Annotated in this window: 43 protein-coding genes and 1 tRNA gene (2 of these 44 running past the window's edge); 15 read left to right on the top strand and 29 right to left on the bottom strand. The window is 36.7% G+C overall.

The window, feature by feature from the left end; translation table 11 throughout:
- The 3 genes from GV828_RS05720 to GV828_RS05710 all read left to right on the top strand — a co-directional run.
- Window positions 1–1,584, top strand: partial view of a transglycosylase domain-containing protein gene (locus GV828_RS05720; protein WP_166536521.1) — the 3' portion only. The gene continues 387 nt to the left of window position 1, outside the view; 1,584 of the gene's 1,971 nt are visible here — the last part of the coding sequence; the start codon falls outside the window, past its left edge; it ends in the stop codon at window positions 1,582–1,584.
- Window positions 1,585–1,655: 71 nt separating this feature from the next.
- Window positions 1,656–2,720: an endonuclease/exonuclease/phosphatase family protein gene (locus tag GV828_RS05715; RefSeq protein ID WP_166536520.1), complete on the top strand. Its 1,065-nt coding sequence runs from the start codon at window positions 1,656–1,658 to the stop codon at window positions 2,718–2,720.
- 113 nt (window positions 2,721–2,833) lie between these two features.
- Window positions 2,834–4,210, top strand: a complete 1,377-nt coding sequence (locus tag GV828_RS05710; protein WP_166536519.1) for a PQQ-dependent sugar dehydrogenase — start codon at window positions 2,834–2,836, stop codon at window positions 4,208–4,210.
- A 230-nt stretch (window positions 4,211–4,440) separates the two neighbouring features.
- On the opposite strand, the gene GV828_RS05705 is transcribed toward GV828_RS05710, so the two are convergent.
- From GV828_RS05705 to GV828_RS05695, 3 genes are all read right to left on the bottom strand, one after another.
- On the bottom strand, window positions 4,441–6,339 hold the full coding sequence (locus tag GV828_RS05705) for an amidophosphoribosyltransferase (protein ID WP_166536518.1): 1,899 nt from the start codon (window positions 6,337–6,339) through the stop codon (window positions 4,441–4,443).
- 138 nt (window positions 6,340–6,477) lie between these two features.
- The gene (locus GV828_RS05700) at window positions 6,478–7,407 is read right to left on the bottom strand and encodes a PfkB family carbohydrate kinase (RefSeq protein WP_166536517.1); all 930 of its coding nucleotides are present in this window, start codon (window positions 7,405–7,407) and stop codon (window positions 6,478–6,480) included.
- A gap of 229 nt (window positions 7,408–7,636) precedes the next feature.
- Window positions 7,637–8,119 carry a regulatory protein RecX gene (locus GV828_RS05695; RefSeq protein ID WP_166536516.1) on the bottom strand — a complete coding sequence of 161 codons (483 nt, stop codon included), beginning with the start codon at window positions 8,117–8,119 and terminating at the stop codon, window positions 7,637–7,639.
- Window positions 8,120–8,460: 341 nt separating this feature from the next.
- On the opposite strand from GV828_RS05695, the gene GV828_RS05690 reads away from it, so the two are divergent.
- The 3 genes from GV828_RS05690 to GV828_RS05680 all read left to right on the top strand — a co-directional run bounded on the left by GV828_RS05690 (window position 8,461) and on the right by GV828_RS05680 (window position 22,480).
- On the top strand, window positions 8,461–13,521 hold the full coding sequence (locus GV828_RS05690; protein WP_166536515.1) for a GEVED domain-containing protein: 5,061 nt from the start codon (window positions 8,461–8,463) through the stop codon (window positions 13,519–13,521).
- Between the two features lie 239 nt (window positions 13,522–13,760).
- The gene (locus GV828_RS05685; protein WP_166536514.1) at window positions 13,761–19,964 is read left to right on the top strand and encodes a GEVED domain-containing protein; all 6,204 of its coding nucleotides are present in this window, start codon (window positions 13,761–13,763) and stop codon (window positions 19,962–19,964) included.
- A gap of 119 nt (window positions 19,965–20,083) precedes the next feature.
- Window positions 20,084–22,480 carry a T9SS sorting signal type C domain-containing protein gene (locus tag GV828_RS05680; RefSeq protein ID WP_166536513.1) on the top strand — a complete coding sequence of 799 codons (2,397 nt, stop codon included), beginning with the start codon at window positions 20,084–20,086 and terminating at the stop codon, window positions 22,478–22,480.
- Between the two features lie 54 nt (window positions 22,481–22,534).
- Here the strand turns inward: GV828_RS05680 and GV828_RS05675 are convergent, their stop codons facing one another.
- The 4 genes from GV828_RS05675 to GV828_RS05660 form a co-directional block, all read right to left on the bottom strand.
- Entirely contained in the window at window positions 22,535–23,407 is an 873-nt protein-coding gene (locus GV828_RS05675) for a cupin-like domain-containing protein (protein ID WP_166536512.1), read from the bottom strand.
- A 158-nt stretch (window positions 23,408–23,565) separates the two neighbouring features.
- Window positions 23,566–24,030, bottom strand: coding sequence for a hypothetical protein (locus GV828_RS05670; RefSeq protein WP_166536511.1), 465 nt, complete (start codon window positions 24,028–24,030; stop codon window positions 23,566–23,568).
- A 178-nt stretch (window positions 24,031–24,208) separates the two neighbouring features.
- Complete coding sequence (locus tag GV828_RS05665) at window positions 24,209–25,534, bottom strand: HTTM domain-containing protein (protein ID WP_166536510.1); 1,326 nt, start codon at window positions 25,532–25,534, stop codon at window positions 24,209–24,211.
- Window positions 25,527–26,447 (bottom strand): bifunctional riboflavin kinase/FAD synthetase, encoded by a 921-nt coding sequence (locus GV828_RS05660; protein ID WP_166536509.1) that lies wholly within the window; start codon window positions 26,445–26,447, stop codon window positions 25,527–25,529. Before GV828_RS05660 ends, GV828_RS05665 begins: the two co-directional genes overlap by 8 nt.
- A gap of 149 nt (window positions 26,448–26,596) precedes the next feature.
- Here GV828_RS05660 and GV828_RS05655 point away from each other — a divergent pair, with 149 nt between their 5' ends.
- Window positions 26,597–29,311 carry a T9SS type A sorting domain-containing protein gene (locus tag GV828_RS05655; RefSeq protein ID WP_166536508.1) on the top strand — a complete coding sequence of 905 codons (2,715 nt, stop codon included), beginning with the start codon at window positions 26,597–26,599 and terminating at the stop codon, window positions 29,309–29,311.
- Between the two features lie 49 nt (window positions 29,312–29,360).
- On the opposite strand, the gene GV828_RS05650 is transcribed toward GV828_RS05655, so the two are convergent.
- The 3 genes from GV828_RS05650 to GV828_RS05640 all read right to left on the bottom strand — a co-directional run bounded on the left by GV828_RS05650 (window position 29,361) and on the right by GV828_RS05640 (window position 30,675).
- Window positions 29,361–29,864 (bottom strand): hypothetical protein, encoded by a 504-nt coding sequence (locus GV828_RS05650; protein WP_166536507.1) that lies wholly within the window; start codon window positions 29,862–29,864, stop codon window positions 29,361–29,363.
- 32 nt (window positions 29,865–29,896) lie between these two features.
- Complete coding sequence (gene pth / locus GV828_RS05645) at window positions 29,897–30,463, bottom strand: aminoacyl-tRNA hydrolase (protein WP_235935418.1); 567 nt, start codon at window positions 30,461–30,463, stop codon at window positions 29,897–29,899.
- A gap of 132 nt (window positions 30,464–30,595) precedes the next feature.
- Window positions 30,596–30,675, bottom strand: a tRNA-Leu gene (locus tag GV828_RS05640).
- A gap of 217 nt (window positions 30,676–30,892) precedes the next feature.
- Here GV828_RS05640 and GV828_RS05635 point away from each other — a divergent pair.
- On the top strand, window positions 30,893–31,834 hold the full coding sequence (locus tag GV828_RS05635; protein WP_166536505.1) for a ribose-phosphate pyrophosphokinase: 942 nt from the start codon (window positions 30,893–30,895) through the stop codon (window positions 31,832–31,834).
- Window positions 31,835–32,049: 215 nt separating this feature from the next.
- Complete coding sequence (locus tag GV828_RS05630; RefSeq protein ID WP_166536504.1) at window positions 32,050–32,658, top strand: 50S ribosomal protein L25/general stress protein Ctc; 609 nt, start codon at window positions 32,050–32,052, stop codon at window positions 32,656–32,658.
- A 712-nt stretch (window positions 32,659–33,370) separates the two neighbouring features.
- Here GV828_RS05630 and GV828_RS05625 read toward each other — a convergent pair.
- The 17 genes from GV828_RS05625 to GV828_RS05545 form a co-directional block, all read right to left on the bottom strand.
- Complete coding sequence (locus GV828_RS05625) at window positions 33,371–34,741, bottom strand: NADH-quinone oxidoreductase subunit N (RefSeq protein WP_166536503.1); 1,371 nt, start codon at window positions 34,739–34,741, stop codon at window positions 33,371–33,373.
- An 18-nt stretch (window positions 34,742–34,759) separates the two neighbouring features.
- Window positions 34,760–36,199: a complex I subunit 4 family protein gene (locus GV828_RS05620; protein WP_166536502.1), complete on the bottom strand. Its 1,440-nt coding sequence runs from the start codon at window positions 36,197–36,199 to the stop codon at window positions 34,760–34,762.
- Between the two features lie 9 nt (window positions 36,200–36,208).
- A complete protein-coding gene (gene nuoL / locus GV828_RS05615) occupies window positions 36,209–38,089 on the bottom strand; it encodes an NADH-quinone oxidoreductase subunit L (RefSeq protein WP_166536501.1) in 1,881 nt (626 codons plus the stop codon).
- A gap of 6 nt (window positions 38,090–38,095) precedes the next feature.
- Window positions 38,096–38,416, bottom strand: coding sequence for an NADH-quinone oxidoreductase subunit NuoK (nuoK, locus tag GV828_RS05610; RefSeq protein WP_166536500.1), 321 nt, complete (start codon window positions 38,414–38,416; stop codon window positions 38,096–38,098).
- Window positions 38,417–38,418: 2 nt separating this feature from the next.
- On the bottom strand, window positions 38,419–38,937 hold the full coding sequence (locus tag GV828_RS05605) for an NADH-quinone oxidoreductase subunit J family protein (protein WP_166536499.1): 519 nt from the start codon (window positions 38,935–38,937) through the stop codon (window positions 38,419–38,421).
- A complete protein-coding gene (locus GV828_RS05600; RefSeq protein WP_166536498.1) occupies window positions 38,937–39,482 on the bottom strand; it encodes a NuoI/complex I 23 kDa subunit family protein in 546 nt (181 codons plus the stop codon). The genes GV828_RS05605 and GV828_RS05600 overlap by 1 nt, the downstream gene beginning before the upstream one ends.
- A 194-nt stretch (window positions 39,483–39,676) precedes the next feature.
- Entirely contained in the window at window positions 39,677–40,162 is a 486-nt protein-coding gene (locus tag GV828_RS05595; protein ID WP_166536497.1) for an ORF6N domain-containing protein, read from the bottom strand.
- Window positions 40,163–40,195: 33 nt separating this feature from the next.
- Window positions 40,196–41,230 (bottom strand): NADH-quinone oxidoreductase subunit NuoH, encoded by a 1,035-nt coding sequence (nuoH, locus tag GV828_RS05590; RefSeq protein WP_166536496.1) that lies wholly within the window; start codon window positions 41,228–41,230, stop codon window positions 40,196–40,198.
- 5 nt (window positions 41,231–41,235) lie between these two features.
- Entirely contained in the window at window positions 41,236–42,279 is a 1,044-nt protein-coding gene (locus GV828_RS05585; protein WP_166536495.1) for a 2Fe-2S iron-sulfur cluster-binding protein, read from the bottom strand.
- Window positions 42,280–42,351: 72 nt separating this feature from the next.
- The gene (nuoF, locus tag GV828_RS05580; RefSeq protein ID WP_166536494.1) at window positions 42,352–43,719 is read right to left on the bottom strand and encodes an NADH-quinone oxidoreductase subunit NuoF; all 1,368 of its coding nucleotides are present in this window, start codon (window positions 43,717–43,719) and stop codon (window positions 42,352–42,354) included.
- A 1-nt stretch (window position 43,720) separates the two neighbouring features.
- Window positions 43,721–44,251, bottom strand: a complete 531-nt coding sequence (locus GV828_RS05575) for an NADH-quinone oxidoreductase subunit NuoE family protein (protein WP_166536493.1) — start codon at window positions 44,249–44,251, stop codon at window positions 43,721–43,723.
- Between the two features lie 111 nt (window positions 44,252–44,362).
- On the bottom strand, window positions 44,363–45,598 hold the full coding sequence (locus GV828_RS05570) for an NADH-quinone oxidoreductase subunit D (RefSeq protein ID WP_166536492.1): 1,236 nt from the start codon (window positions 45,596–45,598) through the stop codon (window positions 44,363–44,365).
- A gap of 24 nt (window positions 45,599–45,622) precedes the next feature.
- Window positions 45,623–46,144: an NADH-quinone oxidoreductase subunit C gene (locus GV828_RS05565; RefSeq protein ID WP_166536491.1), complete on the bottom strand. Its 522-nt coding sequence runs from the start codon at window positions 46,142–46,144 to the stop codon at window positions 45,623–45,625.
- A 6-nt stretch (window positions 46,145–46,150) separates the two neighbouring features.
- Window positions 46,151–46,699, bottom strand: a complete 549-nt coding sequence (locus tag GV828_RS05560; RefSeq protein WP_166536490.1) for an NADH-quinone oxidoreductase subunit B — start codon at window positions 46,697–46,699, stop codon at window positions 46,151–46,153.
- Between the two features lie 87 nt (window positions 46,700–46,786).
- Entirely contained in the window at window positions 46,787–47,152 is a 366-nt protein-coding gene (locus GV828_RS05555) for an NADH-quinone oxidoreductase subunit A (protein WP_166536489.1), read from the bottom strand.
- Between the two features lie 277 nt (window positions 47,153–47,429).
- On the bottom strand, window positions 47,430–47,630 hold the full coding sequence (locus tag GV828_RS05550) for a cold-shock protein (protein WP_166536488.1): 201 nt from the start codon (window positions 47,628–47,630) through the stop codon (window positions 47,430–47,432).
- A gap of 201 nt (window positions 47,631–47,831) precedes the next feature.
- A complete protein-coding gene (locus GV828_RS05545) occupies window positions 47,832–49,733 on the bottom strand; it encodes a S9 family peptidase (protein WP_166536487.1) in 1,902 nt (633 codons plus the stop codon).
- A 262-nt stretch (window positions 49,734–49,995) separates the two neighbouring features.
- Between GV828_RS05545 and GV828_RS05540 the strand changes: the two genes are divergently transcribed.
- From GV828_RS05540 to GV828_RS05515, 6 genes are all read left to right on the top strand, one after another.
- Window positions 49,996–51,258: a dicarboxylate/amino acid:cation symporter gene (locus tag GV828_RS05540; protein ID WP_166536486.1), complete on the top strand. Its 1,263-nt coding sequence runs from the start codon at window positions 49,996–49,998 to the stop codon at window positions 51,256–51,258.
- Between the two features lie 5 nt (window positions 51,259–51,263).
- Entirely contained in the window at window positions 51,264–51,962 is a 699-nt protein-coding gene (locus GV828_RS05535) for a DedA family protein (RefSeq protein ID WP_166536485.1), read from the top strand.
- 126 nt (window positions 51,963–52,088) lie between these two features.
- Window positions 52,089–53,207, top strand: coding sequence for an NAD(P)/FAD-dependent oxidoreductase (locus tag GV828_RS05530; protein WP_166536484.1), 1,119 nt, complete (start codon window positions 52,089–52,091; stop codon window positions 53,205–53,207).
- An 11-nt stretch (window positions 53,208–53,218) separates the two neighbouring features.
- Window positions 53,219–53,896, top strand: a complete 678-nt coding sequence (gene mtgA / locus GV828_RS05525; RefSeq protein ID WP_166536483.1) for a monofunctional biosynthetic peptidoglycan transglycosylase — start codon at window positions 53,219–53,221, stop codon at window positions 53,894–53,896.
- 5 nt (window positions 53,897–53,901) lie between these two features.
- A complete protein-coding gene (locus GV828_RS05520; RefSeq protein WP_166536482.1) occupies window positions 53,902–54,840 on the top strand; it encodes a lipid A deacylase LpxR family protein in 939 nt (312 codons plus the stop codon).
- Window positions 54,841–54,873: 33 nt separating this feature from the next.
- Window positions 54,874–55,173, top strand: coding sequence for a hypothetical protein (locus tag GV828_RS05515; RefSeq protein ID WP_166536481.1), 300 nt, complete (start codon window positions 54,874–54,876; stop codon window positions 55,171–55,173).
- A gap of 52 nt (window positions 55,174–55,225) precedes the next feature.
- On the opposite strand, the gene trxA is transcribed toward GV828_RS05515, so the two are convergent.
- Both trxA and dnaE read right to left on the bottom strand, forming a co-directional pair.
- Window positions 55,226–55,543, bottom strand: coding sequence for a thioredoxin (gene trxA / locus GV828_RS05510; protein ID WP_166536480.1), 318 nt, complete (start codon window positions 55,541–55,543; stop codon window positions 55,226–55,228).
- A 161-nt stretch (window positions 55,544–55,704) separates the two neighbouring features.
- Window positions 55,705–57,671, bottom strand: partial view of a DNA polymerase III subunit alpha gene (gene dnaE, locus GV828_RS05505; protein ID WP_166536479.1) — the end only. Its footprint extends 2,545 nt past the window's final position; 1,967 of the gene's 4,512 nt are visible here — the last part of the coding sequence; its start codon lies off the right edge, out of view — the gene reads right to left on this strand; its stop codon occupies window positions 55,705–55,707.

Genomic DNA, 57,671 nt, shown 5'->3' with positions numbered 1-57,671 from the left:
AAAAATAAAGACGTTGACACCACAAATGTGGAAACCAATTATGCCAAACGCGCTTACCGAATTTTAAATCAAGTGCTAAATTTAGTGCCAACGGACATGAATTTGCAAAATGTTTCGCTTCGGGTGGAAGATATGGGTCGAAAAGTCCGATTAGACATGAGCAAATTAATTTTGGCAGATAAACAACTGGAAACTAGCATTAAAGTTACAGCGGATAATTTTAATCAAACCTGGAAAATTAAAGGCTTTGCCGATCCACGAAACAAACAAACGGATCTTCGGTTTTTTAATGTCGATACGGGAAAAATTCGGGTGCCATACATTGATGAACGGTATAATTTAAAAGCCGGTTTTGATTCCATTCGGCTAAATGTTTCGAATATTGAAATGGACGGAGGCGAATTGTACGTTGACGGTTTTACTTCCATCCGAAATTTTACGGTAAACCATCCAAAAATTGCTAATAAAGATGTGGTTATCAACAATGCACATTTTGATTACCGTTTTTTATTTGGTAAAGATTTTGTAGCCATTGATAGCACTTCCTCGGCAAAATTGAATAATATCAAAGTCAGGCCATTTGTTTTCTATCAAAAATTAAAAGAAGAAAAAAACGAGATTTTTGCGATGAAAATAAAAATCCCAAAGATGACGGCTCAGGCTTTTATTGAGTCGCTTCCGCAAGGACTTTTTACCAATTTTGTAGGCATGCAAGCCGAAGGAAACTTCAGTTATTCGCTTGATTTTCATTATGACAAAAAAAATCCTAAAGCTTTGATTTTTGATAGTAATTTGCAAAAAGAAAATTTAAAAATTACAAAGTATGGCGAAGCCAACCTGGCAAAACTCAACGGCGAATTTGCTTACAGTGCTATCATCAATGGGGTTCGCCAAAGGCAAATAGAAGTTGGGGTAAGAAATCCGAATTTTACCCGACTTGACGAAATTTCGCCTTACATCCGCAAGTCGGTTTTAACCACAGAAGACCCATCGTTTTTTTCGCATCGTGGTTTTATTAACGAAGCGTTCAAACAATCCATTATTAAAAATATCAAAACCAAACGTTTTTCGCGTGGCGCAAGTACCATAAGTATGCAATTGGTAAAAAATGTTTTTTTAACCAGAGACAAAACACTTTCGCGAAAATTAGAAGAAATTTTGCTCGTTTACATCCTTGAAAATAACCGAATTGTCAGCAAAGAACGCATGCTGGAAGTGTATTTCAATATTATTGAATGGGGACCAAATGTTTACGGAATTGGCGAAGCTGCTTATTTTTATTTTGGCAAATCACCATTACAGTTAAACCTCAATGAATCTCTTTTTTTGGCAAGCATCGTTCCGCGTCCGAAAAGTTTTGCCTGGCAATTTGACGAAACTGGAAAACTTCGCGCATCGGCACAAAAAAGAAATGATTATCTCACGAATCTTATGATGCGTCGTGGTGTTTTAATTCCCGAAGATACACTGCAAAAAGATTTTCCGGTAGAAATTATAGGTCCAGCTCGTTCGTATCTTCGGATAAAAATACCTGATTCTACCGCTGTTGATTCGCTTTTAGTAGATGATGAGTTTGATTTTTAGAAAAAAATGGCGGAAACTTAATTTGTTTGGTATGAATCTGTGTTTTATCTTTAATCAGACAAACAAAAGAAATGGCAACGCTAAAAATCATTCTGTATCTATTCTCCTCACTGGCTATACTATCGGTTTTGATTCCATTTGTCAAGAAAGATTTTTGGGCTTTCCGGATTTTTGATTATCCAAGGTTACAAAAATTAACGATTATCGGTGGCATTTTAGCATGCTGGATTATCTATTTCCGAAATACAGAAAATTGGGTGGTACTTTGCACAATAGGAATTTTGGCAGTGGCATTTTTTTATTTGTTATATCTTATTATTCCGTTTACAGTTTTGGGAAAAAACATGATTGATAAGGTTTCGCCTCAAGGCAAAAAAACTATTAATTTTTTGGTTGCCAATATTTATCAGTATAATTCTGAATACCAAAAGTTGCTGAATTTGATTAAAAAGCGTAATCCGGATATTGTGTTTTTGGTGGAAACCAATCAAAAATGGTTGGAAAATGTAAAAGCACTTCGGGAAGATTTTCCGTACTCCATTGAAATTCCACTGGAAAATACTTATGGACTTTTGTTTTACAGTAAATTACCGATTAAAAACCAAGAAATTAATTATTTGATTGATGAAGAAGTTCCGTCAATTATTGCAGATGTCGAATTTGATAACCAACTTGTTCGCATTTATGGATTGCATCCCACGCCACCAGTTCCTCAGGAAAATACTCATGCTACTGACAGAGATGCCGAAATTTTATTGGTGGGAAAAATGGCAAAAGAACACAACGGACCTTGTTTGGTGATTGGCGATTTGAATGATGTGGCCTGGAGTTATACCACGAAATTATTTTTAAAAACCAGCGAACTTTTAGATCCACGACGAGGTCGGGGAATGTACAGCACTTTTCATGCAAAATATTTACTGCTTCGTTGGCCCTTAGATCATTATTTTGTAAGCAGCCATTTTAGGCTAGTAGATATGAAAGTGGAAGAAAACATCAATTCTGATCATTTCCCTATAAGTATTTGTCTTACTCTAGCTAGCGAAGATGAGGAAGACAAAATGGTTGCTGATTACGAAGATAAAGCATTGGTAGAAGAGAAAATTAAAGCCGGGAAAACGGACAATCCGCTATAAGTTAGTAAAAAATGTTTTAATTTTAAGAGATATTTTGAAATTATAAGTGTTTATTTAGCAATATGTTTGCATTTAATTTGTTAATTTTATACAGAACAAAAAAATTCACTGCTATGAAATTAACATTACTTATTTTATTTTATATGCTTTTATGTCCGTTCCGAAATTCGGCGCAAGATGTTGGCATTGTGACGTTCGCCACTGGATTTACAAACCCAGTTGATATTGCTTCGGCAGGAGATGCACGATTATTTGTAGTAGAGCAAGCAGGAAGAATTAAAGTACTCAATCCTGATGGTAACACTAATAGTACACCTTTTTTAAACATTACTTCATTAGTTTCTTCTGGTGGAGAGCGAGGTTTGTTAGGATTAGCATTTCATCCTAATTATGCTACAAATGGCTATTTTTATGTGAATTATACCAATACTTCAGGAAATACTGTAATAGCAAGATATTCAGTTTCTACCACTAATCCCGATGTGGCTAATCCCGCAACAGCTTCTACGATTATAACGATTAACCAACCGGAATCCAATCACAATGGAGGAACAATAAAATTTGGTCCTGACGGTTATTTGTATATTGGAATGGGTGACGGAGGTGGAGCTGGAGATACAAACAATAGGGCTCAAAATATTAATTTATTATTAGGAAAAATGCTTCGCCTTGATGTAGATGGCGGTGCTCCGTATGCTATTCCTGCAGATAATCCTTACGCTGGATCAATTCCAGGAGCAGATGAAATTTGGGCAATCGGGCTCAGAAATCCATGGAAATTCTCTTTTAATAGAAGCAATGGCGAACTTTGGATTGCTGATGTAGGACAAAATGCTTTTGAAGAAATTAATCGCGTAAGTAGCACGCTTCCAGGATTAAATTATGGCTGGCGTTGTTATGAAGGAAATGCCGTTTACAATAGTACAGGTTGTCCTCCGCAAAGTAGTTTGGTTTCTCCCGTTGCCACTTATGGACGAAGTCAAGGTGCATCCATAACAGGAGGTTACGTTTATACAGGAACGCAATTTCCAGCATTAAGCGGAAAATACTTTTTTGCGGATTATTTCCGAAATCGTTTAGGTATGGTTAATTCCGATAATTCTATTACTTACAGTAATAATTTTACAGGGAACAATAATTTTTCCACATTTGGACAGGATGCCAATGGAGAATTATACGTAGCTGCCAATTCACAAGGAATTATTTATAAAATTGTCGATAATAATTTAAGTAATGATCAATTTACAGTCAACGGTTTTAAACTTTATCCGAATCCTGTTGAATCCGAATTTACTATTGAAAATCAAAGTAACATCCGTTTACAAAGATTTACGATTGTAGATATGTCTGGCAAAATTCTTCTAGAGCATACGTTTGATGATTCACCAAAAAGTATGATTAATGCTGGAAATCTGGACGTTGGGGTTTATGTAGTAACCATTGAAGATATTGATGGTAACCGATATGTTTCAAAATTTAATAAGAAATAAACTTGAACCATAAAAAAACAAAAAGCGCCTTCGGGCGCTTTTTTATATAAAAACAAAAAGTATCAAAAATAAAAAAGGCGGAATTTCTTCCACCCTTTTTGCCCCAAATCTACCATAAACTTAACCTACTAATGCTATGGTCTTACAAATGTACGTAAGGAGTTATGATAGAAAAAATATTTTAGACTAAAGCCGTAAATAATCGATGAACTACATTTTTTTGTGATATTTTAATAGGCTCTGGCATCTTTGCCTTCATAAAAATTCATAAAAGCACGGTTTACCACACGGTTTCCGCCAGGTGTTGGGTAATCGCCTGTAAAATACCAATCGCCTAAATTTTTCGGACAAGCTTTGTGTAAATTTTCAACGGTTTGGAAGATGATTTTTACTTCGGCTTTGATTTCTTCAGAATTAAGCATTTCTGCAATTTTATCAGAAATTTCTTGATCTGTGAAAGGTGCGTAAATTTCGGTAACGTAATTCACCACATCGGCATCTTTGAAATTTTCTTGTGCTTTGCTTTTTTGGTAAACTTCATCAACAATATGATATAAATTATTTTCTTTAAGCAATTCTAAAGCAGCTTGAAAAGCAATTAATCCTTCCAATTTTGCCATATCAATTCCGTAACAATCCGGATAACGAATTTGTGGAGCGGAAGAAACAATCACAATCTTTTTTGGATTCAAACGATCCATCATCTTCAAAATACTTTTCTTTAAAGTTGTACCACGAACAATGCTGTCATCTATAATTACCAAATTATCTTCCGGTTTAATTACGCCGTATGTTACGTCATAAACGTGCGCCACTAAGTCGTCTCTACTGCTGTCTTCGGTAATGAAAGTGCGGAGTTTGGCATCTTTAATCGCCACTTTTTCGGTACGAATTTTTACTTCTAATAATTGTTGTAGCGATTCTTTGGTAAGCGTGTTTCGGTTGTTAAGAATAAAGTTATTTTTACGCATGTTCAAGAAATCCTGAGCCGCTTCAACCATACCGCAAAACGAAGTTTCGGCAGTATTTGGAATGTATGAAAATACCGTATTGTCGGTGTCTTGATTTATGGCTTCAAGAACAGCAGGTAAAATAAGCTTGCCTAATTCTTTTCTTTCTTGATAAATTTCGGCATCACTACCACGAGAAAAATAAATTCGTTCAAAAGAACATGCTTTTTTAATTGTTGGCATTAAAATTTGATCAATTGAAACGTTTCCATTTTTTTTAATGATAATGGCGTGACCCGGATTTAATTCTTGCACTTTTTCAAAAGGAACATTGAAAACCGTTTGAATTACTGGTCTTTCCGAAGCCACTACGGTAATTTCATCGTCTTCATAAAAATATGCCGGACGAATTCCCGCTGGATCACGGAAGACAAAGGCATCACCGTGACCGAAAAGTCCCGCCATGGCATAACCGCCGTCCCAGCCTTTTGCGGCACGACGTAAAATTTTGGCAACATCTAATTTTTCGGCAATGATAGGCGAAGCTTCCCGCTTAGACAAGCCTTCGTTTTTACAATCTAAATATAAATCAGTTACTTCTTCATCGAGAAAATGACCAATTTTTTCCATCACCGTCACGGTATCCGCCATTTCTTTTGGATGTTGACCTAACTCTACTAAACTGTCGAAAAGTTCTTTTACATTGGTCATGTTAAAATTTCCTGCCACGATGAGGTTTCGGTGCATCCAATTGTTCTGACGTAGAAAAGGATGGACGCTTTCGATACTATTTTTGCCAAAAGTACCATAACGAACATGACCTAAAAAAAGTTCACCAATGTATGGAATGTTGCGTTTTTGCGAGGTAACATCATCTTGATATTCAGGATGTTGTGATAATTCCTCTGAAATTCTCGAATTGATTTGTGCAAAAATATCTTGAATAGGTTGCTGATGATTGGAACGAACTCTGCTGATATAACGTTCACCCGCTTCCACATCAAGTTTGATGCTGGCAAAACCGGCACCATCTTGTCCACGATTGTGTTGTTTTTCCATCAACAAATACATTTTCTGGATTCCGTAGAAAGCAGAGCCGTATTTTTCTTTATAAAATTCTAGCGGTTTTTTTAGCCGAAGAAGGGCAATGCCACATTCGTGTTTAATTGCGTCACTCATAATGTTGTTGTGTTGTTGTTACCGAAATAAATTCGGGTATTTTTTGTGGTGGTAATTTGTCAATTTTCGTATCAAAGATACATTTTGAGACCAGTTAAATTTAATAAAAAAGCCTCACAATGAGGCTTTAATTTTTCGTTAATCTTCCAAAACAATGTCAAATTGTGTGAGCGATTTGAATTGTTTTAGTCTTTTATTTACTTCAGATTTTTCGAGTTTGGCCATTCTTTCTGTTCCAAATTTTTCTACGCAGAACGATGCTAAATTAGAACCGTATATGATGGCATTTTTCATATTTTCGAAAGAAATATTTTCGCTTTGCGTAATAAATCCTGCAAAACCGCCTGCAAAGGTATCTCCTGCTCCAGTTGGGTCGAAAACTTCCTCAAGCGGAAGTGCTGGTGCAAAAAATACTTCGCTATTGTGGAATAAAAGCGCTCCGTGTTCGCCCTTTTTAATCACCACATATTTTGGTCCCATTTCATGAATTTTTGCCGCCGCTTTTACTAACGAATATTCGCCCGAAAGTTGACGTGCTTCTTCATCATTAATGGTAATCACGTCAATGCGTTTCATCACTTCTTTTAATTCAGGAAGGGCACAATCCATCCAGAAATTCATGGTATCTAAAACCACTAATTTTGGTTTTTTCTCCATTTGATCCAAGACACTAATTTGAATATTTGGGTGCAAATTTCCAAGCATCACCACATCAGCATCTTTAAAATTCTGAGGGACTTTTGGCTGAAAATCTGCCAAAGTATTCAATTGTGTGTCCAAAGTGTCGCGTGAGTTCAAATCGTTATGGTAACGTCCACTCCAGAAAAAAGTTTTGCCTCCTTTTACAATTTCTAAGCCAGAAATATCGATATTTTTTGACGTTAATAAATCTAGATAATCTTGCGGAAAATCGTCGCCAACCACCGAAACGATTGCGGATTTTAAATTAAAAAAAGAAGCGGAAAGTCCTATATAAGTTCCGGCACCACCTAAAATTTTATCAGTTTTTCCGAAGGGAGTTTCTATGGCGTCGAAAGCTACAGTTCCGACAATGAGCAATTTGTTCATTTCGATTTTTTGAATTAAGCCGCAAAGATAATTTTTTTAGTCGAAAGATTAAAGAGGAAAGGAAAAGGTTTCAAGTTTCAAGTTTCAAGTTGACAGCGATTATTGTTTTTTGTCACGGATTTAAGGATTGTTTTTGATACCTGTTTTGAAATTGTCATTGATGTTGAAAAATCTTTTAATCCAATAATCTCAGGCGAAATTTTGGATTTTGGATTTTTCTAATTAGAATTTACGACATTAGTTCGTTCAGTTTATCAAAAACCAAATGACTTTCGTACCCTTTACGAAGTAATGCGGCGGTAAATTTTGCTTTTTTCTTGGCTGAATCACGCTCCGAAAGGTTGTTCCAAGTTTTGTTTGCTAACTTTTCAAAGGTTTCAAAATATTCTTCTTGAGAAAATTCTTTTAATGCTTTGTCAATGGCGTATTTGGAAATTTGACGGGCTTTTAGTTCTGCCACGATTCGGATTTTTCCCCAGTTTTTAATGCGGTGTTTTCCACGAGCAAAACTGCAGGCAAAACGTTCTTCATTCAGAAAATTATTTTCGATTAAATGAACAATTGCATTGTCAATAACTGTTTGTGAGGTGGTAAGCGATTTTAATTTTGTCAAAACTTCCTGGTGGCAACGGTCTTGGTAAACACAGAAATATTCGGCTTTGCGTAGGATTTCTTCATACGAAAGTGGAATTTGCAAAGATTTATGTGGCATCGAATTGTTTTTGGTAAATGTAAAAAAAATTTAAATGTCATATGTAGCACTCGAAAATGTTAACGAATTTGATAAAAACTAATTCATAGAGATTATTCATAAAGATTTTAGGTTGAAGTGTAAAAAATGTACAAACTATCGCATTTACCTATGATGCTTATAATTGTTTCAAGAAAGTTAAAACGATGTTTAATATCGATAAAATATGTTGTTTTGTCGATTTTTATTTAGTAAAAATATTAAAATGATGTTAAATAGTTAATTTGCTTATTATTTCCAAATTCCGGCGTTTCCCCAACCAGTGTTTTGAAGTAAGTATTTGATTTAAAACTATCATGCTTATGAAAACAAAATTACAGTTAGGAATAGTGATTCCTATATCAAAAAAATATTCTTTCTCTTTGCTGTTGTTGATGTTGAGCATCGGTGTTTGGGGGCAAACAACATTAATTTCACCAACAGTAAATAATGGGGGATTTGAGACAGATTTAACGGGTTGGACAACTGTTCAGTCTGGTGTAGGTAGAGGCGCCTGGTATAGTGGGACAGCCACATTCTACGATGGTTCGAAATCTGCTTACATATCGAATGATGGAGGTGTAACAAATGCGTATACCGGTAATCAAGAAAGAATACAGCATTTGTACCGCGCTATTACTTTTCCAGCGGGAGAAACTATCATTAATTTATCATTTTATTGGAAAGCTAGTGGAGAAAGTTCTACATTTGACTATGATAATTTAAAAGTATTTGTTTCAAACACGCTTCCGACAGCTGGAACAGCAAATTCATCTGCCGATCGTGTTGGTCTCAATTGGTATAATTTGCAGACAACATGGCAAAATGCGTCGGTAACCTTACCTACAAGTCTGGCAGGTACAACGAGGTATTTAATTTTTCAATGGAAGCATGATGGATCAACTACAAATAATCCTCCAGCCGCTATTGATAATATTACACTGACGTCACAAGCTCCACCTTTGTGTTCTGGAACACCAACGGCTGGTACGGTTACCGTTGCACCGTCATCGGGATCATCGGGATCAACTTATGGCGTTACGGCCACAGGGTATTCAACAGGTTCAGGTTTAACGTATCAATGGCAATATAGTGACAATGGTTCAACATGGATTAATCAAGGAACTGCAACAAGTTCTTATGTTGCATTAACGGGTTTGACAGCGCCTGCATTTGGAGTGGTTAGAACTTGGCGTTTGGTGGTAACTTGCACGGCTTCGAGTAGTAGCGCAAATTCCGGTACGGGAACATTTACTTCTACTTATTGTACGCCAACATCAAGTAATACTAGTGATTATATTTCAGGATTTTCAACCACTGGTGGGGTGTCAAATATCAGCAATACGCCAACATTTTTATCTGGATCAGGATATGGTAATTTTTATACAACATATTCAGCAAGTCAGTATGCAGGAAGTACATTAAACTTTACAGAAACTTACCAAGGTGGTAGCCATGGTTTAAGCATTTGGGTTGATTTTAATAACAATGGTATTTTCGAAACATCCGAAAGATTGTATAACGCCACATCTTTAGCAACAAATTTTTCGGGAACCATCACGATTCCTGCCGCGACTGTTGCAGGTAATTATAGAATGCGGGTTAGGGCTTGGTGGAATAATTTAAATCCTGATCCATGTAGTAATATTGCGTATGGTGAAGCGGAAGATTATAGACTTACAGTTCTAACATTACCTCCCTGCTCAGGGACGCCAAATGCTGGAACAGCTTTAGTGAATGGTGTGGCAAATGCTTCGGCTTCCGTTAACGCAAGCATTACATTAAGTGCTTCAGGTTTAACAACTGGTTCCGGATTGTCCTATCAATGGTATTCATCAGCAAATGGTTCTACTTGGACACCTATTTCGGGGGCGGTAACCAGTACTTACACTACAACCGCTGTTGCAACAGAAACTACCACTTATTATAGACTTGTTACCACTTGTGCCAATGGAGGGGCAACAAATACGTCCTCAAATGCAACTGTGGTAACATCGTTGGCTTATTGTGTTCCGTCAACGGAATCGCCTTCGTGGACTTATATAAACAGAGTATCTTTCCTTGGAACCTTAAATGATGTAACCAATACCAGTACTTATTCTTCCTCACCTGCGGGATATCAAAACTTTACAGGTTTGGCGAACAAAGCTATACAGATTCAGCAGGAAGCAATCAATGTCTATGTACAATCAAATTACGGATCTCGCATTAAAGCATGGGTAGATTGGAACAAAGATGGTGATTTCACTGATACCGGTGAGGAAATTTTTGATTCTGTGATTGGCTTGACATCTACAACATTTGGTTTCGTAGTTCCTGCTTCTGCTGCAGCTGGAGATTACAGAATCCGTATCAGAAATTACACATATTATGACGGGTGGGATTATGCTTACGATTACGACTTTAGTCCATGCGAACCATTCCTTGATTCACTTGATGAAGAAGGGGAAGCTGAAGATTATTTATTTACTTTAGTAACAAGGTGTCTTGCAGATATTGAAACCGTAACCAAAGGCGAAAGATGTGGAACGGGCTCTGTAATTTTACAAGCCTCAACAGTTTCTTCGGGAATTACCGAATTTAGATGGTACACTTCGGCAACTGGAGGTACACCACTAACGAGTGCAAACGTATCTGGATCGACAACCTTCAACACACCATCGATTTCTGCCACCACAACTTATTATGTTGCGGCGTTTAACGGAACTTGTGAAACGCAAATCAGAAGAGCAGTTGTTGCGACCGTCAAGGAAGTTCCCGATGTGACTTTTTCACCAGCTTCACCTGTGGCTTGTGGAGATTCTACACCAATTGAAGTGTCCGCCGATGACGATTTAGAAACAGTTTATTTAGTCGATGAGAATTTTGACGTTGGTAATCTTGGAGCTTCTGCTTTTGCTAATACCAATATCGTCAATAATGGTGGTTCAATCAACCAAATTTCAAGATGGGAAAGTAAGGCCAGTCCTTTTGTACCTGTTGATGGAGAAGATTCATGGGTACCGGCTATTTCTTCTGGTTACGGGACTGATAAGTTTGTTTTTAGTAATTCTGACGTAGGTCCTGGATATACAATTGACCATGGTTTAGTATTGCGAAATTCTATTAATACAACTGATTTTCAAAATCTCACAATGAAATTTAGAATGTATTTCTCAAGGTATAATAATGATGGTGTTGGACCAACCGCAGAATATGTTTCTGTAGAAGTGTCAACCAACGGCGGAACTACTTATACGTCATTGGCCACACCTCGAGTTTATACTTCAGATGTTGGAACTCCAGGAAACTTCGCAACGGAAACAGTCGATTTAAGCGCATACATCAATCAAACCGATTTAAAATTCAGAATACGATACTATTCCAATGGCTGGCGAGACGGTGTTGCGGTTGACGATATTCAAATTTATGGTTCTAAAACATTAGAGGCTTCCTACTCATGGTCAGGTTCTGATATCTCTGTTTTTACGGATGCAGCAATGAATACACCTTATGTTGCTGGTACATCAATTGATAGGGTTTATATAGTTCCTAATTTATCATTACTTGTGCAACCTTCTTTTGACATTAATGTTACTTCAACGCTAACTAACGGTTGCCCATTGGTAAAAACTATTCCTGTTACTAATAATTCAAAAGTATGGGATGGAACAAATACCGCTTTTAATGACCCAAATAACTGGAAACCTATTGGAATTCCTAACAATACTAACTGCGTTATAATTCCAGACACAGGATTTGAACCAGTAATTCCAGCAGCCTACGACGGAGTTGCTAAAACAATATCAGTGAAACCAAACGCTCAATTAACCATCTCAAGTGGCAGTAGTATTACGGTAACTGATGAGGTTTTAATCTCTAATAATAATACCCCGTCAAACCTTTTAGATGATGGGAAAGTATTGATTGAAAATACTGGAAGTTTAGTACAAGTTAACAATCCACCTTTAGATATTAGCGGAAATTCTGTAAATAATAATATTGGCACCATCGAAATGAAACGCATCACCACTCCAATGTACCGTTACGATTTTACTTATTGGTCCTCACCTGTTGAAGAATCACCAAGTTTTACGTTGAATACTTTGTCGCCAAACACTTTGCCTGATAAATATTTTAGATGGAATGCGCTTACGCAAAATTGGCAAACCTTGATGAATGGTGCCTCTGCAATGGATGAAGGAATTGGTTACATCGTGAGAGCCCCTCAAAGTTATGCCATTGAAGGTCAGGCTGGAGCCACACCACAAGCTTATACAGCTACTTTTACCGGAAAACCCAATAACGGGATTATCACAGTAAACGTAGTGGGAGGAACTGATAAGTGGAATTTAATTGGAAACCCTTATCCATCTGCCATTGAAGCAAGAGATTTTATATTACATCCAAGCAATGCTAATTTAGATGGTACACTTTATTTTTGGACGCATAATTCACCTCCAGCAGCGGCAACTCCTGGGGCTAGTACTTATGATTATTCGAGTGATGATTATGCTACTTACAATTTAACAGGAGCTACGGCAACGGCTGTTTCCCTACCTGCAGATTCAGGAACCGGATCAGGGAATAATAATAACGCTCCAGACGGCAGCATCCCGGCAGGACAATCATTTTTTGTACAAGGACTATCTGATGGAGATGCTGTTTTCAGCAACACGATGAGAACCACAGGTCCAAATTCAAATTTTTACCGCCAACAAAATAATACTACCGAAGGTAGGGTTTGGATAAATTTAATCAAAGGAACACGTTTTCACCAAACATTGATAGGTTATATTGACCAAGCTACCAATGGCCAAGACCGAGGCTTTGACGGAAAATTAATGGGCGGCAGTTCTGCCAATATATCTTCGTTGATAGGTACAGAAAAATATATTATCCAAGGGCGAAGCTTACCGTTTGACATCATGGATGAAGTACCGTTAAACGTTTCGTTTGTCACCGCCGGAAATTATAAAATAGCCATTGACCATTTCGATGGATTTTTCAACACTCAAGATATATTCTTGAAAGACAACAGTTTGAATGTAATCCACAATTTAAAAACCGCCCCTTATGAGTTTACAACTGCAAACGGAAATTTCAACAATAGATTTGTACTGGTTTACCGCAATTCAAGCCTTGACAAACCACACTTTGATCTGGCAGAAAACCAAGTGTATGTTTTAAATCAAAGCGAGAAATTATTGGTAAAATCAATCGAAGAAAACCTAAAAACCGTAGTAGTTTACGATTTATTAGGCCGAGAAATCCTCCGTGCTACTGATATTCAAAACAAAGAATATCTTATCACCGGACTTTTAGCCACGGAGCAAACGTTGCTTATCCAAATCGAACTCGAAAACGGTATGAAAACCACTAAAAAAGCAATGGTAGTGAAATAAGAATAATCATGGCGATAACTTTTGAAAATGAGAACTGTATGAATTTTTCTTACAGTTCTTTTTTGTATCTGACGACAGTAATATTTTCATTTAATCGATTTTATTTGCATTTCATCGATTAAAAGAAAATTTAACATACCATTTACAATCAACAATTAATTTTGGTCTCAAATATTTCAAAACGGTATTTCCCCAACCTTAGTTTGAAGTAAGTGATTGTTAATTTAATTATGATGCTTATGCAAACAAATTACTTCTGGGTAAAAGGAATTCTTACGCCAAAAAACTTTCTGTTTTCTTTATTATTTTTATGGTTAAGTGTCGGGGTTTCAGGGCAAACTACAGAACTTTTAATTTCCGAATACGGAGAAGGCTCATCTGGTAATAGCAAATATATTGAACTCTATAACGGAACTGGAAGTAATATAGACTTGAGTAACTATAGAATTAGAATAGGCGTGAATGGTAATGCTCTTTCATCACAGTTTACCCTCTCAGTTATTTTATCAACAGGTTCTACTTATATTATTGCAAATAATACTGCAGACGTACCTAATGCGAACGTGACTTGGTCAAGTGCAACATGGACTGGTAACGACGCTATCGCATTGGAAAAAAATATTTCCGGGACGTGGACTTTAATCGACGTCATTGGAACTATTGGAAATGATCCAGGAACAGGTTGGAATGTTGCCGGAACTACGAACGCAACTGCTAATAATAGATTGACAAGAAAGCCATCGATTTGTTCGCCTAATACAAGTTGGATACTTAGTGCAGGAACAAGTTCCGCAAACTCGGAATGGATTGTTTCAGCATATACTACTGGTTCAGCTAATGCAGGTCATAGCAATAGTTGCGTTGCCTGCACCTCCCCAACCACACAAGCTTCTTCCTTTACAAATTCTGCTATCACACAATCAACTGCTACGGTAGGATGGACAAGAGGAACCGGTGACAATGTTTTAGTGGTGGCTAGAGCAGGAGGTGCCGTAAATGCTGATCCCACAAGTGGTACAACTTACACGGCCAACAGTACATTTGGCTCCGGAACGCAAATTGGTACGGGTAATTTTGTGGTTTATAACGGCAATGCGAACTCCGTAAATGTAACAGGTTTAACACCTGGAACTACCTACCATTTTGCTGTTTACGAATACAACACCACCGGCACTTGTTATCACCTGACTGAATTGACTGGAAATTTTTCCACACAACCGCCTCCAAGTTTAGCGGCTTCGGGGACACTTAACGAAGCAACACTTAATGGAGCAACTGTTGGTTTGACACTCTCGAACGAAACATTTGCAGACGCTACTTTAAACGCAGCGAATTTTACGTTGAATAATGCACCTCCAGGGGTTACGATTCAAAGTGTAAATTATCTGAGTCCAACTTCAGCCAATGTCATTTTAAGTTATGACAATACTGATTTCGATGGAAATGTTTCCAATTTTAGTATTAGAATCAATGCTTCGGAATTGGTAACATCGACCAGCAATTTAACCTCAAATAATTTGACGATTACTGCAGTTAACGAATCATTAACATTAAGTGCAGGTAATTTGGCTTTCGGGAATGTTTGTAATGGTACTTCCGCAGATTTATCGTTTACAATTTCTGGAACTAATTTAAAATCTGGAACAATCAATTTGTCTGCCGTAACCGGATATACATATTCAGAAACATTGGGAGGTGCTGCCATTACAGGTTTTTCACATGTAGGTGGGACTTTGGCCACAAAAACCATTTATGTTCGTTTGACTCCAGTAGCTGCAAACCAAACTTATGATGGAACAATTACAGTTTTGGGCGGAGGTGCCAGTGCAACTAAAAATTTCACTGGAAACTCGACCGTTACAGCGCAATCTGTTACTACTAATGGAAGTTCGGCTAACACAATAGATCACCAAAGTGCTAATTTACGGGCATCAGCAACAACATTAGGAACTTGCCCGGCAAGTACTCAACGCGGTTTTGTTTATTCGATTGCCTCGGTAAATGGCACTCCTGAAATAGGAGGTTTCGGTGTCAGCCAATTATTAGAAACAGCCGCTTTAGCTTCAAATGCATACTCAGAAAATACTGGTAATGTTTTAGCAGAAGGAACTACTTATGCCTATCAAGCTTATATTTTTAATGGAACCAATTATGTTTATGGCGGTGTTCAAACTTTTACAACAGGATTTAATAGTACTATAAATACTGTAAACAACACAAGGGCATGTTTAACAGATGATGGAGGTATCATTTCATGGGATCCTGCTACTACGGGTGTTTCCCCAACTGGTTATATGGTTTTTGCAGTTACGGGAGCAACTACCCCAAGCGGTACACCAACAACTGCTTTAGCGGATCATGCAAATGCAAATAGTAATTTTTCAGCCACCACTAACACTGCAACGCCTGCAACTTTAGGTAAATTATTATATAAAGGAAATGCAACATCCGTTAACATTACAGGATTAACAGAAAACACGAATTATTCGTTTTTGGTTCTAGCCTACCAAGATGGAGGAACTGTTAGAAGATTTAATAACGCAGCAGGAGGAGGTCGAGCTTTAGATTTCATCGCCCAAGACGATGTACGGAACTTGACTGCAACACCGGGAACCAATCAGGTTACATTAAACTGGAACGTTCCTTTACCAACTGCTTGTTGGGACCAATTAATTATTGTTGCCAATCAAGGTGCAGTAACTTTTACACCATCCGGAACTTATACTAATGGCGATTTTGGATATACCGCTAATGGTGTAGTATATGCAACAAGTGCCAATGTCTCGACCAAAGCAATCACTGCTCTAACCAATGGATTAAATTATTGTTTTAAAGTTTTTGTCAGAAGAGGCTCGGTTTGGAGTGATGGTATTGAGGTTTGTGCTACGCCTGTTTTATCGTATTGTTCTTCATCAGGAGCCATTAATAATTCTGGGATTTTAAATGTCAATTTTAATACAATTAATAATACCGCTACTTCTAATCCTGGATATACTGGCAATTTATCTATTTCAACTTCAGTTGCTCTCGGAGAAACATATCCGTTAAATGTAAGAGTTCATACAAACGGTAATTATACTTCGTATGTTAAGGCATGGATTGATTGGAATCAAAATGGAACATTCGACACGAATGAAAGTTATGAATTGGGAACCGTAACTAATAGTTCCAACGGAACTCCAAATGCTGCTCCATTTGATATTGCCGTTCCGGAGAATGCAGTTTTAGGAACCACAAGAATGAGAATTGCTGCAAACACGGATAATGGTCTGAATAGGTATTCCACACCTTGTGAAAATTTTACTTACGGCGAAGTAGAAGATTATACTATAAATATCGTTCAACCGGCAACAGCAGAAATTAATGTAAGAGGTAACGCCATCAGCATTCCCAATGGGTTTGACGCTCCTTATGGTTTGAACAATACGCAGTTTGCACCAACTCCATTAAATACAGATTCTGTATTGCAAAAAGAATTTACTATTGAAAATTTAGGCCTAACGGATTTAAATCTAACTGGAACACCAATCATTCAAATGACGGGGGATAATCCATCAGATTTTATTGTTACCCAACAAGCTACAACACCTGTGGTATTTGGAACACCGACAACCTTTAGTGTAAAATTTCGACCAACCGGTTCGGGGCTTAGATCCGCTATTGTGACAATTTTTAACAATGATGCAACCGGCAATGAAAATCCGTACACCTTTAGAATTGAAGGAAACGGTACTTGTGCGACACCTGTCATTACCGCAACGCCTACAACCGGACCCGCCAATACTTTAGTTACATTTACTTCTTCTACTAATAATCTTACAGGCGCAACTGTAAGATATAATGGAGCGGTCATGTCAGTAGTGAGCCAAACAGCTGAAAAAATTGAAGCATTAGTACCTGTCAATGCTGCAGATGGATATTTTACCATTCAATTGGCTACCGGCTGCGAATTCGTTCAACCATTTAACGTTATTAATAAAGACGTTACAAGTTGTCAATCCTCTACTGGGGTAACAGCATCTAACCTTATTATTTATGAAGTTTTTGATGAAAAAGGACTTTCTGGCGGTTATGTGAGTATCTACAACGGAACCGCAGCTGCAATTGATTTATCAGGATACAAGATAGAACGAGCAGGTGATTACGGAGGAAGCTACAGTACATATGCCAATTTATCTGGAACATTAGCGTCTGGAGCAATTGCTATAGTTGGAGTTTCAAGTTCTTCATGCGGTATTACCGTAACCGGAAACGGTAGTTTTGGAGCTACTGGATTTAACGCTAATGATGGTTTACGATTGGTACAAGGTGCAACAGTAATTGATGATGTTGACGCACCAAACTATGTGGGATATTATTTAAAAAGAAAAACGGCTTTCCTCACTCCAAATTCTGTCTATGATCAATCACAATGGGAAATTCAAGCCATAAACGATTCAGAATGTGTATCGAATTTTGGAATTGCACCAATAATAACTTATCCGCCATTGATTACCGTTCACCCTACATTTACCGCCACTTGTGATGGAAATCCAACTACACTTTCGGTAACCGCCTCAGAAGGTGTTGCAGGAGGAAATACGCTTCAGTACCAATGGTATATTTTAGAGACTTCGGGTTGGACTGCTTTGGCTAACGGCGGTGTGTACTCTGGCGTCACTTCCCAAAATTTAGTCATTTCTTCAGTTTCAGCACTTAACAATTCACAATTTTACGTACAAGTTCGCGAAAATACCGCCACTTGCTACACGGCTTCTAACGCTGTTCAGATTAAATTTGACGTAACCGAATGGACCGGAACGTGGTCTAATGGATTGCCAGACATCACTAAAAATATCGTGTTTTCTTCAAGTTATGATTCAGCAAGCGATGGTGGAAGCGTTTCTGCTTGTGAATGCGAAGTAAAAAATGGGGTGATTTTAGATTTTGCCTCAACTGATTATTTAGAAATTGAAACAAGTTTACATAACAACGGAACCATCCGATTAGAAAACGCAGCAAGTTTGGTACAAAATGTCGATGGTATCACCAACACCGGAACCGGCACCATCGAAATGAAACGCATCACCACTCCAATGTACCGTTACGATTTTACTTATTGGTCCTCACCTGTTGAAGAATCACCAAGTTTTACGTTGAATACTTTGTCGCCAAACACTTTGCCTGATAAATATTTTAGATGGAATGCGCTTACGCAAAATTGGCAAACCTTGATGAATGGTGCCTCTGCAATGGATGAAGGAATTGGTTACATCGTGAGAGCCCCTCAAAGTTATGCCATTGAAGGTCAGGCTGGAGCCACACCACAAGCTTATACAGCTACTTTTACCGGAAAACCCAATAACGGGATTATCACAGTAAACGTAGTGGGAGGAACTGATAAGTGGAATTTAATTGGAAACCCTTATCCATCTGCCATTGAAGCAAGAGATTTTATATTACATCCAAGCAATGCTAATTTAGATGGTACACTTTATTTTTGGACGCATAATTCACCTCCAGCAGCGGCAACTCCTGGGGCTAGTACTTATGATTATTCGAGTGATGATTATGCTACTTACAATTTAACAGGAGCTACGGCAACGGCTGTTTCCCTACCTGCAGATTCAGGAACCGGATCAGGGAATAATAATAACGCTCCAGACGGCAGCATCCCGGCAGGACAATCATTTTTTGTACAAGGACTATCTGATGGAGATGCTGTTTTCAGCAACACGATGAGAACCACAGGTCCAAATTCAAATTTTTACCGCCAACAAAATAATACTACCGAAGGTAGGGTTTGGATAAATTTAATCAAAGGAACACGTTTTCACCAAACATTGATAGGTTATATTGACCAAGCTACCAATGGCCAAGACCGAGGCTTTGACGGAAAATTAATGGGCGGCAGTTCTGCCAATATATCTTCGTTGATAGGTACAGAAAAATATATTATCCAAGGGCGAAGCTTACCGTTTGACATCATGGATGAAGTACCGTTAAACGTTTCGTTTGTCACCGCCGGAAATTATAAAATAGCCATTGACCATTTCGATGGATTTTTCAACACTCAAGATATATTCTTGAAAGACAACAGTTTGAATGTAATCCACAATTTAAAAACCGCCCCTTATGAGTTTACAACTGCAAACGGAAATTTCAACAATAGATTTGTACTGGTTTACCGCAATTCAAGCCTTGACAAACCACACTTTGATCTGGCAGAAAACCAAGTGTATGTTTTAAATCAAAGCGAGAAATTATTGGTAAAATCAATCGAAGAAAACCTAAAAACCGTAGTAGTTTACGATTTATTAGGCCGAGAAATCCTCCGTGCTACTGATATTCAAAACAAAGAATATCTTATCACCGGACTTTTAGCCACGGAGCAAACGTTGCTTATCCAAATCGAACTCGAAAACGGTATGAAAACCACTAAAAAAGCAATGGTAGTAAAATAGTAAATTGTTATTAAATTTTAAGATTATATTGATTATTAACTTTAATTTGAAGGATTGTAAATTTATTGTAAATTTACAATCCTCAAATTTTTAAAAGCCTAAGATTAAAATTTAAGCCAATGAAAGCAAAAGTACTTCTGCAATTTTTTATAGCAATAGTTTTATTATTTCCTGTTCAAGGACAAGAGCCTACAGTAGTGTATTCTAGCATGATTTCTTCTAATAATTCTAGGGTAGAATTAACTATTTTTCCAGAATTTAGACAAGGTAGAATTCAGGCCGAAAATGGTGGATACCAGTATTGGAGTTTTCATATAGGAACAGTATTTGGTCCGGATTATTCCGTAAATTGGCGTCCTTATACAACGGGTAATTCGTTAAATGCAAATGACTTTATCCCAACAAGTTTTGATAATGGTGCTAGATACAATACCACAAACGGAGGTCATGACGGAGGAATCCAAAATGTCGTGGTCGGAAGATATTATACCTTTAACATTACAGACAACGCTTCGCAAAATAACACAATGTGTGTTTTGGAAACTTCCTACGAACCGAGAGTAATTACAATGGTTTCTCAATTGCCCGAAGCTAGTTGCGTTAGGCCTGGTCAACCTGTACAAATTCATTTTGAGTTAAACGGTGTTCCTTCTACTGGAACTACCAATTTAGATCGTGAGATTTTTATTGTTAGATATTCTAACGATAATTTTGCTACTTCGCAGTTTTTGCAAGCAACAATTTCAGGAACTCATGGAACTGCAGAAATCCCTGGATTTGCATCGGGTAATATATCGTATTACGTTTATTCAACCAATTTGTCTTTTGCCGAAATTACCAACAGAACCGGGATGTACAACCACAATTTGGCACACGACATGAGTACGCTAAATTTAAATAATAACGGGGGTGGTGGCAATTATCCTTACACCCCAGTAGCGGCCACTTTTTCAGGAACTTGGGATCAGCCGCTTGATGGAAGACCCATTGTTTTTGCAGCAGATTATGATTCGGATATAGATGGCGGAAGCGTTAGCGGTTGCTCTTGTGCGATAAACGCCAATGTTGAAGTTACTATTAGGAATGGTCATTCTCTAAATCTTGAGCATGGCATCAACATTCATGCATCAGGAGTTTTAAACATAGAAAGTGGAGCCTCGCTTTTTCAAGAGGATGATTCTGCAGAAAATATCGGGATGGCGACTATTAAAAGAAATACTCAACCTGTCTATAGATATGATTTTACATATTGGTCGTCGCCGGTAACTGAAACCTCGAGTTTTACTTTAGGAGATCTTTCTCCTGATACACTCGTGGACAAGTATTTCAGTTGGGATGCCCTGAATCAAGATTGGTTTTCGGAATCAAACGCAACAATAATGGAAGAAGGAAAAGGCTACATTGTTCGTGCACCTCAATTTTATGATATAGAAGGACAACCTGGTGCTATAGCCGAAATTTTTGAAGGATTTTTTATAGGAACACCAAATAATGGTAACGTTTCAACACCTGTTGAAGTGGGATGGAATTTAATAGGAAATCCATATCCGTCAAGTATTTTCGCTGACGATTTTGTGGATGCAAACCCTGATTTAAACGGAACATTTTATTTTTGGACGCACAATTCCCAACCAACTGCTTATAATTACAATGTTGATGATTATGCCTTATATAACCGTACCGGTTCAACCGGAAATCCTGCGGGAACCTCTGGCAACACAACTGCTCCAAATGGTTACATAGCCTCTGGACAATCTTTTTTTATTGAAAGTATATTAGCAACCGATGTTGTTTTTAATAATGCGATGAGACGTGTAGATAATAATGATGTGTTTTTTAGACAAGGAGATCATGATAAAAGTCGCATTTGGATAAATTTGTTTGGGAACAATGGGTTGAGTCAAGCCTTAGTTGGATACCTTCCGGGTGCCACAAATGGTATTGACAGGTTATACGATGGAAAAAAATTAGGAGGGAATGCGGTAAGCCTTTATTCAATTAATCAGCAAGAAGAGTTAACAATCCAAGGAAGACAATTCCCTTTCGAAGAAACGGACCAAGTTCCCCTTGGCTTTAAGGTTAACAATAACGGAAATTTCACCCTGCAATTAGAACGGTTTGACGGTATTTTTTCTAACCACAATATTTATTTAGAAGACAGGCTTCTCGGAACAATTCACAATCTAAAAATTAGCCCTTATCAATTTAACTCCACGGCGGGAACTTTTAATGATAGATTTTTGCTACGTTACAATGAGGCATTGAGTAATCCGGAATTTACAATCGACAACGAGATCAGTATTTTTAATGTTGACAAAGGTTTTTTAATTGAGTCAAAAGAAATTTTAAAAGCCGTTACCGCCTTTGATTTATTAGGAAGACAAATTTTTGCCGTGTCAAACTTAAGTGATCAAAAATACTTGATAGAAGATACAAAAATTTCTGGACAAGTTTTGATTCTGAAGGTTCAGCTTCAAAACGGTGCAATTATCAATAAAAAGGTGATTTGGGAATAGAAAACAAAAAAAAACAATTAAAAACCCAGAACTTTTACAGTTTTGGGTTTTTTCTTAATAAGGTAGATTTAATTTTTTATGTGTTGTAACAATTGCTTTTTGATTTTTGTAATCAATCCAATTTTGTCCTTTCCATTTTCGCATTAAATTATCGAAATGGCGCATAATCATAATATTGTATACTGCTTTTCCTAAATTGCTTACTTTTCGCGGAAACGCACGCAAACTCATCGAAAACCCTGGGGTTAAATATTTCATGTAATGCCAATAACCTTCGGGCATATACAACATTTCTCCGTGATTTAAATTACAAATTAGTCCTTTGGCTTGTTTTAATGCTGGCCATTTTTCCAAATCAGGATTGTCGAAGTCGATATCTTCACGCGATATCAATGCATGCGGTACTTTATATAGATAAGGTGTTTGACTTGGATCGAATAATATACATTGCTTTTGTCCATGGAAATGAAAATGTAAAATATTGGAATAATCAATATCGTAATGAATAAAAACCTTCGAATTTTCACCTCCAAAAAACAACATTGGTAATTGTTTTACTAGTTTTAAACCAATATCTGGCCAACGAAAATCGCTTTTTAAGGAAGGTACTTCTTTCATCAAATTGTAAAGAAAAATCCGATAATTGGTAGGCTTCGACTGAAGAAGATCGATATAATCTGCCATTTTCATTTTGGCGTGAGCCTCGTTAAAACCATCTTTGTAGGAAACGGGTCTGTCGTCGTACAACGGAACCGTCTTTTCTCCTGCGATTTCTTTAATATAATTCAATTTCCATTTTTGGTATGCAGGCCAGTCTTCAGTGAGTTTTTCTACCACAACCGGACGCTGTTTTTTTACATAATTGTTATAAAAATCTTCTTTTGAAATTGTTTTTACGCGTTCAATTTCAGTTAAATTCAATGGCATGAATGTTCTTATTTAGATGAATTACAAATAAATTACCAAAGGCAAAGTTACTAAAGGATTATGGAATCGTAAAGATTGTGATCATAAAATTGCTACATCGGGCTAATTAAAAAAGACTACCTATTAGGCAGTCTTTGCTATAGTGAATTTTTGGTCAATTAATCCACTTCATTAATTTTTTCCACTTTATCCTTCCAATATTGCATCATAGCGAATGCGATAATTGCCGAAGCCGCAGTGCCTTCTAACAAAAGCATAAAAGCGAATTGATACATTCCTGGAGGAGAACTTGCATCAGTAACGGGTATAAGATATGCTTTGGCAAATGTGGCAAGATATACATCACCACCTTTAATTTCTACAAAAATCATAAATGCAATCAAACCTAGTATAACACTTACCATCGCAGTAAAAAATCCTGCGAAAAGGTTGGTCAGATAGCCGTGAATACCGTCAAGATAATTAGATTTTATAGTGCGGTTCACACCGTAGATTACAAAAATAAAATTGAGCAAACGCAGGTAAACTTGATCTTTAAGTCCGAGTGCTTCAATTAGTAAAAAATAAAGCGCCAAACCTATAAAAATAATGATTCCGTTAATAATTAATCTGTTGATTTTCATTGTGTTTGTGTTTTTAGGTTATCGTGGTTGGTTTTTTTTCGAAGAAAACGAAAAATAAATTTTCATCGAGGGATAACTTAAAATTACAAAATAATATCGAATTGAAATGGTGGGTCAAAAATAAATTTAACAGTTTTAATAAAATTTTAGTAAAAATCGAAAAGTGGGCATTTTAGTTTTATTGAGTATTTTCGTCCAAAGAATCGTAAAGTAAAATCCAATCATTGTGGAAGAAGTAATTCCACTCCGCATTGGCTAAATCCACTTCAGGATTAATTAGGGGTTTAAACGGACGTTGGTTGACAGATACATTGCATCGCACGAAAACTGAAACTTCTATACCTTTTTGCGTAAATTCTTTTTTAATTCTTTGTGCCATTTGCCATATTGCATCGGGCTTGTCGCCAACCATTGCCATTTGTTTCGGGGTGAGTTTCTCTTGTAAGCGGTATTGAATTTTTTTTCCGGTATTTTTATCAATAACTTTAAATGAAGAATATCCAGTTCTTGACCTAAGCATCATTCGCCAAGATAATCGATGGCCTTCTTCTGTCCAAAGGACATCGCCTTTGATGAACCAGTGTCTTATGGGGAGTAACAGTTGTATGATAAAGTAAGGGATGAAAAAAAATTTTAGTATAGATATTCTTTCAAAATCTGCATTTTTAGCCACAAAGGGAAGCTTTTTGACGAAGAAAATTTTCCGAATCTTTTCCGGCGGATAAAAGAAAACTACGAAACTTAAAGCAAAGAATGGGAAAATCCCAATTTGCAGCGTAAAGGCATTAAACAAGTGAAAAATTAATGCGGCGATGAAAGCAAGTGTGCGTGTTTTTTTCCATAGCAATAATGGAATAATGAACAAATCGAACAATATTCCGGAATAAGCAATGAAAAGGTAAAACCATCTTTGATTGAAAATATTTTGTACAGGTTCATAAGGCGATTTGTTTGTGAGTAAATTTTTAGTAAATGTACCATCTAACCAATCCGGATAAAATTTAGCAACAGTTGCAAAAAAGTAAACAATTGCCACTTGTAAAATCATTACGTACGAACACCAAGCCGGCATTGAAAGTTTTTGATACTCACGATTGTTCTTTGCGTCAAGTGATGCATAACGATTTGCGGGAAGAAACAGCATCATCATACAAACCAAAATCAGCATATAATAGTGATTGTTATATGAGGTTTTTTGCATCAGGTAACTTCCTGTCCATAAAATGGTGTACAAAGCCAAGCTCAATTTATATCGAAAACCAAGCATTACCATAATGCCCAAGCATCCCATCATTGCAAAATAAAAATACATACCATTTCCGGGAAGTGGTTGCAGCCAGTCAAAACCTATGTGGTTAAAGGTAAACTGCGGTGTGATAAAATTATCTTTCACCCATCCGGTTAATATTGCGCCAAAGGTTTCGGCTGCCAATAAAAAGCCAAAAAATATCCGAAAAATAATTAACGGAGCATTGTCAATAGGAGTGAAAAGCTTTTTAATCATTAAGTTTAAAATAATTTTCGGTAACATCTCGGTCTTGCTCCAGCTGTTGCTTTAGAGCATCAAGAGAACTGAATTTTTCTTGATGACGTATTTTTTTCAAAACCGATATTTGAATCTCTTGATTGTAAATGTTTTCGTTAAAATTTAAAAAGTGCACTTCTATCGTTTGATGATTTTCGCCAACAGTAGGATTTGTACCAATGTTCATCATGCCATGTAAAACTTTACCCTTTATTTCACTTTTTACAATATAAACTCCCTGAGCAGGAACAAGTTTGTAATTTTCGGAAAGTGAAATGTTCGCCGTAGGGAAATTAATGGTTCGGCCTAATTTTTTTCCTTCGACTACAATGCCAGTGAAAAAAAAGTGGTATCCTAAATATTTATTTGCCAACTCAATTTCTCCTTCATTAATAGCATTTCGTATCTTTGTTGAGCTAATGGAAATATCGTTAATTTCTTGAGCTTCAATTTGTTCTACTTCAAAATTATATTTTTTACCAAAAACAATTAGGTCATTTATATCAGCAGCTCTTTTTTTGCCAAATCGATGATCATAACCAATAATTATTTTTTGAATATTAAAAGTTTCAACCAAAACTTTTGTCACAAAATCTTCTGCTGACATCTCTGAAAATTCTTGACTAAAGGGGTGTATAATTAAATTTTGTAATCCCGTTTTAGCCAAAAGCTGGGCTTTTTCGTCAAGGGTATTGATAAGTTTGAAATCACCTTGTTGTAACACCATACGCGGATGAGGAAAAAATGTGAGCACAAGTGTTTCGGCATTAGGATTGGAATTTAATTTTTCTAAAATTTTTGTGTGTCCTAAATGCACGCCATCAAAAGTGCCAAGGGTGACAACGGTTTTTTTTTGGGTAGAAAAGTCAAATATATTATGGTAGATTTTCAATTTTATTAAAGTAAATTTTGACAAAAATAAGACTAATGTACGAAAAACAACGAAAAAGTTTGGCAGCATTTTAATTAGATTAAATTCAAGATTTACAGCCAATATTTGCTTAGTTTTTAAAATAAATAGGATTTGATTGTTGAAAATGAATGAATTGGTTATATTTGTCTTCTATTATTACTATACCTATGAAAAAAATTTTACTGTTATTGTTAGTGGCTTGCAGTTCATTAGGCTACTCACAAAGAGGCTTTTGGTCTGTTACTAATGAACAAAAGTTATCTTCTCTAGAAAAATTAGAGCGAAGCTCAATGCCTAGTCAATATCATCTATTTCAATTAAATATTGACGGATTGAAACAATCACTTTTACAAGCTCCAGATATTAATTCTGGAACGGATTCAAACGTTATTATTGCGTTCCCTAATGCTGATGGAAAAATGGAGCAATTTAAAGTTTTTGAATCCTCTGTTTTAGAAAAAGAATTGCAAGAACGGCATCCCGAATTGCGATCTTTTGTGGCAAAAGGAATCGATAATCCCGCACTTACTATGCATTTGAGTTCTACGCTTTTTGGAATTCATGGAATGATCAGAGGAAACGGTGAAACTTACTACATTGATCCTTATACTGATAATTTACAAAATTATATTGTGTATAAAAAATCTTCGTTGATTCGACCTAAAAATAAAACGCCATTCATGTGTGACACCGATCAAAGTGAAGCACACCAACGATCTTCGGAATTTCCTAACCAAACATTTGCAAATGATGGGGTTTTAAGAACCTATCGTATGGCAATGACTTGTACAATAGAATATTCTGCATTCCACGTGAATAGGGCGGGAGTATCAGGTGGTACTTTGGCGCAGAAAAAATCAGCTGTTTTAAATGCTATGGGTGTTACAGTAACCAGATTAAATTCCGTTTATGAAATTGATGCAGCGGTTCGAATGGTATTAATCGCTAACAACGAGAATATCATTTTTATTGATTCGGATAGTTTTGATAATAATAATCCGAGCAATTTTTTAAGTCAAATTCAGGCAGTAGTTGACGGAATTATTGGGGCTGGTAATTATGATATTGGTCACGGAAACTGTACTTCGGATAGTGGTGTTGCAATATTAGGTTCGGTATGTTCGTCTAGCAAGGCCAGAGGTATAACCGGACAAACAAGCCCTGTTGGAGACCCTTTTGATATCGATTATGTGGCACACGAGGTAGGACATCAATTTGGGGCGACTCATACATTCAATAATTCTTGCGGCGGAAACAGATCAGGAACTACTGCGGTTGAGCCTGGAAGCGGAAGTACTGTAATGGCTTACACAGGTATTTGTCCACCAAACGTGCAAAGTAACTCAGATGCCTATTTTCACGCCGTAAGCTTGGCACAAATGTTTACATTTGTTCAAGGATCCGGAAGTTGTGGTGCTATTACCGCTACCGGTAACACCGCTCCAGTAATTACACCTTTAACTAATTATACAATTCCAAAAGGAACAGCTTTTATTTTAAAAGGTAATGGAACTGATGCAAATGGCGACGCATTAACTTACACTTGGGAACAAACTAATCCAGGAACAAACTCTAACACTGCAACCGCTACAACTACAGCTTCAATCCCGAATTTTCGTTCAGTAGCGCCATCCGCAAGTCCAAATCGATACATGCCTGATCTTTCAAGTGTGTTGGCAGGAAATTTATCGCCAACTTGGGAAGTTATTCCAAATGTAGCTAGAACCATGAATTTTGCTTTAACGGCAAGAGATAATAGAGCTAACGGAGGTCAAACAGCTCGACAAAATATGACCGTAACTTTTAATGCGGCAACTGGTCCTTTTAAAGTAACCTCTCAAGCCGCTGAGGCAATCAGTTACGCTCAAAACTCAACACAAACCGTAACTTGGGATGTTGCAGGAACTAATGCAGCGCCAATTTCAACTGCCAATGTAAACATTTGGTTATCTACTGATGGAGGATTAACCTTTTCTACTCCTTTAGCAATGAATACGCCAAATGACGGAACTGAATCTGTAACAATCCCGAACATAGCTGCTCCGTTTTGTAGAATTATGATAGAAGCTGTAAACAATATTTACTACGCCGTTAATGCTAATAATTTTTCAATTGGATATACAGTTACCACTACTTGTCAAACCTATACAAGCAATACTGCTGTTCCAATTCCAGATGGAACTGCCGCAGGTCCTGGTGCTGTTGTAGGTTCTACAATAAATGTTCCAGCTACCGGAAATATTTCGGACATCAATGTAAATGTAAATGTTACTCATAGTTGGTATTCAGACTTAACAATTGCTTTTAACCATCCAGATAATACACAAGTTGGCTTGATGAGCGGAAGTTGTAATGGAGCCACTTCAGGATTTAACGTAACTTTTGATGATGCTGGCTCAGGAATTGTTTGTGCAGCAAATCTTACCGGAACATTTGCACCATTAACATCTTTATCTGCGCTGAACGGAAAACCAGCCACTGGTAACTATGTTTTATTAATTCGTGATAATGCGGCTCAGGATACAGGAACGTTAAATTCTTGGTCAATTGAAGTTTGTACCCAAACAGTAACACTTTCAACAGATAATTTTGGCTTGACAGATTTTAAAATTTATCCAAATCCAAACAACGGAAACTTTAATGTCCAATTTGCGTCTAACTCCGGAAACGACGTTCAGGTTTCAGTTCATGATATGGGAGGAAGACAAATTTTTAACAAAACCTATCAAAGTGCTTCATTGTTCGATCAAAACTTAAATTTAAGCACCGTTCAAACCGGAATGTATATGGTAACAGTACAAGATGGCGAACGCAAAGAGGTGAAAAAAATAATTGTAAATTAAGTAAATTCTTTACAATTGAAAAACGCTTCTCATTCTCGAGAAGCGTTTTTTATTTTAAATCAATATTGATGTTGTGTAAAATTTGATCAGGCACAATATCTGGTAGTTCGATTGAAACATTTTGGCTGTCATAAGAAAACTTTCCAGAAAGCACTTGATAATTCCCGGCTTTTCCTCGGCAGAAACACATAACACCGAAAACAAGTTTTATTTCTTGTAAATTTTTATCTTCCAAATTTATTTTTGCCATATTTTGATCCAGTTCAAAAAGAACCTCCTCTCTGTAACCTGCATCAACAAGTTCGGGCTCGGTAATTTTATTGTACTGATAAACATATACATTAGAACCCACATTATCTTCAAACGCATAATATATTTTATCAGTCACGTCAGTATTTAGCACCAATTTTTTATTTTCAAAAACTTCAAATTTGCAAGTTCCAGTATTCGGACAATTAGAAATTGTCACTTTATTTTCCTCCATCGATTTTTTTTGAGAATGGCACCCCATTAACATTATCATCAAAGATGTAGCAATAAAAATTTGTTTCATAACCAAAAGTTTTTGTTTAAAGGTAATGAAAATTATTTTCCATTGAATGCTGTCATCGCATTTCCCAAACCCGTAAGTACAAACGACCGGATAGCTTCGGCTGAAACTTCTAAACGCTCTGCAAGCAGCATTTTTTCGTCGTCAGTCCACTCGCCTAATACATAATCTACTTGTTTGCCTTTTTTAAATTCATCACTAATACCAAATCTAAAACGAGGATACTCCGAAGTATTTAGAGTTTGCTGAATGCTTTTGAGCCCGTTGTGTCCGCCATCACTTCCTTTTGGTTTAATTCTAAGCGTTCCGAAAGGTAGGTTCAAATCGTCTGTAATTACCAAAATATTTTCAAGCGGAATATTTTCTTTGTCCATCCAATATTTCACTGCTTTACCACTCAAATTCATGTAAGTGTTTGGTTTTAGTAAAAAAACGGATTTTCCTTTAAATTTAATTTCGCAAATAGTTCCTAATTTGGAAGTTTGGAATTCGCTGTTTTCTTTTTTTGCTAAATGATCCACGACTTTAAAACCAATGTTGTGGCGTGTGTTTACGTATTCGGCACCAATGTTTCCAAGGCCAATAATTAAAAATTTTTTCATCGTGTCAATTTGTGGAGTTTGCCTTTTCTTATATAAAAATTTTAACCAATTCTTCATTTGATAAAAATATAAAATACAGAAATGTTTTCCATAAAAAAAAGCTCCTGATTTCTCAGAAGCTTTGTGTGAAAGTACCTGGAGTGGGAATCGAACCCACACACCTAAGTACACGAGTTTGAGTCGTGCGCGTCTACCAATTCCGCCATCCAGGCAATAGATGTGTTAATTGTGGGTGCAAATTTAGAAATAAAAACATATAAAACAAAAAATACTAAGCAAAAATCTGTAATTATCTCAATTTAATTTTTAAATTTGCACCTCGGTAAAACAACACAACAACTAACTAACTACATTTGAGTAATTTATAGGTGAAAATTAATTGTAAAAAATTAATTTTTATAAATTTTTCAAATAAAAAACAACTGAAAAATGCCGTATCAAGAACCGGAAGCCAAGATTTTTGCCTGTTCCCAAAGTGTGCATCTTGCAGAACAAATTGCTGCACAATATGGTGTTCCGCTAGGGAAGGTAACGTTCTCAAAATATAGTGATGGAGAATTCCAGCCTTCATTTGAAGAATCTATTCGTGGATTGAGGGTTTTTTTAGTTTGCTCAACATTTCCAAGTTCTGACAATTTGATGGAACTTTTGTTGATGATAGATGCAGCTAAAAGAGCTTCTGCCCGACATATTACAGCCGTAATTCCTTATTTTGGATGGGCTCGTCAGGATAGAAAAGACAAACCAAGGGTGCCGATTGGGGCAAAATTGGTAGCGAAATTACTTGAAACGGCTGGAGCAACAAGAATAATGACCATGGATTTACATGCAGATCAAATTCAGGGATTTTTTGAGAAACCAGTTGATCATTTGTTTGCGTCAACAATCTTTTTGCCTTATGTAAAAAGTTTAGGTTTGCAAAATTTAACTATTGCATCTCCTGACATGGGTGGTTCTAAAAGAGCTTATGCGTATTCTAAATTTTTAGAATCGGATGTAGTGATTTGTTATAAGCAGCGTAAAGCGGCAAATGTGATTGAAAGTATGGAGTTGATTGGTGAAGTGACCGGAAAAAATATCATCTTAGTGGATGATATGATTGATACGGGTGGGACTTTGGCGAAAGCGGCTGACTTGATGATTGAAAAAGGAGCGTTAAGCGTTCGGGCGATTTGTACTCATGCTATTCTTTCGGGAGATGCTTATGAGAAAATTGAAAAATCGCAATTGAGTGAATTAATAGTGACAGATTCTATTCCTTTAAAGAAGGAGTCGAAGAAAATACGGGTGGTAAGTTGTGCTCCGCTTTTTGCAGATGTGATGCGAATGGTACAGAACAATAACTCAATTAGTGGTAAGTTTTTGATGTAATTGAAAATGCCACTGTTTGTGATGAGGAAAGTTTTTTCATTGCAATTTTATTTTGAAAAGCAAATTTTGTGGTTAGCACGGGGTTTTGCGTTAGGGATTGAAGCAGAAATCCTTTTTGAGCTATTCGGGCGAAAAAAGATTGTAGCGGAAAGCCCGGGCCGAAGGCAACGCCCAAATAAAAATGAAGAATTTTTTATTAATTATATATATTTAAAATGAAGTCGATTACAATTAAAGGATCAGAAAGAGAAAGCGTGGGCAAAGTTGCTACTAAAGCCTTACGTAATGCTGGAGCGGTTCCTTGCGTTTTATACGGAGGAGATCAACCAGTGCATTTCTCAGCAGAAGAAAAAGCATTTAAAAATTTGGTTTACACTCCTAACGCACACACAGTTGTGATTGATTTAGGTGGAAAATCTTTTAATGCGATTCTTCAAGACATTCAGTTTCACCCTATTAGCGATTCAATTTTGCATATTGATTTCTTCCAGTTGAAGGATGATAAAGAAATTACTATGGAAGTTCCTGTGAAAGTGGTGGGTAACTCAAAAGGTGTTATGGCTGGAGGGGTTCTTCGTTTGAACCAAAGAAGATTAAAAGTTAGAGCTTTGCCTAAAAACTTACCTGACTTTGTTGAAGCTGATATTACTGAACTTGAAATGGGTAACAAGTTATATGTTACTAAATTGAAAACTGAAGATTTCAAGTTGCTTCACCCAGAAAATACTGTAGTGGCTCAAGTGAAGATTTCACGTGCTGCGATGAAAGCTGCTCAAGAAGCTGCAAAAGCTGCAAAAGCTCCTGCGAAAGGAAAGAAAAAATAATATTGCAATTATTTTTAATTGAGAAAGCATCGATTTATTCGGTGCTTTTTTTTTTGCTTGTATTTTTCTTCAATAGATTACTTTCGTTACATGACGAAAATTCAAAAATATTTGGTACACACTGGTAGTTAATTTATAAATTATGATACTTAAAAGATACCCAAATTGGAAAAAATTATATTCACTTTTAATTTGTAAGTGTCAGGCTAACAATTAATTAAGTATTAATATTTAAAATGAGTATATGTGTGTGGATTATTATTGGGCGAAAAAATTATTCTGTGCTTTCTTTGTACTGTTCAGTTGAATTACTGAATGTACTGTTTATATAAGCCAAACAGCAGATTATTAAATATGGTTACTTGTTCCGTTCTAGGATTTGATTGGTGGTAGGTCAAAAAAGTAACCTAAGATGGGATGATGAAAATTTTATTTGGGGAAATTAGTTTTCGTATAATATCATCTCATTAACACAAAGGAGTTGCGTCTTGCAACTCCTTTTTTATTTCCATCTAATTTGGTTGTATTGAAGCAACTTTGACAATTGCTATTTTGATTTCTGAGCGGGTATTAGATCATTTTAGAACTTGCATGTAAATATTTTATTTTTTTTTAATTTAAGCGTTTATTTAGGGCTTTAAGTGAGGTGTAGGAATAAAAAAACAGGCTGTATCATTTAGATTCAGCCTGTTCTGTTGTAATCATTATTGTGTTATGCCAATAAGTCTAAAATGCTTGTAGGCATAATTCCTATTGCAATATTTAAAATAATTGCAACTATGGCGACGGCTCCGTACGCAAACGGAACGGGTTGCGTTGGTTCTGTCGCATCTTTGGTGTACATTGCCAAAATTAGTTTGAAATAATAACCAACACTTATGATTGAATTGATAACTGCTATTATTACTAAAATTAAATGGTTAGCCTGAAGCATTTCTGAGAATAAAAATACTTTAGCAAAAAAGCCTGAAAAAATTGGAATTCCAGCCATTGATAACAAAGATGCTGTTAAGATAGCGGCTAAAACAGGATTTGTTTTTCCTAAACCATTAAAGTTGTAAATGTCTTCGTTTTCTTTTTCTCGAGTAACGTATAGTATCACTGCAAAAGCTGCGATACCAGCAAAAGCATAAGCTGCTGAATAGTATAATAAAATTCCAGCAGTTGAAGAAACGGCCAACAAGGTCATCAGCATAAATCCGGCATGTGATATACCAGAAAATGCAAGCATTCTTTTTACGTTAATTTGGCGCAAAGCCATAATATTCCCAATTGTCATCGATAATGCTGCTATCGTTACCAACACAAAAACTGATGTTTCTGGTAGGTTCACGTTCATCACGCTGACTAATTTGAATGAAGCTGCCATAGCCGTGACTTTAGCTAAAGTACTCATTGTTGCAGTTGTTAATGCAGGAGAACCTTCGTAAACATCTGGAGCCCAAAAATGGAAAGGTACAGCGGCAATTTTGAACAACATTCCTATGGAAAGCATGATTGCTCCAATATAAAACCAATCTTCTACATCTGCAGAAGTTCCAGCTTCTTGAATGACACGCATATCGAACGAACCAATTGCTCCGTAAATTAATGCGATTCCAAAAAGTATAAATCCAGAGGCAAAAGCTCCCATCAAGAAATATTTCATTCCCGCTTCGTTACTTTTTAAGTTCAACCGATTACTTGCGGCTAAAACATACAATGAAATTGAAAGGATTTCGATACCTAAGAAAAACATGGCCAAATTTCCGAAGGAAACCATCGCAACAGCTCCAGAAAGCATGAACAATTTGATTCCAACGAAATCAGAAATTTTATGGATTTGTTTTATATGAAAATCTGGATCCATTGAAATGAGGAAAATAGCAAGAATGATAAACAAGCAGCTGAAAGCAGTTGAAAAATTATCAACCACCACCATATTGTTATAATAACTTGCAGGCGAATTAAATTCGGAAATTGTAAACGCTAAAGTGGCTAAAAGTCCAATGATTGCTACAGGAACGATCACTTTTCTAGCGTTGAAAATTTCAGCTATCAGGCATAAAACTCCTAATCCGGTAATAGCTATTAATGTGTACATTTTATATTTTAAACTAAATTAATATCGGTTGATTACTCTTAAAGTTTCCTGTAATGTAGGAGAAATTATGTCGATTATTGGTTTTGGATACAATCCGAAAAACAACAATACTGTGATGATGATGACAAAAGTCAATCCTTCGTTAAAGGTTACATCTTTGAAAACTTTATCTTTCATATCTCCTAACATCGCTTTTTGAAACATTCTCAACATATAGAAAGCTCCTAAAATAATAGTTGTTCCTCCTAAAACTGCCATGGTCACGCTGCGTTGTGCCAAACTAAACAACAATTGGAATTCTCCAATAAAGTTAAATGTTCCTGGTAATGCAACTGACGCTAAGACTAAAATCATGAACATGGAAGCAAATTTTGTGGCTTGTAATCTAATTCCGCCCATTTCTTCAATATTTTGGGTTTCATATCTTCTGTAAATAATTTCGGCAGCGAAGAATAAACCAACAACCACAAAACCGTGGGCAATCATTTGTAAAACCGCACCTTGTAAACCGTCTATGGTTACCGTATAAAGTCCAGCAGCGATTAAACCAACGTGAGCCAATGAGGAATATGCCAGCATTTTTTTAAGGTCAGTTTGTTTCAAAGCTACAATAGAACCATAAATAATTCCAGCAACACTGATTCCGATAAAAATATATTTGTATTGCAAAGCTGCTAATGGCGCTAACAATAATTGCCAACGAATAATACTATACAAAGCCATCTTCAGCATAATTCCTGAAAGCAACATGGTTCCCATACTTGGCGCTTTTTGATAGACTTTTGCCTGCCATGTATGAAACGGAATCAAAGGAATTTTAATAGCATAAGCGGCAAAGAACGCTAGGAAAATCCACAATTGTTCTTGGTTAGTGAATTTTACATTCATCAAATCGCCAATGAGGAAACTGCCTGCTTTTTGGTACATATAAATAAAGGCAATCAACATAAATAATGATCCGGCGAAAGTGTAAATGAAAAATTTCACTACGGCTTTTTTAAGGCTTTCCGGGTTTCCATTACCCCAAATTAAAGCAATAAAATAAATTGGAATTAAAGCCAATTCCCAGAAAATATAATACAAAAATCCATCTGCAGCCAAGAAAGTTCCCGCCATAGCAAACGCCATGAATAAGATTAAGGCATAAAGATTTTTAGCATTTTTAAATGTTTTTCCGAAAGAAGAAAAAATTATAATTGGCGTTAATGCGGTAGTCAAAAGCAACATGGCTAAAGATAATCCGTCAACTCCAAGAGCAATGAATATTTTCGGACTACGGATCCATTGAAATCCTATGCCAATATTTTCTCCCGCTTGAAAAAGTGTGTATAAATAAATGGAAGCTCCAAAAGCTACAACGCTAAAGAACAATGCAATTTTAGAAGCCAATTTATTGCCCGACAAAAGTGTGACAATGGCTCCTATTAAAAGTATGATTAAAATTAAAGATACGTTCATCAGTATAAATTATTTTGCTAGAAACAAATAAGCGATAATTGTGGTAAACCCAATGACAAAAGCCATTAAATAAAAGCCAATGCTTCCGTTTTGAAGTAATCTCCCTTGATGGCTGATGGCATTTGTTGCTTTTCCAAAACCAAAAATAAGGTTAGAAAGTGCGGGTTCAACATAGTTTTTAAATAAACTTCCTAAAGCATAAATTGGTTTTACAATTATTGCCATATATATTTCATCAACATAAAATTTATGATAAAGAATTTTTGCAAAACCAGTAATTTCGTGGTCTTCCGCCGGTACTTCCGCTTTTTTGATGTATTTAGAATACGCTATTCCAATGCCGATTAATGCACCTAAAACGGCAACTCCCATCAAAATAAATGTAGTTGTATCGATGTGGTGTTCGTGTCTTTCGCCAATGAAAATAGGTTTCAAGTAATTGTTTAACCAACTATTTCCAGGGAAACTGATAAATCCTCCAACGGTTGACAAAATAGCCAAAACAATTAGCGGGAAAGTAATCAAAGATGGCGATTCATGTAAATGTTTTTCTTGTTCTTCAGTTCCTCTAAATTCTTTGAAAAAAGTAAGGTACAATAATCTAAACATGTAAAAAGCAGTCATGATGGAAGCCACCGAAGCGATAATCCACAAAATTTTGTTTTCGTGAAATGCTACCATTAAAATTTCGTCTTTTGAGAAAAATCCTGCGAAAATTGGCAAACCTGAAATCGCTAAAGTTGCAATCAAGAATGTAATGTAAGTCACTTTCATATGTTTACGAAGACCCCCCATTTTTCTCATATCTTGTTCGCCATGCAAAGCGTGAATTACAGATCCTGAACCCAAGAACAAGCATGCTTTGAAAAAGGCATGTGTAATAACGTGGAAAACAGCAATTTCATAAGCGCCAAGTCCTAACGCCAGAAACATTAATCCTAATTGCGAAACAGTAGAGTAGGCCAAAACTTTTTTGATATCATTTTGTACCAAAGCGATAAATGCGGCAACTAATGATGTAATTGCTCCCACAACAGCAATAATCATTTGAACATCAACGGTAATGTCAAACAAGAAATTCAATCTCGTAATCATAAAAATTCCTGCCGTTACCATTGTCGCCGCGTGAATTAATGCCGAAACAGGAGTAGGTCCCGCCATTGCATCTGGAAGCCAAGTGTAAAGCGGAATTTGTGCAGATTTTCCGGAAGCTCCAATAAATAAACAAAATGTAGCAATGCTTATCCATTTCAAACTTACCGATTTTCCACTCACAATAAAATTTTCCATAGAGTCAAATTCTACTGATCTGAAAATGTATCCCAAAATAAAAATTCCAATCAAGAAACCTAAATCTCCAATTCTGTTCATGATGAACGCTTTTTTTGCGGCATCATTGTAATCTTGGTTTTTGTACCAAAATCCGATAAGGAGGTAAGAACAAAGTCCAACACCTTCCCAACCAATAAACATCATCAACAAGTTAGAACCTGTTACAAGCGTAATCATGAAGAAAATAAACAAGTTTAAGTATGAAAAAAACTTGTGTATATTCTCGTCATCGTGCATGTAGCTGATAGAATAAATGTGAATCAAAGTTCCGATTCCAGTGACGAAAAGCAACCATAAAATAGAAAGTTGATCAAGCAAAAAGCTAAAATTTACATTAAAACTTCCGAGTTGCATCCATCGGAATAAATTAATCGTAACGCCTTGTTTGGTTTCATTAATTTCCAAAAAAAAGATGATGGAAACGATGAAAGAAATCGCAATTGCAACCGTTCCTAACCAACCCGAAGCGCTTTTGCCTAAATTTTTTCCAACAAAAACATTTAATAAAAACCCAGCAAACGGGGCAAGAATCAATAATAAAAGTAAACCTGTATTCATTTGCTGTTATCCTTTTAAATTTTTGAGTTTATCAATATCAATCGAATGAAGATTTCTATAAATTGAAACCAAAATAGCCAATCCCACCGCTACTTCTGCTGCCGCAACCGCCATCGAGAAGAATACAAAAATTTGTCCTGCCGCATCTTGATGATAAGTAGAAAAAACTACCAAAAGCAAGTTAACCGCATTCAACATAATTTCGATAGACATAAACATAATAATGGCATTTCGTCTAAACAATACTCCAAAAATTCCGATACAAAATAAAATTGTAGCCAAATAAATGTAGTTGTCAATGCCTATTTGCTGTAAAACATTTTGCATAATTAACTGCTTATTTTTTCTTCTTTTTTAGATAATAAAACCGCTCCAATCATCGATACTAATAACAATACCGAAGCAAATTCAAACGGAACCATAAAACCTTCTTTTTCGTCAAGCAATACTTGCCCTAATATTTTTATCGATTGATAATCTTCGCCCGAAACATAATATTCCTCAATCATTGGTGCCGATTTTATAAAAGCGGCCAACAATACAAATGCTACCAAACAAAACGAGGCAACGGCTGCAATTATCGTCAATCCGTTTTTATGTTTTTCGTCTTCCTTATTAAGATTCATAAGCATTATTGTAAAAAGCAATAAAATCATAATTGCTCCAGAATATACAATAATATGTACAACTGCTAAAAATTGCGCATTGAAAAGCAAGTAGTGTCCGGCAATCGAAAAGAAACAAATCACTAAGTAGATTGCACTGTGAATTGGGTTTCGGCTAAAAATGGTCATGAACGCCATCGAAAGCGTCAAGGCCGACAAAATATAAAAAATCGTTGTAATCATTAGTTCGCCATTTTCACTTTAGAGTTATTAATTGCTTGCTCTAACGGCATCACCAGCTTGTCTTTCCCGTAAATAAAATCATTTCTGTCCGAATTTGACTTCACCATCATTCTCGATTTTGTAAGATAAATCGCCTGTTTTGGGCAAGCTTCCTCACACAATCCGCAGAATATACAACGCAACATATTGATTTCGTAAATAGACGCATATTTCTCCTCACGATATAAATGCATTTCCTCCGGTTTTCTTTCCTCCGCTTTCATCGTAATCGCTTCCGCCGGACAAGACAACGCACAAAGACCACAAGCCGTACAGCGTTCTCTCCCTTCATCGTCCCGCATTAACATGTGTTGTCCACGGTAAACAGGACTCAATTCCCGCACTTCTTCCGGATATTTAATTGTTACTTTTCTGGTAAATAAATGTCGGATTGTAATAAATAAACCCTTAACAATCGCCACCAGGTAAAGGCTTTCCCAAAAATTCATCTTTTTGTTGGAAACCTCTTTTTTTCTTCCCGATAATGATATAGTTTCTACTGACATATCAAAAATTTAATACTTTTCATTTCTATCTTTTGGAGCGAATCGTCGTTTCGTTTCCAGTAATCCATTTTCCCGCTTTCGCCTTTATCTCTCCGCTATCGCTTCGAGGATACCGGCTCAATCGGGGCTATCAAAACAATCTTTTCGCCTTCTTTTTACTTTTGGTTTTTAAAACCTATTGTCACTCGTTCCGGTTATTGGTCTTGCTTTTCCATCAATTCATCCAAATAACTAAAAACCAATTCTATGTTTTTATCTTGGTTGGTCAACTTCTTTTTAATGCTTTCCATTTCCGACTTCAATGATAAATTATCCATCAAAAATTCCCACATTTTTACAAAAACCTCAATAATTTTTATGCTCGTTTCTATAGCTTTATCACTATTTAAAACGCTTGCCAACATCATTGTTCCGTGTTCGGTAAAAACATTCGGCAAAGCTGACGAAAATTTTAGTTTTTTGAGGTGGTCACAATTTGTGACCACCTCTTCTTTTTCGTGATCTGTTAACTGAAACATGAAATTTTCAGGAAACCGATTACTATTTCTTTTTACTTGTTGATTGAGCTGTTTCGTAGTTACTCCGTAAAGTTCTGCTAAATCGCGGTCAATCATCACTTTTTGTCCTCTAATGAACAATATTTTGTTCAATATAGTTTCGGACGGAATTATTTGGCTCATACATTTTATTAAAGGCGTTTAAACTAAAAATTTCTACTTATCAAAAAACAAAATCACCAAAGCTGTTACCACAATATTTGCAATTGCAAGCGGAATTAGCATTTGCCAACCCAATCGCATCAATTGGTCATATCTAAATCTTGGGATTGTCCATCTTACCCACATAAAGAAAAAGATAAATACACAAATTTTGGCAAACAGAACAAATATTCCAATAATATTAGCTGGATTCACGCCCCAATTTTCAAGAGCCCATTCCATACCTGGATAATTGTAACCTCCTAAATAAAGCACCGCCAAAATTGTAGATGAAATAAACATCGCAGCATATTCGGCAAATAAATAAAAGCCCATTCTCATTGAAGAATATTCCGTGTGGTAGCCTCCAATCAATTCGGCTTCACATTCCGCTAAATCAAATGGCGTTCTATTAGTTTCTGCAAAAGAGCATACTAAGAAAATAATAAATCCTAGAGGTTGGTAAAAAATATTCCAGTTCATCCCAGCCTGATTTGCAGAAATTTCGCGTAAGCTCAAAGTGCCTTCCATCATCAACAACGCAATAATGGCTAGTCCCATCGCTACTTCGTAAGAAATCATTTGCGAAGCAGCTCTCATGGCGGACATCAACGAGAATTTATTGTTAGAAGCCCATCCGCCAATCATAATTCCGTAAACTCCTACTGATAAGACGCCAAAAACATATAAAAGCGCTACGTCAATATCTGTAGCTTGTAAAATAATATCTCTGCCAAATAAATGTAATTTATCTCCCCAAGGAATCACGGCACTTGTCATCAACGCCACACTCATGGAAATTGCAGGACCTACTACAAACAAAAATTTGTTAGGAGTATTCGGCAAAAATTCTTCTTTAGAAAATAATTTCAAACCATCTGCCAAAGGTTGCAAAATTCCACCTTTTCCGGCACGGTTGGGACCTACACGATCCTGCAACCAAGCCGCAATTTTTCTTTCGGCAAGCGTTTCATACATTGCAAAAAGCATGGTAATTGCAAAAATAATGACGATGAAAATCCCTTTTTCTATAATAATCGCGCTATCCATCTTGATTAAATATTACCTTCTTTAAAAGCTTGTTGTTCTTCTTTTTTTAATGGAATGGCAGCCATACTGATTTTTTTACGGTCTTGCTCACGTCCTTTTAAGATACCTTCTTCGGTTTCAATCACCACGGTATCAAGTTTTCTGGTGTAATTATTTTGGTTAATTACCGAATCTTTTTCAAATTTTCTTGGTCCTTCAATTACCCAATCTTTCACATCTTTATGGTCAAAACGACATTCGTTACAGATGAATTCTTCCACTTCGTGAAATTCATCTTTTCTTCCTGTAACCCGTTGAATTTCGTTTCCAAACATCCAAACCGTAGTTTTCCCACAACATTTATCACAATCTCTGTGAGCATTGTAAGGCTTGTTAAACCAAACGCGTTGCTTGAAACGGAACGTTTTATCGGTTAAAGCACCAACCGGACAAACGTCAATCATATTTCCGGAAAATTCATTATCGATTGCTTTAGAAATACAGGTAGAAATGTTAGAATGATCACCTCTGTCCATCACTCCGTGAACTCTGTTGTCCGTTAACTGGTCGGCTACCATTACACAACGGTAGCACAATATACAACGATTCATGTGTAATTGGATATTTGGCCCAATATTTTCCGGTTCGAACGTTCTTTTTTCTTCCACGTATCTCGTTTGAGATTTTCCGTGTTTAAAGCTTAAATTTTGCAAATCACATTCTCCAGCTTGGTCACAAACCGGGCAATCTAAAGGGTGATTAATCAGCAAAAATTCGGTTACCGATTTTCTGGCTTCCAAAACTCTTTCGGATTGAAGACTGTTTACTTCCATTCCGTCCATAACTCCGGTTACGCAAGAGGCAACCAATTTTGGCATTGGAGTAGGATTGGCATCACTACCTTTTGAAACTTCCACTAAACAAGCACGGCATTTTCCACCCGAACCTTTTAGTTTTGAATAGTAGCACATTGCCGGCGGAACAGATTCTCCACCAATCATTCTGGCAGCTTGCAGGATTGTGGTTCCTGGTTCTACTTCTATGCTTTGACCGTCTATTGTTACTTTCATATTTTTTTATGCGCTAAGCTTTATGCTGTAAGCGTTAAGCTTTTAGCTTATTGCTTATAGCTTACTGCTATTTTAAACTGTTTGTTTCGCTACCAAATGTTTTACATTTTCAAACGGTTCGGCAACAAAGTGATCTCTGTTTTTAATTTTTTCCGGGAAACGAACATGGTATTCAAATTCGTCTCTAAAATGGCGAATTGCCGCGGCAACTGGCCAAGCAGCAGCATCACCTAACGGACAAATGGTATTTCCTTCAATTTTACTTTGAATGCTCCAAAGCAAATCAATATCTTCTTCACGGCCAAAACCGGTTTCAATTCTGTGTAAAACTTTTTCCAACCAACCCGTTCCTTCACGGCATGGCGAACATTGACCGCAGCTTTCGTGGTGGTAAAATCTTGAAAAATTCCATGTATTTCTAACGATACAAGCGGTGTCGTTATAAACGATAAATCCGCCGGAACCTAACATGGATCCTGTTGCAAAACCGCCATCGGCAAGAGATTCGTATGTCATCAATCGGTCTTCGCCATTGGCTGTTTTAAAAATTAAATTTGCCGGCAAAACAGGAACTGAAGAACCTCCTGGAACAAATGCTTTCAAAGGTCTGTCGTCAATCATTCCGCCTAAATATTCGTCAGAATTCATAAATTCATCAACTGATAAACCTAAATTGATTTCATAAACGCCTGGATTTTTAATGTGTCCCGACGCCGAAATTAATTTTGTTCCGGTAGAACGACCAATTCCGATTTTAGCATATTCTGCACCCGTATTATTAACAATCCACGGCACTGCTGCAATAGATTCTACGTTATTTACAACGGTTGGATTGGACCAAAGTCCGGAAACAGCTGGGAACGGTGGTTTAATCCTTGGATTTCCTCTTTTTCCTTCGAGTGATTCGATAAGAGCCGTTTCTTCTCCACAAATGTATGCACCACCACCACAATGAACATAAAGGTCTAAGTTGTAGCCGGTTCCTAAAATATTTTTCCCGAGCCAACCTGCAGCATATGCTTCTTTGATGGCACGTTCCAAAATTTTATAAACCCACATGTATTCGCCTCTAATATATATGTAAGATAGGTTGGCTTCTAAAGCGTAGCTTGAGGTAATCATTCCTTCTATTAATAGATGCGGAATGTATTCCATCAAAAATCGGTCTTTAAAAGTTCCGGGTTCAGATTCGTCGGCATTGCAAACTAAATGGCGTGGTTTCCCCGATTTTTTATCGATAAAACTCCACTTCATTCCTGTCGGGAATCCTGCTCCACCTCTTCCACGAAGTCCGGAAGTTTTCACTTCTTCTACCACTTCATCGGGAGTCATTGCTTTCAGAGCTTTTTCTACAGATGCATAACCGCCTTCTCTACGGTACACCTCGTAAGATTTTATTCCTGGAACGTTTATTTTGTCTAATAATATTTTTTGCGACATATTATTTATCGTGTAAAGTAACCTTATTATTTTTACAGTCGTCAATTAACTGATCTACTTTTTCAGGTGTTAAATTTTCATGGAAAAAATCACCTAATTGCATCATTGGAGCATATCCACAAGCACCAAGGCATTCCACACCGCGAACCTCAAACATTCCGTCTGGTGTAGGTTCACCCACTTTTACGCCTAATTTTTCGCAGGTGTAATCCATTAAATTTTCTACGCCACGAAGACAACATGGCGAAGTTTGGCAAAATTCGAACATGTATTTTCCAATTGGTCGTTGGTTAAACATGGTGTAAAACGAAACTACTTCGTAAACTTCAATGGGTTTTATTTCGAGAATTTCTGCCACTTTATCCATCAATTCGATGCTTAACCAATTGTCGTGAGCATCCTGAACATCGTGTAAAACCGGTAGCAATGCAGATTTTTTCTTATCTTCCGGATAATGGCTCAACAGCTCCTTGATTCGCTCCATTAAAGCGGGAGTAAAGTTGATTTCTTGTTTGATGTGCGAAATTTTCATTTTTATTTCTGAATTAAGATTTTGGGCTTGACCCAAAATTCAAAATTGATATTTTTTTTGTTTTAGATTTTAGACAATGAGAAAATATTATATCTTAAATCAAAAAATTTGTTAAGCGTCTAATTCTCCGGCAATTACATTTAAACTCGAAAGTGTGGCAATGGCATCTGACAACATTTGTCCTTTTACCATATCATTGTAGGCTTGATAATAAATAAAGCATGGTCGTCTAAAATGCAATCGATAAGGCGTTCGGCTTCCATCTGTAATTAAATAAAATCCTAATTCGCCATTACCTCCTTCAACCGGATGATATACTTCTGTTACTGGAACCGGAATTTCTCCCATCACAATTTTGAAGTGATAAATCAAGGCTTCCATCGTGTTGTAAACGTCTTCTTTTGGAGGCAAATAATAATCCGGAACATCAGCATGATATGGACCTTCAGGCATTTTTTCAATCGCTTGCTTGATGATTTTCATACTTTCCCAAACTTCTGCGTTTCTCACACAAAATCTGTCGTAAGTATCACCTGATTTTCCTACGGGAATTTCAAAGTCAAAATCTTCGTAAGAACTGTATGGTTGCATCACACGGATGTCATAATCCACTCCGGCAGCTCTTAGATTTGGACCTGTAAAACCATAACTGATAGCTTTTTCCGCAGAAATTGCACCAACGTTGATGGTTCTGTCCATGAAAATTCTATTTCTGGTCAATAAATCTTCAAATTCTTTCCAGACTGGTGGAAATTCTTCTAAAAAGGTATTGATTTTTTCCCATGCTTTTGGGCTCCAATCTCTTTCAAATCCGCCAATTCTTCCCATGTTTGTGGTTAAACGAGCGCCACAAATTTCTTCGTAGATTTCGTAAATTTTTTCACGAAATTGGAACACGTATAAAAATCCGGTTAAAGCTCCGGTATCAACACCCATAACCGAACTGCAAATGATATGGTCGGCAATTCGGGCTAATTCCATCACAATGACACGCATGTATTGTACGCGTTTTGGGACTTCAATATTTAATGCTTTTTCCAATGTCATCCACCACCCCATGTTGTTGATTGGCGCAGAACAGTAGTTCATTCTGTCCGTTAGTGGTGTGATTTGGTAAAAAGGTCTGTTTTCGGCAATTTTTTCAAAAGCACGATGAATGTAGCCAACGGTTCCTTCTCCATCTAAAATTCTTTCACCGTCCATTAATAAGATGTTTTGAAAAATTCCGTGGGTTGCAGGATGTGTTGGTCCCAAATTCAGAATAGACAGTTCGCTTCCATCTTCATTTTGCTTTTGCTTAATGATGTCTGCATAACGTTTTTCTGGTGGTAATAATAAATCTGACATTATTAGGAATATTATTTTTGGGAATTAACAATTGTCTGTAGTTCTACCGAAAAATCGGTCGTCTTTGTCGGTTCGGCCGCCGTCTTCTAAAGGAAATTCTTTTCGCATAGGGAATGAAACCATTTCGTCCATATTTAAAATTCGCTTCAGTTGTGGGTGTCCTTTAAAAATGATTCCGTAAAAATCATAGGTTTCACGCTCTTGCCAGTTGGCTCCTAAAAACAGTGGCGTAACTGAATCGATTTCTAAATCATTTGGGTTTAAAAAACATTTGAAACGAATTCTTACGTTATCTAACCAATTGTGCATGTGATATACTACTGCAAACTGTCTATCTTCTTCAGCGTCAGGATAATGAATACCACAAACGTCTGTTAAAAAATTAAAACGAAGTTGTGTATCTTCTTTTAAAAATTTCATTACTTCAAGGACAGATTTTGAATCTACCTCGAACGTAAAAATATCGTGTTGAAGGGCAAAATTTGAAACAATAAGTTCAAAATTATCGACCAATTTATTTTGTATGTCCGAATGTTCTAATGCCATGTTTTTTTAAGAAATTTTGTATGATGCCAATAATTCCTGGTATTCCGGAGAACTTCGTCTTCTCACAGATTCAGATTTTACGAGTTCTTGTAATCTCATAATTCCATCTAAAATTTGTTCAGGTCTTGGTGGACAACCCGGAACATAAACATCTACTGGAATTACTTTGTCGATTCCTTGCAAAACGGAATAGGTGTCAAAAATTCCACCCGATGAAGCACAAGCTCCAACGGCAATTACCCATTTCGGTTCAGCCATTTGCTCATAAACTTGGCGGAGAATTGGCGCCATTTTTTTGGCAATAGTTCCCATTACTAAAAGCATATCGGCTTGTCTTGGCGAAAAACTCATACGTTCTGAACCAAATCTTGCCACATCGTAATGAGCTGCCATGGTTGCCATAAATTCAATTCCGCAACATGATGTAGCAAAAGGCAACGGCCAAAGCGAATTGGCTCTCGCTAATCCTACAACATCACTCAATTTTGTAGCAAAAAATCCTTCTCCTTGAAAACCCTCTGGTGCGTCAACTGTTTTTATTTTAGAATCACTCATAATCTTTTTCGTTTTTAAATTTTATTGATGAACTGTAATCGCACACATTTTCATTTCGAAATTTACAATCGATCATTAAAAATAAATTTATTCCCACTCGAGTCCTTTTTTCTTGATTACGTAGTAAAAACCTACCACGAGTAAGAACATAAAAATCCCCATTTTTAGCAAACCTTCAAATCCCATGTCGCGGAAATTTACCGCCCAAGGATACATAAAAATGACTTCTACATCAAACAAAACGAAGAGAATGGCTACCAAAAAATATTTAATGGAAAAGGGAATACGTGCATTTCCTACAGATTCTATTCCACATTCCCAGTTTTTGTCTTTGTTGGCAGAATTTCTTTTGGGCCCTAAAAAGCTCGAACCTACAATCGTTAAACCCACAAACCCCACGGCAAGTCCCATTTGCATTAAAATTGGAAGATAATTGATTTGACTCGAATCCATCCTAAACTACTTTTTTAAAAATATTCACAAATATACAAGCGAATATTGAATTGACATACTTTGCTTTTACTTACCTATTAATATATGTGCTAATTTTAATTTAGAACGAATAAAAATAGTGTCTATGTAATTTTTGGCTTATAGAATTTTTACTGCTTTTTAGCAAAATGCTTGTTAGGTCCGTAAAAAAAAATTTAATTTTTTTATATATCGGTATATAACTACAAAAAAAAACCACCTAAATAAGGTGGTTTTAAAACGAATACTAATGTTATATTTAGTCGGCAAGTAAAGCAACCTGAGCGGCAACTTTACCTTTTCGTCCTTCTTCTTCTTCATAAGATACTCTATCTCCCTCACGAAGTTCTTCGGCTGTAATACCGGTAGCGTGAACGAAAATATCTTGTCCTGTTTCTTCGTCAGTGATGAATCCAAATCCTTTAGATTCAATAAAAAATTTAACTGTACCTGTACGCATTGTAATAATAAAAAAAGTTAATAAGGGCAAATGTACTACTATTTAAGTTACCAAATGCGTTTTAATGTTAATAAATTAAAAAAAAATTATTTTTATTAAAATTCGTTTTGTAATATTTAGCGAAATTTTCCCGAAAACGTTTTAATTATATCCATTTTTATTCTGAATATGTTAAAACTTTGAGTTTCTTTTATCGTCTTTCTACAAAGTTTCTTTTAGCCACTTGAAAAACTCTTTTTGCCAAACTTGTGCGTTCTGCGGTTTCAAAACCCAATGATTTTCCTCCGGAAAATGGATAAATCTACTTTTAATTCCTAACAGTTGTGCCGCTTGAAACGCTTCCTGACCTTGCCCGATTGGTACTCTAAAATCTTTTCCACCTTGAATTATTAAAATAGGGGTATCCCATTTTGTCACCATATTAATCGGGTTAAACTGTGAATAAGTTTTTTGTGCAGCAGCATTATCTTTTTCCCAATACGCACCACCGGCGTCCCAATTATTAAAAAAAACTTCTTCGGTAGTGCCGTACATACTTTGAAGGTTGAAAACTCCGCAATGTGAAATAAAAGTTTTAAATCTTTTTTGGTGAATGCCCGCCAAGTAAAATACGGAATAACCGCCATAACTTGCACCAATGGCTCCTAAACGCGTTTGGTCCACAAATTTCTCTTTGGACACTTCATCAATCGCTGAAAGGTAATCGTCCATCACTTGTCCGCCCCAATCTTTACTAATTTTCTCGTTCCATTCCACGCCATGTCCCGGCATTCCTCTTCGGTTTGGCGCTACTACAACATAACCTTGAGCTGCCATCACTTGAAAATTCCATCTAAAAGAATAAAATTGTGTCAAAGCCGATTGTGGCCCTCCTTGACAATATAATAAGGTAGGATATTTTTTATTTTTGTCGAAGTTGGGTGGCAAAATGACCCAAACCACCATTTTCTTTCCGTCAGTTGTAGTAATATATTTTTTTTGAAATGTACTCAGGTCTAATTTTGAATAAGTTTCGGTATTGACGCTGGTGAGTTGTTTCCAAGAATTTTTCTTCAGGTCGAAGGCAAAAATTTCATTGGCATGATTAAAATCAGATCTTGTGACAAGTACGTTATTTCCTGAGAAACCGATAATTTCATTGACGTCAAAATCGCCGCTGGTAATTTGAGTGACATTGATTGCAATCCTGGTTCTACCCGGGAAATTCACTTGAAAAAGTTGTTTGGTTCCGTCAATTGGCGCCACAAAAAATATTTTTTTGCCATCTTGACTCCATTTGAAACTATCTACAGTTCCGTCCCAATTGGCAGTGAGATTCATGTCGATATTTTGGTAGCGTACGATAATGTCGTTTTTATCAGCTTCGTAACCATCACGTTTCATTTGCAACCAAGTCAATTCACCATTTGGAGAAAATGTAGGATGCGTGTCGTAACCCATATTTTTTTCGGTTAAATTTTTCGTTGCTTTTGTAGCCAAGTCGTATTGGTACAAATCCGTATTGGTAGAAGTGGCATATTTTGTTCCCTGCAATTTTTTCGAAACATAAACAATGCTTTTTCCATCGGGAGACCAAGTGAAATCTTCATCTCCGCCAAATGGTTTTTGAGGCGAATCAAAAGGTTCGTTTGGCATGATGTCAGTGAAATTTTCTTTGTCGTTTATTTTTGAAAAAACCACGTGGTTGTGCGTTCCATCGTTCCAAGTGTCCCAATGGCGGTAATCGAGTCCGTCGTATATTTGCACATCGGATTTTTCCATCTCCGGATAATAATCTTTTCCCAAAACTTTTTCTACTTTAATTTCTTTGCTAAATGCAATGAGTTTTCCATCTGGCGAAATATTTTTATCGGTAACCAAATTTTCATATTCTTTAATTTCGGTGGCTTTTCCTCCGGAAACAGGGATTTGGTATATTTTCGATTCCGATTTATTTTCGGCAACATCAGGAATGCTTACTTTGTAAATGATATTTTTTCCGTCTTTAGAAAGGCCTAAAGGGGAAATTCTGCCTAATTGCCAAAGTAGCTCGGGTGTCATTACTGTTTGTGCCGAAGTCGAAATGCCCATCATGGTGAGAGAAATTAAAAAGATTTTTTTCATTGGAAATGAATTTTTTTTTTTTGAAAGGCTAAAAGTAACGATTTTTTCCAAGACGAAAAATGGAAAACCCTTTAGCCCTGACGGGAGGGAAAAACATTTTTATCCCGCTTGGCGGTTACTTTCGTTTGAGGGAGAAAAATTTTTGGAAGGACGGCAGGAACGATGATTACTGAAATGCCCGAATGATTCGCTTCAGAAAAAAACGATTTCGCTGAATATTTTAAAAATTATCGTTATTTTCACGGACTAAAAATTGAGAATTATGAGGAAACTCGCGCTTCATTGGCAGATTTTACTTGGCATGCTGTTCGGGGTTGTCTTTGCATTGATATTGGTGCAGTTCGATTGGGGAAAATCTTTTATCTCAAACTGGATAAAACCTTTTGGTAACATTTTTATCAACGTACTGAAATTAATTGCTGTACCATTAATTTTGGCGTCTTTGATTAAGGGAATTTCTGATCTTAAAGATATTTCGAAACTTTCCAAAATGGGCGGAAGAACCATCGGGATTTATTTGTGTACCACTGTTTTGGCTGTTTCTATCGGTTTGGGAATCGTGAATATCGTAAAACCGGGAAGTTTTATTACAGCCGAAACGCGAAATGAACTTTTGAATAGTTATGCAAATGAAGCTAATTCTAAAATTGAAGATGCGGCAAAACAAAGTCAAACCGGACCGTTACAAGCGTTAGAAGACATTGTTCCGAGTAATATTTTTGCAGCCGCGTCTGACAATGGCAATATGTTGCAAGTGATATTTTTTGCCATATTTTTTGGAATTGCCATGATTTTGATTCCGGAAGAAAAATCAAAACCGGTGAAAGCTTTTTTTGATGGGTTTAACGATGTAATTTTAAAAATGATCGACCTCATTATGCTGGCGGCACCAATTGGGGTATTTGCACTTTTGGCAGCTTTGGTTGCCGAAGCGCCAAGTGTTGATTTGTTTAAAGCATTGGCCATGTACAGCGTTACCGTGTTGGTTGGTCTTGCATTGGTAATTGTAGTTTATTTGATATTATTGAAAATATTTGCCCAAAAAAATCCTTCTTATTTTTTAAAAGGAATCGCACCTGCGCAACTGTTGGCATTTTCAACCAGTTCGAGTGCGGCAACTTTACCGGTAACTATGGAGCGTACTGTAGAAAATTTGGGAGTTGATGACGAAGTCGCCAGTTTTGTGTTGCCAATTGGTGCCACAATCAATATGGATGGTACCAGTTTGTACCAAGCCGTTGCGGCAGTTTTTATTGCGCAAGCTTTTGGGATGGGATTAAGTTTAGAAGCCCAATTGGGAATTATTGCTACGGCAACATTAGCTTCTATCGGAAGTGCTGCAGTTCCAGGTGCCGGAATGGTAATGTTGGTAATTGTATTAGCGCAAGCCGGAATTCCCGAAGCTGGTTTGGCACTTATTTTCGCAATTGATCGTCCATTAGATATGTGTCGAACTTCGGTAAATGTGACAGGTGATGCCGCCGTTTCTGTAATTGTGGCAAAATCAGTAAATAAATTAACTTAAACAAAATGGAAAATTTCGACTGGCTTCAACTACTCAATCCTGAGTTTTACATCAATCTAAAAGTATCGGGAGTTCCTATTGGGATTTACGTGGTGCTTTTCATCGTTTTTGCCGAAACCGGACTTTTTGCAGGATTTTTTCTTCCCGGAGACAGTTTGCTTTTCCTTTCGGGAATTTACAGCAGCGAACTCGTTTCCACACTTTTCACCGTCAATTCCGGATTGGTAAACGTGACCATTTTATCCACACTTATTGCTATTGCGGGAATCATAGGGAACACCTTTGGTTATTGGTTTGGTGCCAAAAGTGGGTATTATTTGTACAACAAAAAAGACACTTTTTGGTTCAAGAAAAAATACCTAATCGAATCGAGAGAATTTTTTGAAAAACACGGCGGTCGTGCCATAATTTTTGCGCGTTTCGTGCCTATTATTAGAACTTTTGCTCCAATTGTAGCCGGAATCGTACAAATGGAAAAGAAAAAATTTATGTTCTACAACATCGTAAGTTCTGTTTTGTGGGCGTTTTCGCTGGTATTTGCCGGACATTATTTGTACGGATTTTTCTTGGAAAAATTTCAAATTGACCTCAAAGCCCACATCGAATTCATCGTTTTGGGAATCGTTGCCATCACCACCGTTCCTTTGATTCTCAATTATATCAAGAAAAAAACCACCATCAAAAAAGATCCTGAAGCAGAATAATTTTGAGCCACGAAAGGGTAGTGAATTTTATCGATTACCTCGGGTTTAGACCAGAAGTAATCGATAAAAAAACCATTTTTGTTTCAGTAATTTTTTGGCTTTTTTACATTCAGTAAACATAAAATAATGCAGGCAAATTTAAGTTTCTGGGAACTCAAAAACTGGTTTTCCAACGTCGATTTTACCATTGTAGGTTCAGGGATTGTGGGCATAAACGCCGCTTTGCGATTGCGCGAAAAATTTCCTTCCGCCAAAATCATCATCCTCGAAAAAGGATTTTTACCTCAAGGAGCCAGCACCAAAAATGCTGGTTTTGCTTGTTTCGGAAGTCTTTCAGAAATTATTGCCGATTTAAAAAACCACTCCGAAGAAGAAGTTTTGCAACTCATTAAAAAACGTTGGGAAGGTTTGGCATTGCTTCGCAAAAAAATTGGCGACCAAACCTTAGATTTCAAGCCTTACGGCGGTTACGAACTTTTTTTCAAAGAAAACGAAAGTCATTTTCAGGAATGTTTGCAAAAAATGCCTTTTGTAAATGAGTTGCTTCGCCCGATTTTTAAAACGGATGTTTTCAATAAACAAATCGACCGATTCAATTTTGGAAATATTCACGAAACCTTGATTTTTAATCCTTTTGAAGGTCAAATTGACACTGGAAACATGATGCAGGTTTTTTTAAAATTAGCGGCTCAAGAAAATATTTTCATCCTTAATAACCAAACCGTTTCCCAATTTACCGAAACCAATAATGGCGTTGAAGTTCTGACTAATGATGTGAGTTTTTACACCAAAAAAATATTGTTTGCCACCAATGGTTTTGCTTCGCAGCTCACCAATGGCGAAGTAAAACCCGCAAGAGCACAGGTTTTAATCACCAAACCTATCGAAAATCTCGACCTCAAAGGAACGTTTCACATTGACGAAGGTTTTTATTATTTTAGAAATATTGGCGACAGAATTCTTTTTGGTGGTGCCAGAAACGTAGATTTTGAAGGAGAAACCACCACACAATTTGGTGAAACAGAAATAATACAAAACAAGCTTGAAGCAATTTTAAAAGAAGTAATTTTGCCAAACCAGTCTTTCGAAATCGAACACCGCTGGAGCGGCATCATGGGAATGGGTTCGGGCAAAAATCCTATTGTTCGCCAACTCTCAGAAAATGTTTTTTGTGGCGTGAGGTTAGGAGGAATGGGAGTTGCCATTGGAAGTATCATTGGTAAAGAACTCGCAGATTTGGTTTAAAATTATAATTTATGCTTCGCAAAATTTTTAAATTTTTATGGAAATGTGCCCTTTGGTTTATGGGCGTGTCGGTGTTTTTTGTGATTTTGTTCAAATACGTTCCGGTTCCTTTTACGCCATTGATGGGAATTCGTGCTTTGGAACAAAAAGCTGACGGAAAAGAAATGACTTGCAGCCATGATTGGATTTCGCTCGATGAAATGTCAGAAAATTATCCAAAAGCGGTAATTGCCAGCGAAGATGCTACGTTTATCGATCATCATGGTTTCGATTTTAATGCCATTCAAAAAGCATTTAAAAATAATGCAAAAGGAAAAAAACTAAAAGGCGGCAGCACGATTTCCCAACAAACCGCCAAAAATGTTTTTCTATGGCAAGGCCGAAGTTATTTACGCAAAGGTCTGGAAGCTTATTTTACCGTTTTAATCGAAATTTTTTGGAGCAAAGAACGCATCATGGAAGTGTACCTCAACAGCATTGAAATGGGTAATGGCGTTTACGGCGTTCAAGCGGCTTCACAACATTGGTACCATAAAAATGCGGATCAGGTTAGCAAACGCGAAGCTGCCGGAGTTGCCGCCATTTTGCCCAATCCTAGAAAATACAAAGCCAGCAATTCTTCCGGATATATCGAAAAACGAAAATCCAGAATTATGCGTCACATGCGTTACGTAAAACTCGATTATTAAATAAAATGCGCAAGAAAATTCCCCATTTTCTACTGATTTTTTTCACCTCTACTTTTGCGCAACATCGAGCAGAAATTGGTATTGCCGTTGACAATGATTTGTTTACATCATCCGTTTATGATCGTTATTATACCAGCGGAATAGATATTTTTTACCGGTATCTCAATGAAATTCCTTCGGAGGAAATTTTAAAACAAACAACCGAATTCCATTTCGGACAAAAAATTTACAATCCCTATACCGTTGAAGCCGCTGACATCCGAAAACATGACCGTCCGTTTGCAGGATTTTTATATGGCGAATTTGCTTCTTCTAAATTTTATCAAAATCAAAGTTATTTTAAAATTGGAACACAAGCTGGCGTGATTGGTCCGGCTTCTGGAGCCGAGGATTTTCAGAAATTATTTCACAAAACTTTTGGTTACAAAAATGTTGAGGGTTGGCAATATCAAATTCAAAATACTTTAGTATTGCAGTTAGAATCGGTTTACGCCAAATTGATAGCTTCGGGTGAAGATGTTGATTTTTTGGCTAAAGCCAATGTTTCTGCCGGAACTGCTTTTACACAAATTTCTGCTGGACCAATAGCACGATTTGCTTTGTGGAAAAAATTGTTACCCATGCACGAGTCAAATTTGCTAAATGCTTCACTTCAACGAGAAAAAGAAGCCTACAAAACCCAAAAAGAATTTTATTTTTATGTTAATCCTTCACTAAATTATCAGTTGTACGACGCTACCATTCAAGGTAGCTTGTTTAACGATCAAAGTCCGGTAACTTACAATTTGATTCCTTTTCGCTTCAATGCTGAAGCCGGATTACGCTACCGAAGCAATCATTGGAATTTACATTATCTCTTTATTTACCGCGGAAAAGAACTTAGCAACTACAAGATTGAAGGTTATTTCTATGGTTCGATTGGTGCGAGTTACTTGATTTACTAATTTTTTTTCTTATCTTTAAAAGAAAAAGGAAAGATGAACCACCACCAAAACCCACAAGTTTTAGAAGCCATCCAGCATTTGCGAGACAATGGTTTCATGGTAGATTTTCAAATTGAAGAAAACTGCCTCAAGATTAGCGATGCTAAATACAAATGTGAAGAATTTGAGATTCTGGAAGTTATGAAACACAAAAGCGAAGCCGACCATGATCAAGATACAACCATTTATGGTGTTCAGTCTGTGGATGGCGTGAAAGGAATTCTCATTACGACCAATGGCATGGAAATTGACGGAAGATCTCCAGATGTAATGAAAAAATTAGAGTTGCATTAAAAAAAGAGAGGTTCAGCAAAATGTTGAACCTCTCTTATTTTAGAAAATAATTTTACAATAAAGCATCGAGAGCTTCAGTGTAATTTTGTTTTGGTGCTACGCCAACTTGACGTCCTACCACTTCACCATTTTGGAATACCAAAACAGTTGGGATGTTTCTCACACCATATTTTGCAGCAAATTCTTGATTTGCGTCAACATCTACTTTTCCAACAACAGCTTTTCCGGCATATTCATCGCTAATTTGGTCAATAATTGGTCCTACCATTCGGCAAGGTCCACACCAAGCAGCCCAAAAATCTACCAAAACCGGTTTGTCTGATTTCAATACAACTTCTTCAAAAGTTGCATCAGTAATTGCTTGTGCCATAAATTTTTTGTTTTTAGTTTAAAGTACAAATTTAGCCAAATTAAGTCATAATAAATGTTAACAAAAATTGGTTTTGGCTATTTGTGTATTATCAAATGTTATTTTTATCAAAATTTGGAAAGCGATTCCGAAATTTTTTTACAGTTTTATAGATGAAGCGATTAATTAAGCTTAAAGTTTACTTGCAACTTTTCAAGTTCGGCAAGCAATTCACCCGAAATATTGATTTTCAACTTCCGGCTTGGCATTGAAAGATACGTAATCACTTTTGTTTCTTCCACAATTGTAGGAATTACTACTGCGTTTTCGGCTAATTCATCTTCTGGATTTTCTTCCAAAATTTCGGCTTCGGGAACTTCCTCAAAAACTTCGCGCGTTATTTTCTCAGTTTCCAAAACTTCAAATGCTACGTTGTGTTCGCCACGATTGTTTTGAAAAATTTCACTCAATTTGCTAATTATTTCTGAATTTAATTCTTTTATATTCAAATGAATAATCAATTTTTTTGCGAAAGCAGCCATAATATCCTGCAACTGTTTTACCTCAATAAATTGAATTCTCGGATCGCCTTTTTTACCAGTTTCGGCATTAGCCCAACCTTCGCGAACTAAAATTTTAAAAAATGTAAAATTATTCGGAATTAAGAAATGACGGAACTTTAAATATTCTTCCCCAAAAATCCTGAACTCGCACGATTCATCGTAGCCTTCCAGCACAAATGTTGCCCAACCTTTGTTTTGCTTGGTAACTCTGTGTTGAACATCCGTAATAATGCCGCCGAAACTCACATTTTTATTCACGTGTTGGTCGAGATTTTTTAGTGATTCCAGTTTCGTTGGGCAAAAATATTTCATCTCAAATCGGTAATCGTCCAAAGGATGTCCGGAAATATAAATCCCGACTACCTCTTTTTCCTTTGCCAATTTTTCCATCGTGCTCCATTCTTCGCAAGACGGCACAACCGGTTCCGGAATTTCGACTTCGCTGGCTTCGCCAAAAAGACTTACTTGCGCAGAATTTTCGTTCTCCTGAAACTTGGATCCATATCGCATGGCTTTTTCAAAAAACATTCCGCCTTCACCGTCGTTATGGAAATATTGAGCTCTATGAGTATTTTCGAAACAATCAAATCCTCCTGCATATGCGAGATTTTCAATCGCTTTTTTATTTGCCGCACGAAGGTCAATGCGTTTTGCCAAGTCAAAAATCGACTTGTATTTTCCGTTTTTTCTGTTTTCTACAATGGTTTGAACCGCTCCCGAACCGACGCCTTTAATCGCTCCCATTCCAAAGCGGATGGCGTAATTTTCGTTTACCGTAAATTTGTGGAATGACTCGTTTACATCCGGACCTAAAACCTGAAGTCCCATGCGTTTACATTCTTCCATAAAAAAAGTAACCTGCTTGATGTCGTTCATGTTGTTCGATAAGACTGCCGCCATGTATTCGGCCGGATAATGGGCTTTTAAATAGGCAGTTTGGTAGGCAATCCAAGCGTAGCAAGTTGAATGTGATTTGTTGAACGCATAACTCGCAAAGGCTTCCCAATCCGTCCAAATTTTATCTAATTTTTGAGCGTCGTGACCATTTGCCATCGCTTGATCAATGAATTTTGACTTCATTTTATCAAGCACTTCTTTTTGTTTTTTACCCATTGCTTTTCGCAAAACGTCAGCATCACCTTTAGAAAAGTTCGCTAATTTTTGCGACAAAAGCATTACCTGTTCCTGATAAACGGTTATTCCGTAGGTTTCGGCAAGGTATTCTTCGCAAGCATCTAAATCGTAAGTAATTTCTTCTTCGCCATTTTTTCTTCTGACGAAAGACGGAATATATTCTAACGGTCCCGGACGATACAAGGCATTCATGGCAATTAAATCTCCAAAAACATTGGGTTTTAATTCCTTCATGTATTTCTGCATTCCGGGAGATTCGTATTGGAAAATTCCAACTGTTTCGCCACGTTGGAACAACTCATACGTTTTTTGATCGTCAATGGGAAAAGTATCCGGATCGAGTTCAATTCCGGTTCGGTATTTTACCAGTTTTACGGTATCTTTAATCAAGGTAAGGGTTTTCAAACCCAAAAAATCCATTTTAAGCAAACCGGCACTTTCCGCAACCGAGT

The organism is Flavobacterium ichthyis, from assembly GCF_009915155.1.
Lineage (GTDB): Bacteria > Bacteroidota > Bacteroidia > Flavobacteriales > Flavobacteriaceae > Flavobacterium > Flavobacterium ichthyis.
The sequence above is the reverse complement of the archived record's forward strand: the minus strand, read 5'-3'. Positions and strand labels throughout refer to the sequence as shown.

What these genes read in the sequence shown, in the direction of transcription:
- GV828_RS05715 (WP_166536520.1), top strand. Translation starts at nt 1,656, where the DNA reads ATGGCAACGCTAAAAATCATTCTGTATCTATTCTCCTCACTGGCTATA.
- GV828_RS05710 (WP_166536519.1), top strand. Translation starts at nt 2,834, where the DNA reads ATGAAATTAACATTACTTATTTTATTTTATATGCTTTTATGTCCGTTC.
- GV828_RS05705 (WP_166536518.1), bottom strand. Translation starts at nt 6,339, where the DNA reads ATGAGTGACGCAATTAAACACGAATGTGGCATTGCCCTTCTTCGGCTA.
- GV828_RS05700 (WP_166536517.1), bottom strand. Translation starts at nt 7,407, where the DNA reads ATGAACAAATTGCTCATTGTCGGAACTGTAGCTTTCGACGCCATAGAA.
- GV828_RS05695 (WP_166536516.1), bottom strand. Translation starts at nt 8,119, where the DNA reads ATGCCACATAAATCTTTGCAAATTCCACTTTCGTATGAAGAAATCCTA.
- GV828_RS05690 (WP_166536515.1), top strand. Translation starts at nt 8,461, where the DNA reads ATGAAAACAAAATTACAGTTAGGAATAGTGATTCCTATATCAAAAAAA.
- GV828_RS05685 (WP_166536514.1), top strand. Translation starts at nt 13,761, where the DNA reads ATGCAAACAAATTACTTCTGGGTAAAAGGAATTCTTACGCCAAAAAAC.
- GV828_RS05680 (WP_166536513.1), top strand. Translation starts at nt 20,084, where the DNA reads ATGAAAGCAAAAGTACTTCTGCAATTTTTTATAGCAATAGTTTTATTA.
- GV828_RS05675 (WP_166536512.1), bottom strand. Translation starts at nt 23,407, where the DNA reads ATGCCATTGAATTTAACTGAAATTGAACGCGTAAAAACAATTTCAAAA.
- GV828_RS05670 (WP_166536511.1), bottom strand. Translation starts at nt 24,030, where the DNA reads ATGAAAATCAACAGATTAATTATTAACGGAATCATTATTTTTATAGGT.
- GV828_RS05665 (WP_166536510.1), bottom strand. Translation starts at nt 25,534, where the DNA reads ATGATTAAAAAGCTTTTCACTCCTATTGACAATGCTCCGTTAATTATT.
- GV828_RS05655 (WP_166536508.1), top strand. Translation starts at nt 26,597, where the DNA reads ATGAATTGGTTATATTTGTCTTCTATTATTACTATACCTATGAAAAAA.
- GV828_RS05650 (WP_166536507.1), bottom strand. Translation starts at nt 29,864, where the DNA reads ATGAAACAAATTTTTATTGCTACATCTTTGATGATAATGTTAATGGGG.
- pth (WP_235935418.1), bottom strand. Translation starts at nt 30,463, where the DNA reads ATGAAAAAATTTTTAATTATTGGCCTTGGAAACATTGGTGCCGAATAC.
- GV828_RS05635 (WP_166536505.1), top strand. Translation starts at nt 30,893, where the DNA reads ATGCCGTATCAAGAACCGGAAGCCAAGATTTTTGCCTGTTCCCAAAGT.
- GV828_RS05630 (WP_166536504.1), top strand. Translation starts at nt 32,050, where the DNA reads ATGAAGTCGATTACAATTAAAGGATCAGAAAGAGAAAGCGTGGGCAAA.
- GV828_RS05625 (WP_166536503.1), bottom strand. Translation starts at nt 34,741, where the DNA reads ATGTACACATTAATAGCTATTACCGGATTAGGAGTTTTATGCCTGATA.
- GV828_RS05620 (WP_166536502.1), bottom strand. Translation starts at nt 36,199, where the DNA reads ATGAACGTATCTTTAATTTTAATCATACTTTTAATAGGAGCCATTGTC.
- nuoL (WP_166536501.1), bottom strand. Translation starts at nt 38,089, where the DNA reads ATGAATACAGGTTTACTTTTATTATTGATTCTTGCCCCGTTTGCTGGG.
- nuoK (WP_166536500.1), bottom strand. Translation starts at nt 38,416, where the DNA reads ATGCAAAATGTTTTACAGCAAATAGGCATTGACAACTACATTTATTTG.
- GV828_RS05605 (WP_166536499.1), bottom strand. Translation starts at nt 38,937, where the DNA reads ATGATTACAACGATTTTTTATATTTTGTCGGCCTTGACGCTTTCGATG.
- GV828_RS05600 (WP_166536498.1), bottom strand. Translation starts at nt 39,482, where the DNA reads ATGTCAGTAGAAACTATATCATTATCGGGAAGAAAAAAAGAGGTTTCC.
- GV828_RS05595 (WP_166536497.1), bottom strand. Translation starts at nt 40,162, where the DNA reads ATGAGCCAAATAATTCCGTCCGAAACTATATTGAACAAAATATTGTTC.
- nuoH (WP_166536496.1), bottom strand. Translation starts at nt 41,230, where the DNA reads ATGGATAGCGCGATTATTATAGAAAAAGGGATTTTCATCGTCATTATT.
- GV828_RS05585 (WP_166536495.1), bottom strand. Translation starts at nt 42,279, where the DNA reads ATGAAAGTAACAATAGACGGTCAAAGCATAGAAGTAGAACCAGGAACC.
- nuoF (WP_166536494.1), bottom strand. Translation starts at nt 43,719, where the DNA reads ATGTCGCAAAAAATATTATTAGACAAAATAAACGTTCCAGGAATAAAA.
- GV828_RS05575 (WP_166536493.1), bottom strand. Translation starts at nt 44,251, where the DNA reads ATGAAAATTTCGCACATCAAACAAGAAATCAACTTTACTCCCGCTTTA.
- GV828_RS05570 (WP_166536492.1), bottom strand. Translation starts at nt 45,598, where the DNA reads ATGTCAGATTTATTATTACCACCAGAAAAACGTTATGCAGACATCATT.
- GV828_RS05565 (WP_166536491.1), bottom strand. Translation starts at nt 46,144, where the DNA reads ATGGCATTAGAACATTCGGACATACAAAATAAATTGGTCGATAATTTT.
- GV828_RS05560 (WP_166536490.1), bottom strand. Translation starts at nt 46,699, where the DNA reads ATGAGTGATTCTAAAATAAAAACAGTTGACGCACCAGAGGGTTTTCAA.
- GV828_RS05555 (WP_166536489.1), bottom strand. Translation starts at nt 47,152, where the DNA reads ATGGATTCGAGTCAAATCAATTATCTTCCAATTTTAATGCAAATGGGA.
- GV828_RS05550 (WP_166536488.1), bottom strand. Translation starts at nt 47,630, where the DNA reads ATGCGTACAGGTACAGTTAAATTTTTTATTGAATCTAAAGGATTTGGA.
- GV828_RS05545 (WP_166536487.1), bottom strand. Translation starts at nt 49,733, where the DNA reads ATGAAAAAAATCTTTTTAATTTCTCTCACCATGATGGGCATTTCGACT.
- GV828_RS05540 (WP_166536486.1), top strand. Translation starts at nt 49,996, where the DNA reads ATGAGGAAACTCGCGCTTCATTGGCAGATTTTACTTGGCATGCTGTTC.
- GV828_RS05535 (WP_166536485.1), top strand. Translation starts at nt 51,264, where the DNA reads ATGGAAAATTTCGACTGGCTTCAACTACTCAATCCTGAGTTTTACATC.
- GV828_RS05530 (WP_166536484.1), top strand. Translation starts at nt 52,089, where the DNA reads ATGCAGGCAAATTTAAGTTTCTGGGAACTCAAAAACTGGTTTTCCAAC.
- mtgA (WP_166536483.1), top strand. Translation starts at nt 53,219, where the DNA reads ATGCTTCGCAAAATTTTTAAATTTTTATGGAAATGTGCCCTTTGGTTT.
- GV828_RS05520 (WP_166536482.1), top strand. Translation starts at nt 53,902, where the DNA reads ATGCGCAAGAAAATTCCCCATTTTCTACTGATTTTTTTCACCTCTACT.
- GV828_RS05515 (WP_166536481.1), top strand. Translation starts at nt 54,874, where the DNA reads ATGAACCACCACCAAAACCCACAAGTTTTAGAAGCCATCCAGCATTTG.
- trxA (WP_166536480.1), bottom strand. Translation starts at nt 55,543, where the DNA reads ATGGCACAAGCAATTACTGATGCAACTTTTGAAGAAGTTGTATTGAAA.